Annotated in this window: 54 protein-coding genes, 1 tRNA gene and 3 pseudogenes (1 of these 58 cut by a window edge); 32 read left to right on the top strand and 26 right to left on the bottom strand. The window is 70.3% G+C overall.

What is annotated here, in order from left to right; all coding sequences use genetic code 11:
- Positions 1-2,067 carry the 3' portion of a hypothetical protein gene (locus tag ABZV94_RS15330; RefSeq protein ID WP_356340715.1) on the top strand. Its footprint begins 102 nt before the window's first position, so 2,067 of the gene's 2,169 nt are visible here — the last part of the coding sequence; its start codon lies beyond the left edge, outside the window; its stop codon occupies positions 2,065-2,067.
- Positions 2,068-2,151: 84 nt separating this feature from the next.
- On the opposite strand, the gene ABZV94_RS15325 is transcribed toward ABZV94_RS15330, so the two are convergent.
- Complete coding sequence (locus ABZV94_RS15325; RefSeq protein ID WP_356340714.1) at positions 2,152-2,904, bottom strand: sporulation protein; 753 nt, start codon at positions 2,902-2,904, stop codon at positions 2,152-2,154.
- 44 nt (positions 2,905-2,948) lie between these two features.
- A complete protein-coding gene (locus tag ABZV94_RS15320) occupies positions 2,949-3,536 on the bottom strand; it encodes a hypothetical protein (protein ID WP_258404866.1) in 588 nt (195 codons plus the stop codon).
- A gap of 317 nt (positions 3,537-3,853) precedes the next feature.
- Between ABZV94_RS15320 and ABZV94_RS15315 the strand changes: the two genes are divergently transcribed.
- The 3 genes and pseudogenes from ABZV94_RS15315 (at position 3,854) to ABZV94_RS15305 (ending at position 7,469) form a co-directional block, all read left to right on the top strand.
- Positions 3,854-5,620: an asparagine synthetase B gene (locus tag ABZV94_RS15315; protein ID WP_024127671.1), complete on the top strand. Its 1,767-nt coding sequence runs from the start codon at positions 3,854-3,856 to the stop codon at positions 5,618-5,620.
- A gap of 28 nt (positions 5,621-5,648) precedes the next feature.
- Positions 5,649-6,089, top strand: a complete 441-nt coding sequence (locus ABZV94_RS15310; protein ID WP_024127672.1) for an NUDIX domain-containing protein — start codon at positions 5,649-5,651, stop codon at positions 6,087-6,089.
- Between the two features lie 65 nt (positions 6,090-6,154).
- Positions 6,155-7,469 (top strand): annotated as a pseudogene (locus tag ABZV94_RS15305) (UDP-glucose/GDP-mannose dehydrogenase family protein).
- Here ABZV94_RS15305 and ABZV94_RS15300 read toward each other — a convergent pair.
- Both ABZV94_RS15300 and ABZV94_RS15295 read right to left on the bottom strand, forming a co-directional pair.
- Positions 7,445-7,897, bottom strand: a complete 453-nt coding sequence (locus ABZV94_RS15300) for a restriction endonuclease (protein ID WP_356340722.1) — start codon at positions 7,895-7,897, stop codon at positions 7,445-7,447. The pseudogene ABZV94_RS15305 and the gene ABZV94_RS15300 overlap by 25 nt on opposite strands.
- Before the next feature lie 622 nt (positions 7,898-8,519).
- The gene (locus ABZV94_RS15295; protein ID WP_024127674.1) at positions 8,520-8,732 is read right to left on the bottom strand and encodes a helix-turn-helix domain-containing protein; all 213 of its coding nucleotides are present in this window, start codon (positions 8,730-8,732) and stop codon (positions 8,520-8,522) included.
- 135 nt (positions 8,733-8,867) lie between these two features.
- On the opposite strand from ABZV94_RS15295, the gene ABZV94_RS15290 reads away from it, so the two are divergent.
- The 8 genes and pseudogenes from ABZV94_RS15290 (at position 8,868) to ABZV94_RS15255 (ending at position 12,694) form a co-directional block, all read left to right on the top strand.
- A complete protein-coding gene (locus tag ABZV94_RS15290) occupies positions 8,868-9,188 on the top strand; it encodes a DUF6087 family protein (RefSeq protein ID WP_356340712.1) in 321 nt (106 codons plus the stop codon).
- Positions 9,189-9,284: 96 nt separating this feature from the next.
- Complete coding sequence (locus tag ABZV94_RS15285; protein ID WP_258404867.1) at positions 9,285-9,416, top strand: hypothetical protein; 132 nt, start codon at positions 9,285-9,287, stop codon at positions 9,414-9,416.
- Positions 9,413-9,559: a hypothetical protein gene (locus ABZV94_RS15280; RefSeq protein ID WP_181412048.1), complete on the top strand. Its 147-nt coding sequence runs from the start codon at positions 9,413-9,415 to the stop codon at positions 9,557-9,559. The genes ABZV94_RS15285 and ABZV94_RS15280 overlap by 4 nt, the downstream gene beginning before the upstream one ends.
- A gap of 120 nt (positions 9,560-9,679) precedes the next feature.
- Positions 9,680-10,018, top strand: a pseudogene (locus ABZV94_RS15275) (competence protein CoiA family protein); the annotation flags it as partial.
- A 478-nt stretch (positions 10,019-10,496) separates the two neighbouring features.
- Positions 10,497-10,859 carry a hypothetical protein gene (locus ABZV94_RS15270; RefSeq protein WP_258404868.1) on the top strand — a complete coding sequence of 121 codons (363 nt, stop codon included), beginning with the start codon at positions 10,497-10,499 and terminating at the stop codon, positions 10,857-10,859.
- Positions 10,860-11,009: 150 nt separating this feature from the next.
- Entirely contained in the window at positions 11,010-11,228 is a 219-nt protein-coding gene (locus tag ABZV94_RS15265; protein WP_356340711.1) for a hypothetical protein, read from the top strand.
- 177 nt (positions 11,229-11,405) lie between these two features.
- Positions 11,406-11,621: pseudogene (locus ABZV94_RS15260) on the top strand (carbonic anhydrase); the annotation flags it as partial.
- A gap of 827 nt (positions 11,622-12,448) precedes the next feature.
- A complete protein-coding gene (locus ABZV94_RS15255) occupies positions 12,449-12,694 on the top strand; it encodes a hypothetical protein (protein WP_024127680.1) in 246 nt (81 codons plus the stop codon).
- Between the two features lie 63 nt (positions 12,695-12,757).
- Here the strand turns inward: ABZV94_RS15255 and ABZV94_RS15250 are convergent, their stop codons facing one another.
- Positions 12,758-13,453 (bottom strand): hypothetical protein, encoded by a 696-nt coding sequence (locus ABZV94_RS15250; RefSeq protein WP_024127682.1) that lies wholly within the window; start codon positions 13,451-13,453, stop codon positions 12,758-12,760.
- A gap of 308 nt (positions 13,454-13,761) precedes the next feature.
- On the opposite strand from ABZV94_RS15250, the gene ABZV94_RS15245 reads away from it, so the two are divergent.
- Positions 13,762-14,214 (top strand): hypothetical protein, encoded by a 453-nt coding sequence (locus tag ABZV94_RS15245; RefSeq protein WP_024127683.1) that lies wholly within the window; start codon positions 13,762-13,764, stop codon positions 14,212-14,214.
- Positions 14,215-14,830: 616 nt separating this feature from the next.
- Positions 14,831-15,451, top strand: coding sequence for a nuclease-related domain-containing protein (locus ABZV94_RS15240; RefSeq protein ID WP_356340721.1), 621 nt, complete (start codon positions 14,831-14,833; stop codon positions 15,449-15,451).
- 88 nt (positions 15,452-15,539) lie between these two features.
- On the opposite strand, the gene ABZV94_RS15235 is transcribed toward ABZV94_RS15240, so the two are convergent.
- From ABZV94_RS15235 to ABZV94_RS15225, 3 genes are all read right to left on the bottom strand, one after another.
- The gene (locus ABZV94_RS15235) at positions 15,540-15,842 is read right to left on the bottom strand and encodes a WhiB family transcriptional regulator (protein WP_181412051.1); all 303 of its coding nucleotides are present in this window, start codon (positions 15,840-15,842) and stop codon (positions 15,540-15,542) included.
- Between the two features lie 180 nt (positions 15,843-16,022).
- Positions 16,023-17,030 (bottom strand): hypothetical protein, encoded by a 1,008-nt coding sequence (locus ABZV94_RS15230; RefSeq protein ID WP_024127686.1) that lies wholly within the window; start codon positions 17,028-17,030, stop codon positions 16,023-16,025.
- Between the two features lie 528 nt (positions 17,031-17,558).
- Positions 17,559-18,248 (bottom strand): hypothetical protein, encoded by a 690-nt coding sequence (locus ABZV94_RS15225; RefSeq protein ID WP_356340710.1) that lies wholly within the window; start codon positions 18,246-18,248, stop codon positions 17,559-17,561.
- A gap of 244 nt (positions 18,249-18,492) precedes the next feature.
- Here ABZV94_RS15225 and ABZV94_RS15220 point away from each other — a divergent pair, with 244 nt between their 5' ends.
- Positions 18,493-18,753 carry a hypothetical protein gene (locus tag ABZV94_RS15220; RefSeq protein ID WP_181412052.1) on the top strand — a complete coding sequence of 87 codons (261 nt, stop codon included), beginning with the start codon at positions 18,493-18,495 and terminating at the stop codon, positions 18,751-18,753.
- Between the two features lie 9 nt (positions 18,754-18,762).
- On the opposite strand, the gene ABZV94_RS15215 is transcribed toward ABZV94_RS15220, so the two are convergent.
- The 9 genes from ABZV94_RS15215 to ABZV94_RS15175 form a co-directional block, all read right to left on the bottom strand.
- Positions 18,763-19,620 (bottom strand): hypothetical protein, encoded by an 858-nt coding sequence (locus tag ABZV94_RS15215; RefSeq protein ID WP_356340709.1) that lies wholly within the window; start codon positions 19,618-19,620, stop codon positions 18,763-18,765.
- Between the two features lie 67 nt (positions 19,621-19,687).
- Complete coding sequence (locus ABZV94_RS15210; protein ID WP_356340708.1) at positions 19,688-20,914, bottom strand: hypothetical protein; 1,227 nt, start codon at positions 20,912-20,914, stop codon at positions 19,688-19,690.
- Positions 20,915-21,990: 1,076 nt separating this feature from the next.
- Positions 21,991-22,479: a hypothetical protein gene (locus tag ABZV94_RS15205; protein ID WP_024127692.1), complete on the bottom strand. Its 489-nt coding sequence runs from the start codon at positions 22,477-22,479 to the stop codon at positions 21,991-21,993.
- On the bottom strand, positions 22,476-23,504 hold the full coding sequence (locus ABZV94_RS15200; protein WP_356340707.1) for a hypothetical protein: 1,029 nt from the start codon (positions 23,502-23,504) through the stop codon (positions 22,476-22,478). Before ABZV94_RS15200 ends, ABZV94_RS15205 begins: the two co-directional genes overlap by 4 nt.
- Positions 23,505-23,730: 226 nt before the next feature.
- Positions 23,731-24,090, bottom strand: coding sequence for an SH3 domain-containing protein (locus tag ABZV94_RS15195; RefSeq protein WP_024127694.1), 360 nt, complete (start codon positions 24,088-24,090; stop codon positions 23,731-23,733).
- Positions 24,091-24,417: 327 nt separating this feature from the next.
- Positions 24,418-25,185 carry a hypothetical protein gene (locus ABZV94_RS15190; protein ID WP_181412054.1) on the bottom strand — a complete coding sequence of 256 codons (768 nt, stop codon included), beginning with the start codon at positions 25,183-25,185 and terminating at the stop codon, positions 24,418-24,420.
- A 596-nt stretch (positions 25,186-25,781) separates the two neighbouring features.
- Complete coding sequence (locus tag ABZV94_RS15185; protein WP_356340706.1) at positions 25,782-26,312, bottom strand: hypothetical protein; 531 nt, start codon at positions 26,310-26,312, stop codon at positions 25,782-25,784.
- A 343-nt stretch (positions 26,313-26,655) separates the two neighbouring features.
- Positions 26,656-27,207, bottom strand: a complete 552-nt coding sequence (locus tag ABZV94_RS15180) for a hypothetical protein (protein WP_024127696.1) — start codon at positions 27,205-27,207, stop codon at positions 26,656-26,658.
- A 139-nt stretch (positions 27,208-27,346) separates the two neighbouring features.
- Positions 27,347-28,342, bottom strand: a complete 996-nt coding sequence (locus tag ABZV94_RS15175; RefSeq protein ID WP_024127697.1) for a DUF932 domain-containing protein — start codon at positions 28,340-28,342, stop codon at positions 27,347-27,349.
- Positions 28,343-29,386: 1,044 nt separating this feature from the next.
- Between ABZV94_RS15175 and ABZV94_RS15170 the strand changes: the two genes are divergently transcribed.
- From ABZV94_RS15170 to ABZV94_RS15150, 5 genes are all read left to right on the top strand, one after another.
- Complete coding sequence (locus tag ABZV94_RS15170) at positions 29,387-30,547, top strand: MFS transporter (protein ID WP_356340705.1); 1,161 nt, start codon at positions 29,387-29,389, stop codon at positions 30,545-30,547.
- Complete coding sequence (locus ABZV94_RS15165; protein WP_356340704.1) at positions 30,544-31,206, top strand: HAD-IA family hydrolase; 663 nt, start codon at positions 30,544-30,546, stop codon at positions 31,204-31,206. The genes ABZV94_RS15170 and ABZV94_RS15165 overlap by 4 nt, the downstream gene beginning before the upstream one ends.
- A 111-nt stretch (positions 31,207-31,317) precedes the next feature.
- Positions 31,318-31,611: a hypothetical protein gene (locus ABZV94_RS15160; protein ID WP_356340703.1), complete on the top strand. Its 294-nt coding sequence runs from the start codon at positions 31,318-31,320 to the stop codon at positions 31,609-31,611.
- Positions 31,612-31,677: 66 nt separating this feature from the next.
- The gene (locus tag ABZV94_RS15155; RefSeq protein ID WP_356340702.1) at positions 31,678-32,055 is read left to right on the top strand and encodes a hypothetical protein; all 378 of its coding nucleotides are present in this window, start codon (positions 31,678-31,680) and stop codon (positions 32,053-32,055) included.
- Between the two features lie 115 nt (positions 32,056-32,170).
- Positions 32,171-33,361 carry a HEPN/Toprim-associated domain-containing protein gene (locus ABZV94_RS15150; protein ID WP_356340701.1) on the top strand — a complete coding sequence of 397 codons (1,191 nt, stop codon included), beginning with the start codon at positions 32,171-32,173 and terminating at the stop codon, positions 33,359-33,361.
- A 28-nt stretch (positions 33,362-33,389) separates the two neighbouring features.
- Here the strand turns inward: ABZV94_RS15150 and ABZV94_RS15145 are convergent, their stop codons facing one another.
- Positions 33,390-34,445 carry a Ku protein gene (locus tag ABZV94_RS15145; RefSeq protein WP_356340700.1) on the bottom strand — a complete coding sequence of 352 codons (1,056 nt, stop codon included), beginning with the start codon at positions 34,443-34,445 and terminating at the stop codon, positions 33,390-33,392.
- 327 nt (positions 34,446-34,772) lie between these two features.
- Between ABZV94_RS15145 and ABZV94_RS15140 the strand changes: the two genes are divergently transcribed.
- The 4 genes from ABZV94_RS15140 to ABZV94_RS15125 all read left to right on the top strand — a co-directional run bounded on the left by ABZV94_RS15140 (position 34,773) and on the right by ABZV94_RS15125 (position 37,701).
- Positions 34,773-35,138, top strand: coding sequence for a hypothetical protein (locus ABZV94_RS15140; protein ID WP_356340699.1), 366 nt, complete (start codon positions 34,773-34,775; stop codon positions 35,136-35,138).
- Positions 35,135-35,809, top strand: a complete 675-nt coding sequence (locus tag ABZV94_RS15135; RefSeq protein ID WP_356340698.1) for a nucleotidyl transferase AbiEii/AbiGii toxin family protein — start codon at positions 35,135-35,137, stop codon at positions 35,807-35,809. The genes ABZV94_RS15140 and ABZV94_RS15135 overlap by 4 nt, the downstream gene beginning before the upstream one ends.
- 160 nt (positions 35,810-35,969) lie before the next feature.
- Positions 35,970-36,629, top strand: coding sequence for a hypothetical protein (locus ABZV94_RS15130; protein WP_356340697.1), 660 nt, complete (start codon positions 35,970-35,972; stop codon positions 36,627-36,629).
- A gap of 304 nt (positions 36,630-36,933) precedes the next feature.
- The gene (locus ABZV94_RS15125; RefSeq protein ID WP_356340696.1) at positions 36,934-37,701 is read left to right on the top strand and encodes a hypothetical protein; all 768 of its coding nucleotides are present in this window, start codon (positions 36,934-36,936) and stop codon (positions 37,699-37,701) included.
- Between the two features lie 125 nt (positions 37,702-37,826).
- On the opposite strand, the gene ABZV94_RS15120 is transcribed toward ABZV94_RS15125, so the two are convergent.
- Both ABZV94_RS15120 and ABZV94_RS15115 read right to left on the bottom strand, forming a co-directional pair.
- Positions 37,827-38,003 carry a hypothetical protein gene (locus ABZV94_RS15120; RefSeq protein ID WP_356340695.1) on the bottom strand — a complete coding sequence of 59 codons (177 nt, stop codon included), beginning with the start codon at positions 38,001-38,003 and terminating at the stop codon, positions 37,827-37,829.
- Positions 38,004-38,180: 177 nt separating this feature from the next.
- Complete coding sequence (locus ABZV94_RS15115) at positions 38,181-38,492, bottom strand: hypothetical protein (protein WP_356340694.1); 312 nt, start codon at positions 38,490-38,492, stop codon at positions 38,181-38,183.
- Positions 38,493-39,162: 670 nt separating this feature from the next.
- Between ABZV94_RS15115 and ABZV94_RS15110 the strand changes: the two genes are divergently transcribed.
- Positions 39,163-39,867, top strand: coding sequence for a DNA methylase (locus tag ABZV94_RS15110; RefSeq protein WP_356340719.1), 705 nt, complete (start codon positions 39,163-39,165; stop codon positions 39,865-39,867).
- Between the two features lie 287 nt (positions 39,868-40,154).
- Here the strand turns inward: ABZV94_RS15110 and ABZV94_RS15105 are convergent, their stop codons facing one another.
- Positions 40,155-40,835: a hypothetical protein gene (locus ABZV94_RS15105; protein ID WP_181412056.1), complete on the bottom strand. Its 681-nt coding sequence runs from the start codon at positions 40,833-40,835 to the stop codon at positions 40,155-40,157.
- 307 nt (positions 40,836-41,142) lie between these two features.
- Between ABZV94_RS15105 and ABZV94_RS15100 the strand changes: the two genes are divergently transcribed.
- A complete protein-coding gene (locus ABZV94_RS15100; RefSeq protein ID WP_356340693.1) occupies positions 41,143-41,481 on the top strand; it encodes a hypothetical protein in 339 nt (112 codons plus the stop codon).
- 52 nt (positions 41,482-41,533) lie between these two features.
- Here the strand turns inward: ABZV94_RS15100 and ABZV94_RS15095 are convergent, their stop codons facing one another.
- Positions 41,534-42,520, bottom strand: a complete 987-nt coding sequence (locus tag ABZV94_RS15095; protein WP_024127712.1) for a hypothetical protein — start codon at positions 42,518-42,520, stop codon at positions 41,534-41,536.
- Positions 42,521-42,812: 292 nt separating this feature from the next.
- Here ABZV94_RS15095 and ABZV94_RS15090 point away from each other — a divergent pair, with 292 nt between their 5' ends.
- A complete protein-coding gene (locus ABZV94_RS15090) occupies positions 42,813-45,041 on the top strand; it encodes a hypothetical protein (protein WP_356340692.1) in 2,229 nt (742 codons plus the stop codon).
- A 499-nt stretch (positions 45,042-45,540) separates the two neighbouring features.
- Here ABZV94_RS15090 and ABZV94_RS15085 read toward each other — a convergent pair.
- Both ABZV94_RS15085 and ABZV94_RS15080 read right to left on the bottom strand, forming a co-directional pair.
- Positions 45,541-46,400, bottom strand: a protein-coding gene (locus ABZV94_RS15085) for an IS5 family transposase (protein WP_318206184.1) whose coding sequence is annotated in 2 segments (ribosomal slippage) — positions 45,541-46,044 and positions 46,047-46,400 — 858 coding nt in all. Because the reading frame shifts where the segments join, the coding sequence is not laid out codon by codon here.
- Positions 46,387-46,722, bottom strand: a complete 336-nt coding sequence (locus tag ABZV94_RS15080; protein WP_356340691.1) for a hypothetical protein — start codon at positions 46,720-46,722, stop codon at positions 46,387-46,389. Before ABZV94_RS15080 ends, ABZV94_RS15085 begins: the two co-directional genes overlap by 14 nt.
- A 581-nt stretch (positions 46,723-47,303) precedes the next feature.
- Between ABZV94_RS15080 and ABZV94_RS15075 the strand changes: the two genes are divergently transcribed.
- Together ABZV94_RS15075 and ABZV94_RS15070 are read left to right on the top strand one after the other, a co-directional pair.
- The gene (locus tag ABZV94_RS15075) at positions 47,304-48,380 is read left to right on the top strand and encodes a hypothetical protein (RefSeq protein ID WP_356340690.1); all 1,077 of its coding nucleotides are present in this window, start codon (positions 47,304-47,306) and stop codon (positions 48,378-48,380) included.
- Between the two features lie 418 nt (positions 48,381-48,798).
- Entirely contained in the window at positions 48,799-49,209 is a 411-nt protein-coding gene (locus ABZV94_RS15070) for a DUF6221 family protein (RefSeq protein ID WP_356340689.1), read from the top strand.
- Between the two features lie 261 nt (positions 49,210-49,470).
- On the opposite strand, the gene ABZV94_RS15065 is transcribed toward ABZV94_RS15070, so the two are convergent.
- Positions 49,471-49,548: transfer RNA gene (locus ABZV94_RS15065), tRNA-Met, on the bottom strand.
- Between the two features lie 190 nt (positions 49,549-49,738).
- Between ABZV94_RS15065 and ABZV94_RS15060 the strand changes: the two genes are divergently transcribed.
- Both ABZV94_RS15060 and ABZV94_RS15055 read left to right on the top strand, forming a co-directional pair.
- Positions 49,739-50,575, top strand: a complete 837-nt coding sequence (locus tag ABZV94_RS15060) for a competence protein CoiA family protein (RefSeq protein ID WP_356340688.1) — start codon at positions 49,739-49,741, stop codon at positions 50,573-50,575.
- Positions 50,576-51,919: 1,344 nt separating this feature from the next.
- Positions 51,920-52,429: a hypothetical protein gene (locus ABZV94_RS15055; protein ID WP_024127723.1), complete on the top strand. Its 510-nt coding sequence runs from the start codon at positions 51,920-51,922 to the stop codon at positions 52,427-52,429.
- 405 nt (positions 52,430-52,834) lie between these two features.
- Here ABZV94_RS15055 and ABZV94_RS15050 read toward each other — a convergent pair whose 3' ends face one another.
- Positions 52,835-53,551, bottom strand: coding sequence for a hypothetical protein (locus tag ABZV94_RS15050; protein WP_024127724.1), 717 nt, complete (start codon positions 53,549-53,551; stop codon positions 52,835-52,837).
- Positions 53,552-54,288: 737 nt separating this feature from the next.
- Between ABZV94_RS15050 and ABZV94_RS15045 the strand changes: the two genes are divergently transcribed.
- A partial coding sequence (locus ABZV94_RS15045; RefSeq protein ID WP_356340687.1) for a hypothetical protein occupies positions 54,289-55,345 on the top strand: 1,057 nt, incomplete at its 3' end.

Raw genomic sequence — 55,345 nt, 5'->3', positions numbered from 1 at the left:
TACAGCCATCTGGGGTCGTTTGAGCTTGTCGAACCGGGCGGGGACGCGAGCGGCCTCGTGGGCGAAGGCGTCACCTTCGCGGGCCCCGGAGACGGCGAACTGCGCGAACTCGCCCTTGCCGCCAGTCGTCTGGGCGGCGATCTCGGCCGCCTCGGTGTCGTCCATGCCCGTACTCGGTTACGTGGGTGTCCCGGCCTACTGGAGGGTCCGCTGCCAGCGGAACGCCCGCGCATCTGCAGCCGGCGATCTATCGTTTGTTGCAGAGAGTTCAGTGGGGGCGACGTGGTGCGGGACACGAGACTGGTGCAGACCGCGGTCATCGGTGATGAACACTCCGATGTCCCGATCATCCTGCCGACAGAGGCGATCGAGCTCGACGTCTTCCGCCGCGCCCACCAGCAGGACACGTTCTGGTGCGGGCTGCTCCTAGGCGGCTGCGGGGGCCAGCTCGCCACCAAGCTCTACGTCGATCGCCAGTGTCACTTCCAGCACAATCCGCTGCCGAACGGCGCGCCGAACACCTGCCGACGGCCGTCCGTCGGCGAGTCCAGCGCGGACCACCTGTACGTGAAGTCGGCGATGTCGCGCTCGCTGCTCGAGTACGGCCGAGCCGCCCGGTTCGCCTTTCCGCCGCCGATCGGCTCCCTTGTCGACGTCGATCTGGAGGGCGGCCTGTCCCTGCGCATCCACATGGACAGCGCCGTGCGGCCAAACTGGGAGCGCCAGGGCGCGGTGATCCTCGGCCCCGGGGTGGTGCCGGATCCGGACGTGCTCGCGGGCTGCCCGTACGTCTACCGCGTCAGGTGCGACAGCAACGGAGCGGATCGCCGCGTATGGGTCGGAACCCAGAGCCTGGCCCGCCCCACCGAGTGGGTCCCGTTCAGCGAGTGCACGTGGACGGACGAGGGCCTACTCACCCCTGCCGCCGCCCGCATTCTGCGGGACCGCGCCTCCGCTGGCAGCCGGCCGGCCGCACGGCGGCCGTCTGCCAGCGGAGGCGCTCTGCCGGAGAGCGTGGTCACGTTCGTCCGCGGCCTGGAAGCGGCGCAGCGGACGGGGACAGTGGACCACGTGCGCCGGCTCTGCAACGGCAGCAGCGCCTTCCTGGACGGCCTGTCCTCCACGGCCCGGGCCGAGGCTGAGCGGGCCCTTCAGGAAGCGAAGGCGTGGCTGGCCACTCACGAGGAGTACCAGCGCCGCATCTTCAAAGACCTGGAGGCCGCGGTCCGTGAACGGCGGGCGTGGGATGTCCGCTCGGGGATTCAGCAGGCCGCGTCCCTGACCCGGCGGGGTGCCAGCGCCGAGGAGCACCGCATCCTGGCCGCGGCCCGCGCCTATTTGCGCGAGCACGACTACGCCGATCAGTCCCCGAACAAGGCGGCCTTGCGCAGGCAGGTACACCACCGGCCGGCCCAGGCCGCACCGAGGCCGGGGTCTGCCAAGAGCAAGAAACCGAACCGGGCGAAGGAGTCGGCAGCACGAGCGCGTGCCCTGCTGGAGCGGCTCGACCGCGAAGGCGACCTCCTGGCCGACGATGAGCTGGCGCAGCTGGTGGAGGAGCTGACGAGGGCGGCGAACATCGCAGGCCCCAACCTCAGGGACCCCGAACGCAAGCGGGTCGCCGGCTGGGGCCGCAAGGCGCGACAGCGACGCCCGGCGCGCACCCCGGCCCCTGAGCCCCGTGCCCGCACGAAGCCCACGGCGGCCGGGAAGCCGGAGAGCCCCGCGCGGGTGAAGCTCGACCCGCTGGCCGCCGCGGTCAAGACCATCCTGCAGAAGGCGGCAGCGACCGGCACGACGCTCACCTGGGCGCAGATTCGCGCCCAGCTCCCGCCGGGTCTGCCCGCCCTCGAGCGGAGCCAGCAAACCAGCGTGCTCATCGATGTGGACCGGAGCCGCGCGGGGACCGCGCCGTTGCTGTCCGCGCTGGTTACCGGGGCCGATCACGACATGCATCCGGCCTACCCCCGGATCGCGGCTGCTGCCGGCCGGCCGCGGCCGCGGGGAGACCTTGAAGCGGTGGCGCAGTGGGCCGTGGAGGTCTCCCGGTTCCAACGGGCGCAGTAGGAGCACCACCGGCGGCTCCCGCGCCCTCCCCGTGCTGCATGCGGTTCTGCCGGCCTTCGGGATCCGCCGGGCGCGGATGCCGGGTCAGGCCGCGATGCTCAGTTCGGTGCGGGCGCGGTGGAGGAAGTCGCGGACGGCCGGCTCGCGGCGCCATGCGGCGAGGGCGTCGGTGAACTCGCGGACGTAGTCCTTGGCGCGGCTGGACTGGACGCGGGCAAGGATGTCGACAGACCGGTTGCCGAGGTCGAGTCCGTGGTCGAGGTCGCGGGCCTGGAGGTGGGCGGTGCCGACGATGGCGAGCCGCATGCCGACAGAGCGGGTGAACACCCCGGTCGGCATGGCGGCGGCCTGCTGGTTCCAGGCGAGGGCGGCCTTGGGGTTCTTCAGGTCGCGGAAGACCTCAGCGGCGTCCGCGGACAGCCGGGCGTGGTGGTAGAAGTCGATCCACCCCGGCTCGTCACCGCCCCGGGCATCCGCCTGGCCGAGGAGGGTCTCGGAGGCGGCCAGCGCGCGGGAGGCCGCCTTGGGGTCGTTGTCGCGGGCATGGGCGCGGGCCTCGATGAGCTTGGTGAACGCCAGCACCCGCGCGTGTCCCTTGGCGCGTTCGAAGGCGCCCTGGGCCATGTCCACGGCTTCGGAGGCGAAGCCGCGCAGCAGGGATTGCATGGCCATGGTGGTCAGGACGTAGCAGCCGAGCTGAACGTCACGGCCGGCCCGGGCCAGGCGCAGGGCCTGGATGAAGTGGCGCTGGGCGGCGTCGTGCTGGCCGACGTCGAACGCGGTCCAGCCGGCCAGCCGGGAGAGCTCCGCGGTGACGGAGAACAGCTCGCGGCCCACCGCGTCGGAGAACGAGCCGCGCAGGAGCGGGGCGGCGCGTTCGGTCAGGCAGGCGGTGACGGAGTTGGCCTTCCAGTTCCCGCCGCCGTACTTGGAGTCCCAGCGGCGGGCCTCGTCGGCGGCGTCCCGCAGCTCGTCGAGGTCGGCGCGGCCGACCTGCTGGCCGCCGGCGTGGTCGGCGGCCTCGTTGGCGGGGGTGACAGCCAGCGGGTGACCGGGGTGGTGAACGCGGACACGGCGAAGCCGGATCCGGTGAGGAAGTCGCGGCGGTTCACGCTGCTCCAGAACGAGGTGGCTACCCGGACCGCATCCGCGCGGTCCCGGGGGAAATCCAACCCCACATCAGCATCCGGTGTCTCGGCCTCGCCCATACCGATGTCGCTGAGATCCACGGGGCGGCCGAGCCGTTCGCCGATCGCCTGCGCGAGGAGGTTGGGCACGGGCCACTTCGGGATCATGCCGCGCTGGCACCAGTTCGCGATGGAGGTGTGCGAGTAGTCGGTCTCCATCCCGGCCTGATGGGCGAGCTGGTTGACTCGCAGGGGCAGGGACTTCTTGCTCGCGCCGCAGGCTTCGATGAGCCGGGCCAGGTCCGCGTTGGGCGGACGGCTCCGGCGGGCGGTCGAGGCCACCGTGTCCCCCTTCTCGACCAGGTGCTGAAGGTGCCCACACGACGAACGGCGTGCCCGGCCTGATTGCGCAGCCGGGCAGGTCAATTCCCGGCGAGCACCAAGCCGTACGCCTCGCGCATGCCTGGCAACCGAGGGTATTGCCTCCCGGGGTCGCATCGAACCGCTTCTGCGAGTTGTGAGCCCCCTTGTGAGCCCTCCCCGGTCCGGCGCCCGGACGGTGAGATGGGGGCACGGCCGCCGCCGGGCCGGGGAGGAAGCCCTCCGGCGGCGGCCGTCGCCAGGCACCACGACGACTTCACGCTCGGGGGTGAACCAGGATGTGCGGAATCGCTGGACTGGCCGGAGGAGACGCCGCCCGGCACGAGAGCACGATCGCCGCCATGGGCGCCGCGCAGCGCTACCGCGGCCCGGACGGCACGATGCACGCCGCCACGAGGGACGGCCGGGCGGTGCTGGCCATGAACACGCTCCTGATCGTCGACCCGTACGCTTACTCCGGCCCGTACACCGATCCGGGCACCGGGCTGGTGCTGGCCTTCAACGGGGAGATCTACAACTGGCGCCGGCAGGCCGCCGCCTGCGGCATCGAGATCGGCGAGCGCGAGTCGGACGCCCACTTCCTGCTGCGCGCCTGGGCCAGGATCGGCCCCCCCTGCCTGGACGGGCTCGACGGCATGTTCGCCCTGGCCGTCTACGACCCGCGTACCGCGAAGCTGTTCCTGGCGCGCGACCGGCTGGGGGAGAAGCCGCTGTACTGGCGGCTGGACGGCGGCCGCCTCGCGTTCGCCTCCGAGGTCACCACCCTGACCGGGTACGGCCCGGCGCCGCTGGTCTTACGGCCCGAGGTCACCGCGATCGAGACGCCGGTCGGCGTCGACACCCCCTTCCAGGGCATCCAGCTGCTCGCCCCGGCCACGCTGCTGACCTTCGACGTGCCCACCGGCAGCGTCGATCAGATGACGTGGTGGCACCTGGAGGACCGCGCCCCGTACACCGGCACCTACCGCGAGGCCCTGGCGAAGTTCTCCACCGTCCTGACCGAGCAGATCCCGCTGCGCGTGCCGGCCTGCGACTTCGCGCTGCTGCTGTCGGGCGGTCTGGACTCCGCCGTCCTCGCGTACCTGATGCGGCCGCCGGTGTGCGTCACCGTGCGCTACCCGGGCCAGGACCGCCTGGACGAGTCGGACACCGCTGCGGTGATCGCCCGGGACATCGGCGCCGAGCTGGTGGTGGTCGAACCGGACCCGGCCGACTTCACCGGGGCCCTGCCGCACATGGTGCGGGCCCTGGACTACCCGATGGGCAACGCCTCCACCTTCTCGGAGCACATGGCCTACCGGAAGATCGCCGACCTGGGCCTGCGTGTGGTGGTCGGAGGGCTCGGGCCGGACGAGTTCCTCATGGGCTACGTCCGCCAGGCCCTCGTCCTCTTCGGCCCGGAGAAGGTGCTCGCCGCCGGCCTTCAGGCGTACCGGCCGCTGGCTGGCAAGCTCCTGCACCCGGCCGGTGCGCCGCTCGCTCCGGCGGAGGCGGTGACCCGCTTGGTGCTGCGTGGACCCGACCCCGAGGGCCGGATCCGCGACCTGGTCGCCGACGCGTTCGCCCGGGCCGGCGGCGACCTCGCCCGCGGGCTCACCCTCGCCGACCTGGCCACGGCCTGGCGGCCGCTGGTGATGACCAGCGACAAGCTCGCCTCCGCCTACGCCCTGGAGCGCCGCTCCCCGTACCTGGCCCGCGACCTGGTCGAGCTGTCCTACCGGCTCCCCGCCTCCTACAAGATCACCGACCCGGCGCAGGGCAAGCGGATCCTGCGAGACGCCGCCAAGGCCCTTGGCCTGCCCCGCGAGGTCTGGGCGAGCCGGGACAAGCTCGGCTTCGCCAGTCCCGTCCCGGCCTGGCTCAACGGCCAGCTCGCGGCCTGGGCCGACGCGGCGATCAAGACCGCGCTCGCCGACGCCCCGCCCGCCTGGCGGCCGCTACTGGAGACCGGGCTCGCCCCCGGCGGCCGGTTCGACCGCACCCGCATGCAGGCCCTGATGGCCGCCGCCTGGTTCTCCGACCAGATCCTCAGGACAGCAGCATGACGATTCTCGCGGTCACTACCGTGTCGGCATGCACTCCGACACCACCGACGTCCAGGGGCCGGCCACCGCCCGCGGAGCCGTCGCCATCATCACCAACCGCCGCGGCGAGCTGCTGATGCACCTGCGCGACGACCTGCCCGGCGTCATCGCCTGGCCGAACCACTGGAGCCTGCTGGGCGGCGGCTGCGACCCCGGCGAAGCCCCGGCCGCCACGATCGTCCGCGAGCTCGACGAGGAAGCCGGCCTCGAACCCCGCGACCTCACCGAGCTGTTCGAGATCCGCGACACCCGCGGCTCCGGGCAGCTGATCACGTTCTTCGCCGCCTGCTGGGACGGCGACGAGACGCAACTGCCGCTCGCCGAAGGCGTCAAGCTCCAGTTCTTCGCCCCCGAACACCTCGACATCCTCACGATCCCGCCGTTCATCCGGGCCGGGATCCACCGCCACCTGGCCGCCCGGCCCTCCTGACCCCCCGCACCGTGGGGGCAGGGTGGGGTCGCGTGGGCGGCCCCACCCGAAGGGACGACCCGCCCATGAAGATGACCGTCATCGGATGCGGCTACCTCGGCGCCACCCACGCGGCCTGCATGGCCGAACTCGGCCACCAGGTCCTCGGCATGGACTTGGACATCGACAAGGTCCACACCCTGTCCACCGGCCGGGCCCCCTTCTACGAACGGGACCTCGACGACCTCCTCGCCCAGCACACCGCCTCCGGCCAGCTGCGGTTCACCGCATCCTTCGCCGAGGCCGCCGACTTCGCCGACCTGCACTTCATCGGCGTCGGCACCCCGCAGCAGCCCGACGGCTCCTACGACCTCACCCACCTCTTCGACGCTGTCCGCCAGCTGGCCCCGCACCTGACCCGGCCGACGGTCGTCGCGGTCAAGTCCACCGTCCCCGTCGGCACCGCGCCCCGCGTCGCCGAACTGCTCCACGAGCTCGCACCGGCAGGCGACCTGGTCGAGATCGCGTGGAACCCGGAGTTCCTGCGCGAGTCCTTCGCCATCGAGGACACCCTGCGCCCCGACCGGCTCGTCCTCGGCTTCGGCCCCGGCCGCTCCCGCGCCGAGACCGTGATGCGGGAGGCGTTCGAGAAGATCATCGACGCCGGTACGCCGACGATCGTCACCGACTGGGCCACCGCCGAGCTCGCCAAGGGCGCCGCGAACTCCTTCCTCGCCACCAAGATCTCCTTCGTCAACGCGATGGCCGAGGTCTGCGAAGCCTCCGGCGCCGACGTCGGCGAACTCGCCGACATCCTCGGCCACGACCACCGCATCGGCCGCCGCGGCATGCGCCCCGGGCTCGGGTTCGGCGGCGGCTGCCTGCCCAAGGACTTGCGCGGGTTCATCGCCCGCGCCGACGAGCTCGACGCCGGCCAGGCCGCCGGGATTCTGCGCGAAGCCGACGCCGTCAACGCCCGCCGCCGCGAGCGCGTCGCCGCCCTGGCCCGCCAGGAGCTCGGCGGCGACGTGCGGGGCAAGCGGATCACCGTCTGGGGCGCCGCTTTCAAGCCCGAGACCGACGACATCCGCGACTCGCCCGCCCTCGCCGTCGCCCAGGCCCTGCACGACCTCGGCGCCTGTGTCACCGTCACCGACCCCAAGGCCCTCGACAACGCCCGCAAGCTCCACCCCGCCCTCGACTACGCCGACGACCCGATCGCCGCCGCGCAGGACGCCGACCTGCTGCTGCACCTGACCGAGTGGTCCCTACCGGCACATCGACCCCGCCCGCCTCGCCTCCCGCGTCGCCAGCCCGAAGGTGATCGACGCCCGCGGCACCCTGAGCGCCGGCGACTGGCGCGGCGCGGGGTGGATCTACCGCGCCCTCGGCAGGCCCTGACGGCCCGAGGCCGGCACCCCGGCGACGGCCTGGGCAGACCCCGGCCGCCGCCGGCGCCGCTGTCCGGGCAGCCGCCGGGCGGGCTTGACCCCTTCCAGCAGCTTCCACAGCGGCCGGCCCTCGGCGGCCCACAGCTCCAGCCGGCCACGGTCGATCAGGTGGACGCCGTACGTCTCGCTCCGCTCCACCGCTGGCAGGGTGAACCGGCCGTTGGTGATGATGACCGCGAACTGGGCCCCGTGGACCGTTTTCGCCGTGCCGGCGAGCCGCTGCAGGACCTCCACCCCGATGGCCTTGCCCTCCCAGCCATCCCGCTTGTGCTTGCACTGAACGACCCAGATCCGGCCATCAGCGTCGACACCACGTACGTCGCAGCCGTCATCGTGTGCTCCGCCGACCTGCTCGGCTTCGAACCCGTCGCGGCGCATGAGATCCCGCACCGCGAACTCGAAGTCGCGGTGGTGCAGAGCATCGATTTTCTCCAGCGGGATCCGCACGCCCCGGGCCCGCCGCTCCTCCCACCGGCGGCGCTGGTCGCCGGCCAGGCCCCAGACGGCCAGCAGCATGAACACCACCTGCGGCACGACGGCATAGATCCCCCAGTGCTCGTTCAGCCAGGCTCCCAGCCAGAGCCCGAACCCGACCACCGCTGCGAGGGCGGCCACTGCCGCGCCGATCAGCACCCCACCGCGTAGTTCCTCACGCGAGACCCACCGTTCCAGCCCGGCAGGATCGCGACCCGAATCCGGGGAGTCCAGGTCAGGGTCCGGCCCTCCATCCGGAACCGCGGTGCGCCGGGTTAAGCCGGCGGGCGCATCGCCGTCCTCCGACCGTTCGCCGCCATGCTCCTTGTCCTCAACCATCTGCACTCCTCCACGAGTTGACATCACAGGCCAGGCGGCAACTCCACCACAGGGCACCGACATCACGTGTCGGCCTCGGCCCACCAGCCGGGCGACGCTGACCGAGAGCACCGCCTTCTGCCCGGTGGCCTGACGACCGTGCCCTACCCCTCTGCCGTGGCCGGAGGAACTCGAGGTGGCGGAACCGTCAGGACTCCGGACGGCGCGGAGCGCCGCCGCGCGAGCGGAACGTGGTCCCTGCGTCTTCGAGCAGGCGGTGCATGCCGTCGTACGAGCGGCTCGTCTCCTCGGCCAGGGCCCGGATGCTTGCCCCGGCGTCGTACTTCTTCTTCAGATCGGCGGCGAGCTTGTCGCGGTCCGCGCCGGGCGCTAGCCGGCGGGCCGGCGTCTTCCTGGACATGAGATTCCTCCCTGCAAGGGCGGGCGTTGCCCTCATGATCGCGTGAGGAGGAGGCGTCGGTCACCGATTCGGCGAAGACCATGCCTTGGCCTGCGAGGTTGGCGGCGCGGAGCGCGCTTGCGCCACCATGCCCCGATGAACGAGGAACCGCTGGAGGAGTGGGCACGGCGGCGCGAGGAGCGCCGGGCCGCCGCGAAGGGCAGGCTGCGGGCGGTGCCGCTTACCGAGGGCAGGAATCGAGCGGCGCACGTCGAGCCGGACGCTCCCCGGGTCATTCAGGAGTGGAACGGCAGCGAGTGGGAGGCGATCGGCGTCGTCGAGAGCCTGGACGCTGCGAAGGCCCTGCTGTATCCGCCGCAGCCGGTGACGGAGAAGCCCGCCGAGTGGGACCGCCCCGCGCTCGGCCCGGGCAGGGGGCGGCACCGTCGTACGGCCCCGACAGAGGAAGGCCGCTGAGAGCCCGCACCGAAGCGATGCTGCCAAGCTCGAGGACCGCCGTGTGGAACCTCGCCTCCGACTGATCCGGCCGCCCGACCTTCGTGAAGGAGACGCATGTCCCTCATCCCTCCCCAGATCCAGGTCGACACCTGCAATGTCCAGACCGTGTCCATCACCGGGGACGACGTCGCCGCCTTGCTCACCGCCGCCGGCCAGTGGGTCGCCGAGCATGAGGGGTGTGCGTGACGTCGGTCAACCTCGTGCCCTTCTACCTGTGCCCGGACCTGTGCGAACCGGCCGACGACCAGCCCGGCGTCCGCCTCGACCTCACCATCGACGTTTCCGGCCGCCACCGCTTTCAGTCGCCAAACGGATCATCGACGTCCTGACCAGGAGGAGCCGTGGGCTTCACCGCACAGCACGATGGGCGGGGCCGACTGGATGCCGCCCAGCCCGACCTTGGCTGCAGATGGACGTGGGAGGCAGTCCACCGTGCCCGCCCCCGCGTGATGATGGTCTGTCCGGAGTGCGCGCACCCAATGCACGCGAAGGTCTCCCGGTACGGCCTGCGGTTCTTCGCCCACGACCCCGGCGCTCCCACCTGCGCGCTGGCCGGTGAGTCCATGGAGCATCATCTGTTGAAGCTGGAGTTGGCCACCGCCGTGCGCGCGGCCGGGTACCACGCCGAGCTCGAGGTCCGCGGCCCTGACGGTGCCTGGCGGGCCGACGTCATGGCGTCCTCGCCGGATGGCAGCCTGCGGATGGCGTGGGAGGCGCAGCTGTCCCCGATCACCGTGGACGAGATCAGCGAGCGCACGGCGCGGTTCGCGGCGGACGGTGTACGGGTGTGCTGGGTCGCCACCAAGCTCCGGCCCTGGGTCGGCGAAGTGCCCTCCATCCATGTCCGGCCACCCAGCGACGACGAGCCGAACTGGATCGTGGCCGGTGGGCTGGCCCGCTTCACCGTGGCCAGGTGCGAAGAGCACGTGCTGTGCCGCTCCATCGGCCGCGGTGAGTGGTACGAGACGACAGCCGACCTGCGGCCCTTCACTGCCTGGGCGCTCACTGGTCGCGCCGTCCCCCACCGGTTACCGGGCTGGCTGCACGCCTGGACCGGCGTGTGGACCGCACCGCAGTACATCACCGTCGCCACCGCCTATCAGCAGGCCCACGACCGCGCCGTCGCCGCGTTCGAGGAACAGCAGCGGCTGCGGGAGGACGAGCAGCGCCGCCGCCGGGAAGCGGCGTCCCGAGCACGGCGGGCCCGGCGGCCCGTCGCTCCGGCGGCCCCGCCCCCCATCCGAGCCAGCGGACCGACAGCCGACCGTGCCGCAGCAGGCCAGCCTTACCGCTCCGCGCCCCGAGCCGGTGTGGCAGGTCAACCTCCCCAGCCGGGAACGCGAACACCTCCACGCCGCCGCCCTGGCCGAGGCCCGCCTCCTGCTCGGCGTCAACGCCGAACTGCGGTACCGCGACGGCGACCGCCGCTGGGCCTTGGGCACAGCCCTGTACGTGGGCGACCGCCCCTACGCCGTACTGCGGCCCCGTCCCCAGTTCGTCAACTGGGAGCAGCTCAAGGGACTGCTCATCTTCGTCCGCAACCTCGACGAACTGCGCATCCTCGGCCGCACGGCACCCGACGGCACCCGCATCATCATCCTGCCCGAGCAAGAGCCCCCTACCGGGTGAAGCAGCCGAGGGCCTGATCTGATTCTCTCGGGGCAGGCGAGGCCGGTGTCGTCCGTTCGCCCAAAGCTCGTTGGACGGGTTTGTTATGCCCTGAAGCTGGCGGGTTTCCACGTCGTCGATGAGGCGGACGACGCCGCGACGGGGCTGAGGGTGAGCGAGACGCCTGCGGGCGTGCTGGTGAGCTGGACGACGTCGCACGGGTTCACGGCGCTGGCGGCCGATCAGCGTGGGGCGTCCAGCGACGGAATGCGGGTGGCGGTGCAGGCCGCGGTGGCGGGCCTGCTGGTCCAGTGCGGACACACGGTCGTGGAGACGCCGGACGGGAACGGCATCGTGGTGCTGGCGGACGGGCAGGCGGCCGGTGCATGAGCGCCTGCCCAGGTCGCACCCGTTCACAGCTGCCGGCCAGCAGCGTCTCCGCTGGGGTCGTCGGCCACCGGCCGAACGGCCCTCGCCTGGCCTGGGCCCGTCGGCTGCCAGCACACCGCGGCCCTTCGTGCGGTGCGGCGACCGGATTACGCGTCCTCTCCTCCGCGCCGGGCCTGCGCCGCCCGCGCCGCCGGACGCGAGAAGCCCGAGGAGATCCTGGCCGAGCACATCGAGCACACCGTGGACCTGCTGCTGGAGCGCTCCCGCGTCCTGGCCGACGCGGTGGCCGACGGCCGGACCGCCGTGGTGGGCCTGTCCTACCGGCTGGCCGACGGCAGCGCCCAGCTCGTTGCCGCCCGCGGCCTCGACGTCGTGGCTTCCACCGCGTCCTGACCGCCCCCCACCAGAAGATCGCGAATCCAGCCCGCGGCCGCGCCGACCCGGCAGGGCCGCGGGCTGCCACGCGCGGGCGAACAGGACAACGGTCGTCTCCATGACTTGACTAGTGAATGGCGCGGCACACCGTGGTGGGCCCACCGGTCCGGCCCGCCACCAGTCCACCAACCGGCACGCGGGGCAGGCAACGGCGCTCGGCAGCACGAAGGCCCTGACCGCTCGGGGATGATCAGGGCCTCGTACGCCGCGGGGGAAGCTGACGCGGCCCCGAAGCCAGAGCGCGGTCGAAGGGCCGCGGACTGCACCGGCACGACGTGGGGGCGTCCAGACCAGTACACGCGTCACCCTCTCATCACCACCCCGGCCTTGGAGACACGCTTCGCGGCAACACGAAGCGGTTCCCCCGACTGGGCGTCCTGACGGCGCTCCGGGCGACCGCTCGCGGCCGGGGCAGGCAGGCCTTCGCCGTGGCCGACGAACCGGCCAGTGCACTCGATGCCGATGAGGGCGGCGTCGCGTCGGGCGCGGCCGCGGTGAAGGCCAGGCGCAGCCGCTGGTCGATGGCCGTGCCGACGGCGCCGGCCTCGGCGCCGACGCCGGGCGGCGGGAAGGGGCGTCCGGGCCGGACAGCGCGGTACTGCCCGTCGAGTCACGGTCCCCCACAGCCTCATCGGCTCGCAGCTCACCGCGTCCACCAGGGGAGACAAGGTGTGAGGCCTCACAGGGGCACAGGGCTGTGGCTGCGTGACACCTGCGGCCACCGGGGTCTGGCAGGCTGAGGGTCGCGGGGAGCTGGCGCGTCTCGCCGAAGGAAGGGGGCCCGGGTGGCGGGGATCGAACGTGAGCCGGCGGAGGTGCGGATACCCAAGGACGCCCTGGACGCCTTCGCCGCAGCGCTGAGCGTGCGCACCGCGGCAGTGCGGACCTGGGCCGACGGCATTGAGTGGATGTACGCCATGGGGACGTGGGAGCAGCCGCCCCTGGAGGTGGCCCTCATGCCCGGCGGCGAGGAGGTATGGCTGCGGATGTCCACCGACCGCTCCAGCGTCGCCGTGTGGACCATCCAGTAGTGGTGGGACTTCGCCGGGCAACTGCCCGGCGTGACGCCGTCGCAGGACTGAGCCGCGGAGGGTTCAGCCCTTCGCGATGATCCGGCTGATGCCGAACGGGACTTCCTCCGCCAGGTCGAACAGCGGCTCCAGGACGCCGTTGTACACCGGGTCGGTGTGAGGCGGGCAGTGCTCGGTCAGCAGACAGCCGGCGGCTTCCTCCTTGGTGCGGGGGTGGGCCGCTTCCTCGTCTGCGGCGATCTCCACGACGAGGTCGATCGCGTCGTCCACCCGGTCGCGCACCTGGGCCCACCGCTGTGCTGTGCGCGTGCGCTCGTCGAGGAGGTCGGGGTCACGCACCGGTACAAGGTCGGCCACAGGCACCGACAGCGCCTCGTGCAGCAGCCCCAGCGTCGGCTCCTGGCACAGCTCCTCCACCGTGTCGGGCGACAAGGGCGGCTTCGCCTCCGCGACGCGCTGCAGCACGGTGACGCCCAGGACGACCGCCGCGGCCGTGTATCGCCACGCGATGAGTGCCACATGCCGCTCGTACGCGGTCGCGCCGCTCGCGATCTCCTGGATGGCCTGCCCGTAGAACGGGAGCGTCGTGTGCGCCTCGTGCATGTCGGCCACGTCGCCTCCGCTTTGGAGTCGGTCCCACATGGAGCTCGCCGACTGCAACTCGTACCGCGCGGTCAAGAGCGCCGCGTTCAGCGACCGCAGCGCCCCCAACTCGATCACCGCCAGCGGGCCGCGCTCATCGAACCGTGGAAACCGCATCGCCACTCCCCACCCCGGGTCCGGACCTGTCCCCGGAACGCTACCCGGCGCGGCGGTAAGTGCGCGCCAAGGACGTCTCCGAGGAGGGGTAGAGCAACGGCGCCCTGGCTCGCGCGGATGTTCCTCGCCCCCGCATACGCGTCGCCGGCCACGTGGATACGGGTGGATACGGCGGTGGCTCCGATCGGAAAGGGCACCCCGCAGCTGCATGCGGGGTGAGGCCGTTCAGAGATCACTCGGCGACAGGCCGCATCGGCACCGGACCGGCTCCCCTAGCCGTCAACCGCCAGCGGACGTAGTGTCCGTTTATGGGCGACATTATCCGCCCGGAGCCGGCCCAGCGCTGCCTGTGGTGCGGCCAGCAGCTCGGTGAGGGCTCTCCCCACCGGCGCTACTGCTCGCGGCCGCGTCTGTGCCGGGACAAGGCGTACCGAAACCGGCGCCGAGCGCGCGGGCTGGCCCGCGAGAGGGGTGTGCTGGCCAGCGCCGGGTACGAACTCGATCAGCAACTGCAGGCACTGCGCGAAGTGTTGCTGCGAGCGGTCTTGCAGGAAGACGCGTGGCGTGGCGTGTTCGCCGCCGCGGCCGCGGGCCTTGAAGCACGCACGACGGAGTTGGTACGCGTGTGTGTCCTCGAGGAGCGCGCTGCCGGCACGTCCTGGGAGGAGATCGGCGAGCCCTTCGGGATCAGTGCCGACGCCGCCCGCAAGCGCTGGGGCCACTGGCGGCTCCTCGCCCCCGACGAGCTGCCCGGCCTCTAGCAGGTCCGCTTCGGCCAGACCGGCTGGGTCAAAGCATGCCATTGGCGATCACAGCCGCCTCCATGGCAGACCGTTCGTCGATCCGGTGACGGAGCGGCGTCCAGGTCCTCGCCGGCGGCGATGAGTGCGGGTCAAGGCACGCAGTGCCAGCTGCTGCAGTCGCTCGCCCGCCTCCCCGCCTGATGACGCTTAAAGGTTGCTCTTCAAGCTCCCTGTGTGTAATATTTTAAGCGTCATTAGGGGGTTGTTGGGGCGGCTGCGGCTTCTCCCGGTGGCCGCAGCGCCGTGAGGAACGCTTCACCGGAACCGGCCCGGCGGGCGGCATGTGGCGCTGAATCCGTCCACAGCCATCACGGTCTACGGTCCTGCGACCCCCAATCCCTCAGTAGCGGAGAAGAACGACGCCTTGATCGCGAAGAGCCGACGCCGCCGGAACGTAGCGGGCGCCAGCGCCCAGGCGATGGCCGCACGACAGAGGGCAGTTGAACGTGCTCGGCAGCATCGTCGAGCGCGGTGGATCCTGCCGGCTGCCGGTGTGGGCGCCGGAGTTGCCGGCTGCTTGGCGGCGGAGGTCACGGGCTCGTTCGCGTTCGCTGGTGCCCTCGGCTGCGTGTTCATGATCGTTGCGCTCCGACACGTCTATCGCGGCAAAGGCAGCTCCTGGGCAAAGGGCGCCGCCGGGGAGCGCAGAACCGCCCGGATCCTCGCACCGCTGACATGGTTCGGGTTCTACGCAGTCCTGCACGATCGGGCGGTGCCCCGAAGTCGGGCAAATCTGGATCATGTGCTGATCGGCAGGCGAGGGCTGGTCTACATCGATACCAAGAACTGGATGTCCGAGCGCGTCCGTATCCGCGTCGACAGCCGCGGCAGGCTCTGGTGCGGCAACTACTGCAAGCAGAATGAGGTGGACACGGTCCGGTGGGAGGCTGGCCATGTCGCTGCCGCACTGGGCTGGCCCGCGCTCGCCGTCATCGCGGTGCACGGAGCGATCGTTCCGGGCAGCGTCGTGCAGCTTGATGGCGTCACCGTGGTGCAGGCTTCCCACCTGCGCCGGTACCTGCGGCGGCTCCCCAAGGCTCCCGGCTGGAACCGCGCGATGGTGCGCGAGACCGCGAGGGTTGCCGACCGGCGGCTGAAGCCGGCAGCGGCTACTGAGGGGCCGTCGTCTGTCTCACAGCGGCGGCGGAATGGCTATCGCCGCCCCCCGGCCCGCAGGCCGCGCGGCAGGCGGTGATCCCGCGCACGGGCCTGGCCATCACGAGCGCCCTGCACGCCCTGCAGATAGCGGTTCAGTGCGGCGAGGACGATGCTGCGGCCCCGTGTCACCCGGCCGCATTCCCTCGGAAGGTGCTGAGAGGTGCCTGGCGTTCATACTCCGTGCGGGCTGCCTCCAGCAGCGTCCGCCACGACGTCACCGTCGGGCGCCGCCGCAGGAGGGCGCGCCGTTCCCGCTCCGTCATGCCGCCCCAGACACCATGGTCGATGCGGTGATCGAGAGCCTGGGCGAGGCACTCGATCCGCACTGGGCATCCGGTGCAGATGGCCTTGGCGCGGTTTTGAGCCGCGCCGTCGACGAACAGGTCATCGGGGTCCGCGGTCCGGCATGCCGCTCGCGCAGTCCACATCTCCGAATCCTCTTCGTCCACCCGATGCCGTCCTCTCCCCAGCCCGACCCACCTTGCCCCCGTGCACGCGCTGTTCAGCAACGGTATGGCAGGCCGAGAGGGCGCGAAGCGTGGTGATCCAGCAGCACCTCGATCGGGTGAAGGGTCCTTGACGGCTGCGCCCTGTGTCCTGCACGCAGCTCAGCCAGTGGCCGAGCCATCAGGGATCGACGGAAGCGAGGCGTTACCTGTCACCTTGCTGATGCGCCGCTGGATTGCCTCGAAGACTTCGGTGCGTTCCGGTGTGATCTTGTACTGGAAGCGGTCGTAGCGAAGCTGCAGCGTGGCGGTCCGGTCCAGGGCCTGGAGAAGGACCAGGCCGAGGCTTCCTCCGGGGGACAGGTCGCGGTGCCCTCGTAGCTCCAGCGGCAGACCGTGGTCGGGATCGGTCAGGGCCTGCACCAGCTCGGCCCGGCGCAGAGCGGTGTCAGAGTCGTAGTCCAGCTCCAGCACCCACCACTCCCCAAGCCTGGACTCGTGGCCGGTTACGACCTGAGGGGTAGCGACCGTGTGCAGAAGTCCGAGGCGGCGCAGGAGCCCGCTGGGGAGCCAGGCCGCGTCTCGCCAGATCGACTCATACACGAGGGGCTGGCGGTCGTCTTCCCACCGCCTCTCGTAGCCGGTCCACGTGTCGCCGGCCAGCCAGCAGGCCTCCCCGCCGTTCTCGTGTACCCGCGCGACGAGGGCGGCTTCAGCCCGCTCGAAGGCACGCCGGGAGGGGCCGGTGAGCCTGAGGCTGGTCGGCTGGCCGAGCCGGCGCAGCTCGACACTGTGTGTGGTTCGCGCGTGGACACGCAGGCCATTGATCCCGTAGATCTCGTCCCTCCCGTCCCCCATGGGCATGCGGCAGGGCAGCAACCCGGACAGCAGACTGTCGAGGCTGGCGTTGCTGTCCAACTGCAGCCCCAGGCTGTCCGCGGAGGGTTCCACGTACCTGATGCCGAAGGGGTACTCGAAGAAGCGTCGCTGACAGCTGAGGACCTGGTAGAACACCTCGGACTCGAGCAAGAGCTGCGCAGGCTCAGCTGGGGCCGGGATGAGTGGCCCAGCCGGCGTCAGGGCGGCGACGACGTTGCTCGCGAGCTGACGCGGTGCTCCCGTGTAGAGGGCGTACGTTCGGGCCCGGCTGCTGCTCTGGCTGACCGACATCGGAGGATGCACCTTTCGCTCGGCTCCGTCGGCCCTCGGAGCGTGAGGAAGAGGTACTGCGTTCGGCGCAACAGTTAGGTGGGCGGTGGAGCTGGTCGAAGCCGTGCTTCTTCGCCTACGCCTTGAACCGAGGGGCCGAGTTCGCGTGAGGGGCAGCAGACCGATGCCGCAGGGAGTCACCCTAGCGGGAGAGAGGGCAGGTGGCGGAGGAGCGCCACGCCGACCCGGGCGTGACGATGCCGCGGACACCACCAACGCCCGGAGCGGCACACTTCGGCGAGTCCCCAGCGTCACCGCTGGACGAGCGGGGGGATCCGGGTCCCGATGAGGGCACAGCCGAACCATGAGCGTGCCCCACACGGGTCGGCGCTTCCAGTGTCCCCACCGTCGAACCAGCCGAAGGGTTGACGCCCAGCGGGCCGTGGCCACGTGCAAGCGCCGACCGGGAAGCCTCCCGAGGCCGCCGTCCGGCGCCGGCCGAGGCCGGTTTGCCATGTAGACGGCGGCACTCTCGCAAAGCTGCCGGACTCAGGTCCCCGCACCCACCTTGGTCATGGTCGCGAGCGGCGAGCGCTGTCCCGGCTTCATGCTGCGCAGGCGCTCCCAGTCGATCCCCGGGTGTGCCCCCTCCAGAGCGTCGATGTCTGCCGTGCGGAACAGAGCCACCGGGACCGCACCGGCCCGCGAGGTGCCGAACCGCACCTCGACGGTGTCCGCGGCCTGGATCCAGCCAAGCTCCAGCATGTAGTTGAACTCGACACGCCTCACCTTCAGGCGGCTGGCTGCCTGGTCGGGACCGAGCGGCGTGTCCTCGGCGACCAGCACGGCCAGGTCCTCACGCTGGCACACGGCGTGCACCTGGTCGGGGTTGACGAGCGAGCCGCCCGGGCTCGCGCTGAGCTCCGTGAGCAGACCGCGCCGGATGAACTGCCGCACAACGAAGGCCGTGACCGACGCCTTCTCCTGCAGCTTGTTCGGTGTGCCCAGGGCCTCAGCGATACGGTCCGCGGCCGCCGCACCGGAGATCGGCGCGCGGGGCAGCGAGGCCTTGATCGCCTCGGCGTCCATGGCCTCCACCACTGCGCGCGACCACACGGAGGAACCCGTCGGAGGCGGGACGAGCCCGGTGGCCCGGGCCCAGCGGAACGCGGCCACGGGGACCCCCAGCCTCTTGGCGGCCTGGCTCTCGTCGTACTCGGTGCGTGCGGTGCGCGCCATGCGTGAACTCCCCAATTAGGAAGAAAAAGAACTTTAGCGACAAAACGTGTCAGGCCGGAGGGGTAGACGTCAACCCGCCTAGTTACTGCGCCACTTGAGGGGTTCCGGCTAACTCCCGAGGGCGTTTCGCGAAGACGGACCGGCTCGTTCCCGGACCGCCCATGAGTGACACCGCTGGCCCGCGGCGGCCCCGGCTGGTCGCCACTGGCCGGCGGTGTCAGTGGCGGGTGCGACGCTGTCCGCCATGGACGAGGTGATGCGCGGCCGGGTCTACGGAGCTGATCATGAGGACCCCGGCCCTCGAACCGGGCATGACTACCGCGAACTCGTAGGCGGACCGCTTGACGGCCTGCTGCTCGACGTCACAGGTTGGACGCCATCCCAGTTGGACGAGGGCGCGTCGCTGACAACCGAACTCGGCGCGTACGGGAGCGGCGGGCGCTCGGTGTACGCGCCGCGCGGGGGAGACCGGCGCTTTTGGGACTGGCAGGGCGACACTCGATGACGCGGGCGCTCACCTTGCGACGGGGCCGGTGATCTCGGTGTCCTCGCTGACGACCTGGCCGCGGACCACCTGCTGCGAAGCGGGTAGCTCGGGTACGGCGGGCGCAACCTCGCGCGGCATGATCGTCCCCTCGAGCGCTGCGGTCGGGTTGATCATCGAGAGGATCTTCAGGGCGAGCTCGGCGGGTACATCCTTCAGCTCCAGATCCATGGTGGTCGCATCGCTGCTGAGTGTGGCGTGCCCAGATACAAGCGCTGGCTTGACATCCGGTTCTTGATGGTGGTCGCTGCGGCGCGGGGACCGGCCGGACGCGAGCGGTGTTCGGCGGTACTGGCCGGACCTTCCGCCGGCCCAGTAGGACCTGCGGCGGTCGCGTGACTCGTGGGCCGGCGTCCCACCAGCGGACGTGACACCGGGCAGGGCCTGCTCCAACAGGCCATTCATCAGGATGCGGGCCCGCCGCTTGAGATCCTCCTCCCGTGCCTCCTCCAGGGCGTGGTCGATGGTGGCGAGGTAGTCCGGCAGGAGGCGCCTGATGATGTCTCGGGCCATGTCCGTGCGGTCGCGGTCCATCCACACTCGAATCTCCTCAGCCCGTCGGCCGGAGTAGCCGAGCGGGTAGGTGGCGCCGACGGTCAGCATGCGGCCGTTGCGGCCCTTCCGGTGCCCGCCCTGGTGACGCAGCCAGATGCCCAGGCCGGACGGGTGGACGAGGTCCACTGTCACGTAGTGGGCGTAGCCGGATCGATGAGACCAGCCGCCGCCGACGACACGGTCGTGGTTGAACGTAGAGGCGAGCGCGGCGCCCAGTTCGTTGCCGAAGTCGTGCAGCTTCTGCAGTTCGGCCGAGATGTTCTCCAGTTCCAAGGGCATCTCCAGACAGGTGGTGAGGGCGTCCCGACGCGGTGGCCGAGCCGCCCTGGAACGGGCGGTTCTACAGCAGTGCGCGGTACTGCATCTCACGGTGGCGGTGGCGTGCGGCTTGCCGCTCAACCTCGCGCTGCCGGGTGCGCATGTTCCGCAGCTCAAGGCGGGTGGCGCCCAGCTGGCCGGGTGCGTACTCCTTCGCCGCTGCCAGGCGCAGTGCCTCGGCGTCGGGGCGGGCGAGGTAGCGCAGGGCCAGCGCCCGCAGCACTGCCGAGGCCCGACGCTGGGTGGCGGGCGGCGCCGAACCGCCCACGGACATCTGAGCGGGAAGCTCTGCGGGTGTCGTGGCGGTGATGTCCGCGCAGTTGTCGTGGTCCCATCCTCCGCTCAGCGTCACGCCGTTCACGCTCGGGAGCTGTTCGTGCTCGTAGGTGAACCGCGAGCGGGCGTGGCCGTAGGCGACGTGGATGCCTTCGGGCATCGGCTGAGGTCGCATGCGGTTGCGCTCGACTGTGAAGCGCCCGTGCACCCGAGAGGTGCCGGACACCTCATAGACGACGCTGCCGGCTACCTCAGCGTTGACCGAGATCTCCCGGACCGTGATCAGACCCAGTGACCTGCCCTCGGCGTCACTGATCGGCAACCTCACCGGGGCCGGGTCCGCGGCCCGGATGGGCAGCGGCCGGCGGCGGATGATCCCGTTGAGGACGTTCACCCGCCGCTGGGCCTGCTTACGGCGGATCGCGAGGGCGGCGGCTTCCTCTTCCAGGGCCGCGGCCTTGCCGGCTTCGTGCCCGGCCAGCTCGGCGGCTTTGCAGCGTGCGGCGCTGGTGATGAGCTCACGGCGGTGGGGGAGCCGGGCCCAGTGCTGTGCGATGGCCCGCAGGAGCGTCTCGCTGCGGCGGCGGACACCGTCGGTGACCGGCCGGTACACACCGTTGCGCAGCAGGTGGGCGTAGGGGCCGAGGAAGTAGCCCCCCGGTGGGCTGTCGGGGTTGATGTGGTTGGTCCAGCCGTGCAGGCGGGCGTTGAAGATGACCGGCTCGTCGGGCCGGTGCACCCGCTGGTACAGCAGGGCGCTCGGCGATCCCTCACCCGTGCCGTATTGCACAGTCACCGTGCTGGGCAGGACACTCCCATCAGCGAGGGCCTCCGGGATGAGCACGAACGAACCGCGCACATGGGGCCCGCGGACGGCGTACCGGACGCGCCCTTGATCGAGTGTTGTGATGTGCAGGGAGACCCGGCCGACGTCGGGCAGGTCGAGGGTGTCGTGAAAGTCGTGAGGGTACATGCGTTCCGTGGCGGGGGCTTGGGGTAGTGCCGTGCTTGGGGGCGGTGCGGCGTGTCCCGAGGAATCGCTCGCTCAGGGCGCGCAGACGGTGCCGTGGTCGAGTGCCGCCTCCGCCGTTCAACCAGTAGGTGGTGAACGCGGCGCTGAGGGCGACGTCGGCATCCGCGTGGGCGAAGACCATCGCGATCATCTGGCTGACGGTGCCGATCGCCCGGCAGGATGCAGCCAGGAGCCAACGCCAGGCGACGGGCCAACCGGGCCGCCATCAGCGCTACTTCAAGGCCAGGCCGCCGTGTGATCTCCGGTGTCGGGGGGTGTTCGGTAGGGAAGTGGCCGCGCGGGCCTGGTCAATCGGTGTCCTCCTCCAGGAGCTGCGAGGAGATGCTGACCCCAATGTCGCCGTGGGCGATCTCGTGCTGATTGACCACGGCGTCCGTCAGCAGCTCCCTCGAGGCGTCGTGCGCCTTCGAGCCGGTCCGCGGACCGGGCGTCGGCCTCGCTGAGTGCGCCGGTCTTAACGAGGTTGTCGGGTCCGTAGTCCAAGGTGACGACGAATTGGCTCTTCACATTCGGCATTCGAGTCGGGCGCGCCGCGGGCTCCGGCGCGCAGACGGGGTCGGCCCGCCCGGGCCATGGGAGGGGAGAGCTGGCGTGGGCGGGCCGACCGAGCGCGGCCAGCATTCTGGCCGGAGGTGCCGCGCCCCCCTCGGGGGGCGTAGGGGGCGCGGCCGCCTGCCGAAGGGCTTGACCAACCCTGCGACGCTTAAGAATATACTCGGATTCTGCCTGGGTGGCAAGTCTTAAGCGTCGCAGTGTGTGATTGGTGAGCGGGAGCGGGCAGCATCAAAGCGTCCGTGCCCGGGCGCCTGCAAGGCGCCCGGGCACGAAGCCGGACCGGCCGGCACTGGCCTTAGACAGAGCAGGCCGAGCGGCCAGTACCGCGACACCGAGGGACTGCACGCGCTGTTGCGGCACCCACCGAAGTCCGGGGACTGCGAGGACTCGCGACGAGGGCAGTGCCTCGCCGATAGAGCTGCGGCCATCGAAGCGCAGTACATCTGGCGGTGACGGGATCGTCAGGTCGCGACTGCCTTGACGATGTGCGAGAGCACCCACAAACCCCACAGCAGCGGGATCAGCGCAACCAAGGACGACTTGCGGCGCATGACGCGGCGACCGGGAGTCAGCCCCGCGCCGGCTGCCGGCCCCGGACTCGGCAGCCTGTTGATCCGTCGCAGCGCAAGACGGTTGACGACGAGGATGGTCGGCGTGAACAGCACCAGCGACAGGGGCGACCACCAGCCCTGCCACAGCGCCCTCGCGGTGAACTCCCGGAACACCGCCGTGCCGCAGCGCCGGCAGAACGGGCCGCTCGCGCTCGTGAAACGCATCAAGACCAAGAACGCCACGTGCCCGCGGAACGTCACCAGCTCGGCCGGCGCCGACCCACAGAGCCTGCAGAACAGCTGCGCTGCCCCCGGATCCGCTTCCTGCATGGCAGCACGGCCTGCTGCACCGTAATCCGTGAACTCGGCATCGGGCCCGGTTGATGGAGAGTCGGTCATTGCGCGTCCACCAGCCTGTACTCGCGCGCCACCAGTTCAGCCTTCCCCCGCTTGGGCAACTCGGCCATCACCATGCCCTGGTACTCGGTCACCACGACCGGCCGCTCTGCGCTGTTGTATACCGAGGCCTCCTTCGACGGCGTGATCTGGTAGTTGAAGTAGTACGCGGGCTTCAAGGCGAAGGTGCTCTTGTGCGCGGTGGGCGCGAGGGCAAGCACACCTCCGTCGGCCAGCTTCAACGCGAAGACCTCGTCGTGGCGCGGCTCGGTGCGGGTGTACTCCGTCGTGGCCATCCGCGCGTCCTTGCCCTTGTTGCGGTTGCGGTAGATGTCCAGAGCGTCCTTGGCCAGTGCTCCCTTCTGATCGATCGCCTTCCCCGCCTTGGAACCGCCGGTCTCGAACAGATCCTCGTATGCGTCGGACAAGCCGCTGGCGGCCAGGGTCCCGGACCGTACCGACGGCTTCACCGGCGTGATGAGGCCGTGGTTGCTGGTGTCGATCTTCGGCAGGGTTGCGCTGTCGTCCTGGTCCAGGGATGCGACAACCTTCCACGTGCCGTCCGTCTTGGCCATGACGACCAAGGCCCTGGTCTTCGAGTCGCTGAACCGGGCGCTCACGGCAAACCAGTTGGTGCCCTGCGGGGGGATCAGGTACGTGCGGTCGACGTAGAACCAGGACTTCTCGTACTGTCGCTGCTCCTTGGCGGACTTGGTGTCCCACTGCCGGAAGTCCGCCTTGCTCTGTTCGTACACCTGCCCGCCCTCCACGGTGCCGAGCAGCCTCGCGTCCTGGGCCTTGTTCGCCTTGTTGTTAACGGCTTCGTAGTGGTCGAGCAGACGGTCGGCCTCTTCGACCGTCACGGTTCCCTTCGGTGCCGCGCTGATCGTGGTGTGGGGGCGGGCCTTGTGCGTTGAACTCTCGCCGGTGGCGCAGCCGCTCAACGCGGCGGTCGTGGTCACACCGATGGCGGCCGCGAGGAACCAGCGCTGTCTGCGCGACCGAGTGGGGAGCTGCCGGGACGTCATGATGGCGCTTCTCCTGAAACGATGATGAGCGGGTGGGGGGGCGACGGACCAGTGCTGGCGAGGGCCCACGGGAACGCCGTGGTGGGGGAGGCTCTCGCGCACAGCCGGAGGGGACAGCCGCCAGCGTCCTGGACGGAATCCCTGAATGGGTCGGCCGCGCCCGGCCGGCAGGTGCCGGTGAACGGTGTACCGCCGACGCGGACTCACGGCCGGACGACGGCACGGCTCACTTCGGAATCGGCGGTGTGGGGGCACCGTTCGACTCGTAGGGGTTCGCGCACTGATAGATGACGTAACCCCTGACCTTGGCTCCGTCGGACTTGCGCTTCACAGTCCCTCGCGTGTACCAGCGCTTCTCGGTCCTCTTGTAGACCCACTGGTCGTAGGTCATCTTGTCGCCCAGGTAGGCGACACCGGCCACCGTCGCGTTCTGGGACGGACTCGTACGCACCCTCACAGCGGAGCAGCTGATCTTCGTGGTGCCGGTGTCGTAGGCCTGGGCGGCCGGTGCCATGGCCACGGCGGCCCCGAGCAGGGAGGCTCCGAGAGCACCGACCGCAACCATGCGCCCGATGGATATGGGCATGCTGTGCCTTCCGTTCTCGATCACGTTCGATCGCCGGCCCCAGGCCACGCCGCAGCAGGCAAGCCCATCCCGGATCTGGGGTGTGGCTGCCTTCACAAGGTGGTGGGGGCGATCACCATGAACGCTAGGGAGCCCAGCCTGTGGATAGATTTCTGCCGAGGCGCTCGACAACGGGCGACGGCAACTGAGACGGCGCAGAGTAGTTGGCAATTCAGCACGCTTGCGCGTGTGCGGTGTCGGTGGACCATGAGCAGTGGCTTGGCCCGGACAGAACGACGGCGCCCGGTGCTGGCGCCGCCGCCGGCTGATGACGGTTGCAGTTTCAGGTCAGGCCGCCGGACTGCCTACGGCGCGCTTGCGGTCGTCGCGGTTGCCGCCGACGTAGTACCGCTCCTTCAGATGGGCGGCGGGCGGCGCATTGAGGTAGTCGGCCTGGTAGCAGCCCGCCGGGTGGGGGCACTCGTTGATGTGACTGCTGCATTCGTTGCACAGCAGACCTGTGATGAGCTCGGTGTACCGGTCGTAGTGGAGGTCCTGGCCCAGGCTGTCTCCGCAGGCATGGCACATCGGCCCCGCCGCGGCGATGTACAAGTTGCGCTTACGGCCCTTCCAGTCGCTTCGCGAGACCACACTGCAGGGCGCCCAGTCACCTTGGTCGAGGTTGATAGGGCACCGTTCAGCCCGCGGCACGAGATCCGGCCGCTGCTCCTGGCCGGTCAGCACCACGTCCCAGTCCGGCCGGTAGCCAGGCCGTTCCAGGCCCACGGAGCCGTTGGGGAACCGGGTCCTGAAGGAGTGGGGGATCACGGTCCCAGGCGTTGGAGCCGGGACATCGAGGTCGATGAACATGCGCGCCGCGTTGGAGCAGATCATGGCCGTGCCAAGGCGCAGATGCCAGCGTTCGTCGCTGCCCAGAATAGCGACGGCGGGCAAATGGCCGCGCCGCTTGTCCGAGCGCGCACAAGCGGCGCCGCGCAGCTGAAGAGTGCGACCCAGCTGGTCGGATATCTGCTGCTCGGTCAGGCGCGGGAAGCGAGCCTTCAGGTCCAGGCGTCGGTGTTCGGGCAGTGCATACAAGTGGTGTGCTGAGGTCATGCCGGCATGCTCGGCGCGGGCGCCTGTGGACAGAGAACGCCCGATCCACGGTCTGCCCGGCCGGATGGAGCGCGTGGCGGGCACGTCCATCGGCAGGTGCGGGCGTCCCGGGGCCCCCGACCAGCCGTCCCAAGCGCTCGTCCGCAGCACAGAAGCTCCCCCCGCTGGCCCCAGTCGGAAGCGGCAGGACCGAAGTTGAAGCCGATCCGGCGGCTCTGTTCGGGGAGCCACTCCTCGGTCAAGCGCTGGCCGGCCAGCCGGGGCTGGAAGGGGCCAGCGGGCTAGCAGCGGGAACCTCTGTTGCTGGATCAGTGCCGGCATCCGGCCGGTAGAGGCCCGGTGCTCGGCGGCGGCGTCGGCGAAGGAGTCCGGGCCGGCGGTCGGGGACCGTCAGCGGCGTACACCAGGACGGAGGTGTCGAAGCGTGGGTGTCCAGCCGAGTGACCCTTGTGCGTAGGGCAGCGTCGGGCAGGTGGTCGAGCTACCGCGCTGGCCGGGGCGGATGGGCGATCACCGACAGCTGTCGAGGTGTGTGCGTCCTGGTGCTGAACTTGTCCAGCACACTCCAGCCGGCCGCGAGGAAGGCATGCCGGATCTCAGCAAGGCGCTCGTTGCCGGCGGTACGCACGGCCTGAACCCTCCGGCCGCGCAGACACCCCTTCATTGTGCCGGCCGTCGATGAACCACTGGATCTCGACGCCGTTGCCCTCGGGGAAGACGAACGCCCCCTGCGCACCGTTCTCGCCGTACGCCCACATGTACGAGCCCCGGCCGCCCAGCACAGCGACCCGTACACCGGCCTTCCGGGCGGTGGCCAGCGCGGAGGACACGACCGGGAGGCTGGCGTGCTCGGCCAGGGACCCGGCCACCGCACCCCGCTCGTCGGCGGAGCCCTCAGGGTCCTGCCACAGCTGGCCGGCCCGAATCGCGAGCTGCGCCAAGGTGGGAACGTGCGCCACCGACACCGCGGCGTACATCAGGGTGCAGAAGGCCTCTGGGGCATCGACCAGCCAGCTGCCGGACACCTCGGGCCACAGCAACGCCGCGCGACGCATCAGGGCTGCGCGGCTAACCTCGTTGCTCGAGTTCACGATGCTGTCCATGATTTGATGGAAGTTCTGGTCCAAGTCCTCTTCCTCAAGCGGTTATTGCAGTCTCGTCGAGTTCGACGCTCTATCGGAGAGCCGGGCGAACTGCGCCGGCCGCCACATCATCGGCAGGCTCTCGCGCGCGGGGCCACGCACGGCTCCACAGCTGCTACGTCGGCACTCGGCGGCAGGAACAGCGCAGCCGAGGAGCCTGCGACGGCAAGCCAGTTCCAGAGCCAACGCCCGCCTTGCTCGGTCAAGGCTGTGAATGCAAGGCGGCCCGGCCGCCCCAGCCACTCGTCACAGGCTTCCTTCTCCGCTGCCGCTCGCTGGTGCCCATACACCGGGCCCCAGCCAGCAAAGGCCTGGCGCCAGCGGGTTCCTAGGCGCTGGCCCCGACGACCCCACGCACCTTCGCCAGCTGCTGCTCGGCGGAGGTCGCACGCCTCTTCCAATGCTCCATCTCGGTGCGGTACCGCGTGGCCTGCTCCTTCCACCCGCTCGCCCTCCGCGCAGCTGCCTTCAACTCCGCGCGTGCGGCGTCACGCTGCTCGCGCATCTGCTCCGTCAGCTGCGCACGCTCCACGAGCTCACCGAGAGTCAAGGACGCCAGATTCCCGCCGGTGCGGCGGCTCGAGGTGCGGCGCATGCTCGGGGACGAGGCGGCGCCACGGTTGGGCCGCACGGACGCGATCGCCCTAGCGGCCTTCGCCGTCGGTTCCTTCTTCGGAGCGTGGGCCTTCAGGTGCGGCAGGATCGAGTTCTTGTTCTGCGAGGTGTAGTCGCACAGCGCGCACCCGTACCACTCGGATCCATCGGCGAGCAGCAAGTGGCGGATCTTGTCGAAGACGACGTATACGCCGGGGCGTGTCAGCGGGGACTGGGCGGGCTGGTCCTCGACGACCTCAATTCCGTTGATGCAGGTCGCGGTCATGGTGTGGGGATGGGTTCCTTCGCTGCTCGTGACGGGTGCCCTACCGGCGGGGTGCCCCGCCGCGGGCTGTGGGACGAAGAGAGTGGCGGGGCGGTAGGCGGGCCGGTCCGCGCGGGGACCGGCCCGCCCGCTGCGGTCGCTACGCGGCCAGCGCGAACATCTCGTACGCCTTCTGCATCTTCTTCTTGACGTCGCTGGACGTCAGGATCCGGTGCGCGCGCGCCTCCTCGCTCTTCGCGGGGGCGAAGTGCTCCAGGTACTCGTAGATCGCCTGGACGATCGCCCACCAGGTGCCCCGGATGTTGGCCTGGGTCTCGGCGGCCTCGAAGAGCATCACGATGGTGTTCTTCCGCAGCCGGTGGTTGTTCAGAGTCCGGGTGCTCGGGTTCGGCTCCAGCGGCCACAGCGCGTCGATGACCATCTCCAGCTGACCCAGCCCGGCCGTCGTGTTGAGCATCCGCTCGGCCTCGCGCTCGTACGCCTCTGCGTACTCCCACACCATGTTCAGTGCCTTGCGCGCCTCGGCGATCTTGGCCTTGGCCCCCGCCGTGTGGCGGACGGTGTAGTGGGAGACCGCGTTCGCCATGGCCATGCGCTGGGTGTTACCGCACACCACACGCGTCGGTGAAACGTTGAAGCGGAATCCGCTGCTGCCGTCGTGGCTGTTGAACCCCGCGAGGTACAGGTCGACGTCGTCCACACCGGCGATCCGGATCGTCTTCGGCATCTTCATCGTCACGAAGACCCGCTTGCCGCCGTGGAGGCTGCCTGCCGTCTCGAAGTGTGCGCCGGACTCGTCGACGAGGAGGTTGAGCAGCTCGCAGTGCTCCTCGTTCTGGACGACCTCGTACTTGGCGCCCACGGTGCCCAGGCGCTCGGCGACGCCGGTCTTGGGGTGGGTGCGGACGGTGAAATACTCGTCCGGGGACTCCAGCCGCGTCACCCCGTCCTTCGTCATCTCGTACGTGTGCAGACCGCCGACCTTCCGCACGTTCCAGCCCGACAGATAGGCGAGATCCAGCGCCTCCTCAGCGGTCATCGCGTTGCGAGTGACGGTGCCGAGCCGGTGCCAGGCGTCCAGGCGGGCGGACACGAAGCTCGCGGTGCCGTCGGCGTGGGTCTCAAGAGCGTGCAACAGAACTCCTCAATCCAGGGACTGGCGGGCGACGCCCCGCCTGTTGACGCTTAAGACTATACATCCACCCCGGCGGGAGTGCAACCCTTAAGCGTCAAGCGATGGGGTTGACTCACGGTTCTGCCGGAAGCCGGCCGCCCATCCTCATGGTGCGAACAATGACGCTTAAGAGTTTCCTCAGCGCTGATGTCGTGTATATTGTTAAGCGTCAAACAGCTGTAGGTGTGGCGGCCTCGCCGGCCCGGTATGTGAAGGAGTGGAGTCTTGCCCAGCCAGCTCGTTGGGATGAAGAGCGGCAGCCGAGCACGTGTGGCTGCGGTGCAGGAGCGCCGTCGCTCGGGCGCGAGCGGCGCCCACGCCAGCGGTCCGAAGCGTCGGCGCGACCGGTCCGGCGCCCGCCGCGCTGCGATCCGTGACTCGTTGGCTGGTGGGTGACCGGCTGCTTGCTCGGCTGAGGGCTTGCGGAGAAGCACTCGCTGCCCCGGGGTCGGGGCCGCGAGTTTCCCTCATCCAAGGGCACTTTGCCTGTCAGCCGGTCGCGTTGCGGCCCGACGGAGCGTGCAGTGGCGTACCTGGCAGGGACGATCCTCCGCCGACTGCCGAAGCCCCGGCCCTGTTGGCGGACTGGCATGGCAGCGAAAGCCCGTATGGACGCCGTCGCCTCGACCGCCAGGGCCATCCCTGTTCCAGCTGACCAATGCGACCGGTAGCCACTTCCTTGGCTGGGGCATCGACCGGCACGACAGCTCAGAGAGCCCCGGCCGTGCGCGGCCGCCGATTCGACACCACCGCAGATCTATCCACAGGCGCTGTCGCTCAAGATCGGCCCTACCCACCGCCGGACGCCCCGTGACCTACGTCGCCTGACGTCCAGCGGTCCCTTCTGCAGCCTCTCCAGCAGAGCGAGGACGCCTTGACCCGCGCAACTTTCCGATGCCCCGCAGACCTGTCGAAGGACGGATCATCACCACCCTGTCGTGCGGCCCGCCCGCATCGTCACCACCGCCGCACCCTGCGTGCAGCCGGGCATGAGACGGGGTCGAGATGACCGCCACCTTGCCCACGACGACAGCGCCCCCGGTCGCGGACCGCCGACTGCTCACCAGCACCTTCGCGGTCTTGGGCGTCGTCATGGCCGTCTGGGGAGCGCGCATGCCCGCAGTCCAGGCCGCAGCCCATCTCGGCCCTGGACGGCTCGCGGTGGTACTCCTTGCTGCCGCGGCCGGAATGGTCGCCGGCCTCCAGGCGGGCGGACGCCTCGCTCACCGGCACGGACCCTCCCGCCTCCTCGTCGTGCCCACGGTCACGTTCGCTGTCGCCCTCGCCGCGCTGGGTCAATGCCGCAACCTGCCCTCGCTGGTCGCCGCTGCCGTCGTGTTCGGCGCGGCCCACGGCCTGCTTGACGTCGCGGCCAATAGCTCGGCTGTCAACGTCCAACAGGCGTACGGGCGTCCGATAATGGCCAGCTTCCACGCCTCGTACAGCCTGGGGGCGCTTGGCGGCGCCGTTCTTGCCGCGGCCACCGCGTGGCTGCCCCACCAGGTGCTCTTCACCGCAGTGGGCGCCGCCACCGCCTTGGCCGCCCTCGCGGCCCTGCCCGCGGTACGCTCCGCAACCCACCTTGACCACGTCCGCGACGACGCCCCACCCGGCGATCACCGATCCGTGCGGACCTCCCGCGGGCACACCTGGCTGCTCGGTGCCTTGGCAGCAGCCTGCCTCCTGGCCGAGGGCGCAGCCGCGGACTGGGCATCCGTACACCTGCGATCGCTGCACTCCTCCGAAGCGGTCGCAGCCGGCGCCTACGCCCTGTACAGCTCCGCCATGGCCTTCGGCCGCCTCTTCGGCGACCGGCTCACCGCCCGCTACAGCCCCACCACACTGGTCCGGGCCGGCGCAGTCCTGGCCGCGCTCGGCCTCGGAACGGGCCTGGCCATCGGTTCCACCCCGGCCGCGCTGGCCGGATGGATGGGCCTGGGACTGGGCCTGTCCACCACCGTGCCAGCCCTGATCACTGCCGCGGGACGAGGTGGCGCCCGAACCGTCGGCACCGTCACCACGATCGGCTACCTCGGCCTGCTGGCCGGCCCCGCCGCCATCGGCGCGCTCGCCTCACTCACCACCCTTCCCGCCGCCCTCGCACTGCCCGCCATCCTCGCGGCCGCCGTCGCGGCCGCAGCCCGCCGAGCACTGGAGCCTCGATGACCACGTCCCCCACCGCAGCCCATGACCTCGAGGCGCTGCTCCTCGACTACAACGGCGTTGCTGGCACCCAGCCGACGGACGAGGAATGGGAGAACCTCGCCACCCTGGCCGGATGGCCTGCCGGCCAGCACCGCGCATTCCAGCAAGCCTTCTGGAACCGGCGGGAGGCGTACGACGCCGGCGCCATGACCACGCACGCGTTCTGGCACGGACTGCTGCGCGGAGGCCGCTCCGCACCCCCCGGCAGCAAACTGTTGGCCGCACTGCGCCAGACCGACACGGCGATGTGGACTAACACCGATCCGAACGTGCTTGCCGTGCTGCACGCGGCACACGCCACCGGGCTGCCCATTATCCTCGTCTCGAACGCGCCCCATCCCGTCGCCGATGCCCTGGAAGACACCGCCTGGTGCCGCATGCTGGTCACCCGCACCGTCTTTTCCGCCCGCCTCGGGGCCAACAAGCCTCACCGCCGGATGTATGAGGCGGGGCTGGCCGCAGCCGGTTGGCCGCGGCCCGACAAGACGATCTTCATCGACGACCGGGCCGACAACTGCCGCGCCGCAAGCGGCCTGGGCATGCGCACCCTGCACTACACGGGGGACCCGTCAGCGCTCGCCCGGCACCTTCCCCAGGCGACACCCACCACCATCCCCTGAGCGCCCACCGCGCCCGAACGTGCCCCCGACGACCGGCCGGCAACAGTCCGGCCGGCGCCGGCCGAACCACAAACCGAGGGTCAGCGGTCAGCGCCGGATAGGGTCCGTCCGGTGAGTAAGAGCCTTGACCAGCTGCCGGCGGATCCGTCGAAGCTGTACCTCCACTACACGACCACGCACGAGCTGGTCGAGGACCCCTACAGCGAGACACTCCAGCGCTGGGACGTCAGCGTCCGGCATCCAGGCGCAGCCGACGCTGACCGCCGCATCCCGACACCCCAGGCACCACCGGATGATGTCGGCCAGGAGATCGAGATCGGACGGATGGAGTTCTACCGGGTCCGCCTCGACCAGGGCATGAACGCCAGCACGGCGATGGAGGAGGAGTCCGAGGAGCTCGAGTAGATCGCCCGAGCACTCCTCCACCCCGACGGCTATCTCACAGCGGAAGCGAGCGAGCGCCTGTCGTACGTGGGCACCGACCTTCTGGTGATGGACCGCGTCGTGCTCACCATGCCCTGGAGAGGATTCGGCCTCGGCGCCGTCCTCGCGGCCGAGGCGATCAACCGGCTGGCACCGGGCTGCCGCGCTGTCGCCTGCATCCCCGGGATCGCCGACCCGGACGGATCTTGGAGGCCGGATCAGGTCGAATGGGACCGGGTGACCGCCAAGATCACAGCTGGCTGGGAAAGAGTCGGATTCACCCACTTCCGGGACACCGTCTATCTCCCCGACCCGGCGACCGGCGCGCTTGAGGATCAGCGGTCGCGTCTTCGATCCGAGTACCTGCAGATGTGCCTCGGCTGGAAGAGCACCTCCGCGGCCGGCACCGGCGGGGACGACCAGTAAGGCTGCCGGAAGTGATCCGCCCGCGAACGGCGCGGCGCCAGATGGTGCGAGCGTCGAAGGCGCCCGACCGGATATCGGAGGCGCCGACGGCGCGGGTCCTGCAACGCTGGTGCCCATGGGTCACCACTCCTACGTCGCGTTCGGCGACCACTCCTTCCTGTACTGCGCCGACTCGTATCTCCCGGACATCGCAGCCTTATTCACAGAGGAAGACCGGTGCCCGGTAGTGCACCACACACACGACGACGGGCAGCCGTGGGCCGAGTTCGCCTACGCGACGACGGTGACCGCGCTTCGGGAGCGGCTCCAGGTCCAGGGATTTACGCAGGCACGAGCCCGCCAGGCCCTCGCCGCAGGCCTCGCCCGTATGAACGGCGAAGGCACCGCATCGGCTCTGGACGCCTCGACGTTCGAGGACGGCATCCGCCAGGTCCTGGCCGCAGAACCCGAGGCCTTCCCAGCCGAGAAGGACGACCTCAGCCACGCCTCGGGCGAGTCCTTGGAGGAGCTCTCCCGGTGGATGGACAGCCGTGACTTCGTTCGCCTGCTCCTGGACTGCGCACCCGATCCGCAGGGCACCGTGAGTCTGGACTTGACCCAGCTCACCGGGTGTTGCGTCGAGCTTGACCCCGCGAGGAAGATCGCCGAACATGCGCGTGCCGAGCAGCTCGCTGACCTCTCCCAGAACGCGCCGCTCCTCGTACTCACCGAGGGATCGACCGACGCCCGGCTCCTGTCGGCTGGCATGGGCGTCACCCACCCCCACCTGAAGGGCTACGTCACCTTCTTCGACTACGCCGGCGCGGGAGCGGAGGGCGGAGTGGCCCAACTCGCCCGCAACGTTGCGGCGTTCGTTGCGGCCGGCGTCGCCAACCGGTTCATCGCGCTAGCGGACAACGACACCGAGGGCCGCGCCGGCATGCAAAAGACGATGGAACGGGCTCTACCCGACCGCTGCCGGGTGCTGTTCTACCCGCCGCTGCCGCTCCTGGAGACCTACCCGACCCTCGGCCCGTACACGGACGAGCCGGTCCTCGCGGACATCAACGGCCGAGCCGGATCCTTGGAGCTGTACCTCGGCCGAGACGTTCTGCAGACGGAGGACGGGCTGATGCCCGTGCAGTGGAAGTCCTGGAACGGAAAACTGCACCGATACCACGGGACCCTGACGGACTCCGACAAGATCAAGGCCCAGGAGCGCTTCCTGCTCAAAGTGAAGGCCCACCACGCAGGGGCGCCGGCACCGGACGCCGACTGGAGCGGAATCCGCGCCATCATCGACCAGCTCGTGGGCGCCTTCACCTGAGCGGCGAGCCAGCGAGCCGCGGCACCTGTCACGCACTGCTCGTCCGGCGCCGCCTGGCCGTCGCAAGGGAATCAATCTGCTCTTCGCGGCTCATCCTCGACCGCCCCGGAACTCCCTGCTCCCCGGCCCGCCGGTACAGCTCCGCCTTGCCCAGCTGCCGCAGCTCTGCACGGCCGCTGCTTCGCGCCGACGGCGAGGTACGCCCTGTTCTCGGCGGCGCCTTCCTGGACGCCGCGGCCGCCCTGCGGGTCGACTTCCGCCCCGCGCTCGCTTTCTTCCGAGGCTTCCCGTCCCCGCGTGCGGCGCCACGGGCCTGGTCGAGACTTCCTTGGAGGACGGCCATGAGATCGACGACGTTGGTGGCCTGCGGCGGGCCCTCAGCCAGAGCGACCTCCTCGCCCTCCGCCTTGGCCCGCACCAGATCCCGAACATTCTCCTGGTAGGTGTCGTGATACCGGGATGGATCCCAGGGAGCGCTCAGAGCCTCGATCAGCTGGACCGCCGTGCCCAGTTCCTTCCCCTTGCCAGCCCGCCTCGATGGCATCTCCGGTAGCTCCCTGCCGGGATCCCGGACCTCGTCCGACCAGTGCAGTGTCTGGATCACCAGCACCGTGCTCTCCGCGCGCAGCGCGGTCAGGTACTGCTTGCCCCGCATGACGAAAGAGGCGATCCCCACCTTGTTCGTCTCGGCCAGCGCGGCCCGCAGCAACTCATAGATCTTGGTGTACTGCCTCCCGCGTGGAGCGACGTAATAGTTGCGATCGAAATAGACCGGCTCTATCTCCTCAAGTCCTATGAAATCGGAAATCTCGATGGTCTGCGAGCGGCCCGGAGCGATTCCGTCCAGCTCCTCGGGTTCGACGACGACGTACTCGCCCTCGGCCACCTCGAAGCCCTTCACGATGTCCTCGGCCTGCACTTCCCGGCCGGTGCGCTCATTGACCCGGCGGTTGTGAATCCGGTCCGCGGTTCCGCGCTGGATCTGGTGGAAGTGGACGGTATGGTCGTCCGTCGCGGTGTAGAGGCCGACAGGCAGGCTGACCAGCCCGAACGTGATCACCCCTGTCCATATCGGCCGACCCATGATCACCGACTCCCATCTCAGTCTGGCGGTCGACCGACCGTGCAACGCCACGGCCGGTGGCCCGCGGCTTCGGTGGCTTTCGAATCGCCAACTCGTCGACGAGACGTGATCCCAGGACCGGTCTCCGCGACGGCCAGCTCACCGGCCGCAACCGCATTCGCCCCATTTCATGAGACACCGCAGGTCAGCACACCGCACCTCGGCGGCGAGCGCCCGCGGGCCCAGAAGCGGCTCGCACCATGCACCCACCTCGCCGGCGCAAGAGAACGAAAGGCGCAACGCGCGTCCGCTCTGCCATCCGACCGGCGCACACGGAATACTGGGAGCATGGTTCAGCAGTCGTCTCCTGGTGCCACGCCCTCTGTCGCTGACGTGCTGCACGAGCGGTACGCACGACGCCTTCCCGACACCCTGGAGGACCTCGCCGGGCCGGAGCACGGCCCGATCGAGCTGCCGCTCCATATCGTCTGGTCGGGCCTGCGCACCTACGACCTGGACCGGCCCCGGCAGCGCATGAGTCTCTACCGGACCGTACTCGCCGAAGGGCAGCGCGACGACATCATCCGCTTCCTCAACCGCCGCCTCCTGCTCGCGCAGTGGCCGGTGATGAAGACCATGATCAGCAGGCATGTCCGCGAAGCGTGGGAAGCTGCGTTCCCCGAGCTCGAGCACCAGGCGTCCACCGCCGCGTGAAGATCACCGACCTCCACCGCCGGCTCCTGGCGGACGTCCTCGCGATCGGTACTCCCTACCCACTGGTGATCACCGGCGGCTACGCCGCCCAGGCGCACGGCCTGGTCGACCGACTCAGCCAGGACATCGACGTCGCGACCGAAAGCCCAGCCCCGATGGTGGCCATTGCCGATGATCTCGTACGTGGTCTGAGCGAGCGCGGCTGGCAGGTCAGCATCATCAGCGTGGACCCCCTGGCCGCTCGCCTGATGGCGACCAGCGCCGACACAGGGGAGCAGTGCGAGGTCGATGTCCTCAAGGAAAATCTGTGGGGGCCGCCGGCACTCACTCCCTACGGCCCCGCACTCGGCCTCGACGATGTGATCGGCACCAAAGTGAGAGCGCTCGCAGACCGCGCGGCACCCCGCGACTTCGTCGACGTTCGCGCGGCCGCCCGCGACCACACGATCGCGGACCTGGAGAGGCTCGGTGAGAGGCACGGCCGCGGCGAGTTCCGACTGGACGACCTTCGTGACCGTCTCGGCACCGCTCAGTGGATCGACGATCAAGAATTCGAGGCCTACGGCCTGTCCGCAGACGACATCGCAGAACTGCGCCAGTGGGCCCAGGGATGGGTCAGCGACCTCGAGCGGCGGCTGAACGCCGGTGCTGACGACGACCCCGACGCCTGACCGCCTGCTTCCACGCGCGGTACCGGACCGGAGGCACTGCGAAGGTAACAAGAGCAGCGCGACCTAGGTGACGCTTAAGAATTGCCATCCCGTGATCGGTCGCGTATATTTTTAAGCGTCAAAATGGGAGGGTGTCCACCGGCACCCGGGGAGGACATGAATGGCTGTCATCACCGCCGCGCGTGCCGCGTACGAGATCCTGCGCTACGCACGCCGCACCCCGGCCCAAGACGATCTGCGAGACCTGCGCGGCGCACTGCTGGCCCTGGGACCGACCGCTCCCACCGACATCAACCTCGACGTCATCACGGCCCACGACGAGCTCGGCGAAGCCGCAGACGACCTCAAGAACGCACGCGACCGGCGCGACTTCACCGCCAGGCGTGCCGCCCTGCGGCGTCTCGATGAGGTGTTCACCAGCATCGAGAAGATCATCCTGACGATCGATCCGACAGCCGACCGCCCCCTGGAGCTTGAAGACATTCCGGCGACCGCCGCGGACATCGTCTCCTCCACGCTCGGCTACAACGCCGCCTACCGCGACGACCCGGAGGTCGGAGTCGCCTCTGTCGAGAAGGGCACACCCACCGTACGCGTCCACTGCCGCAGCGACAGCAAGCTGGGCCGCATGATCACCGCCGTCATCACCGCCGGCGTCAACACGGCCGCCGGCTTCGTGCCTGCCCACCCGCCCGTCGCCCGCACCTTCACTCGCCGGGACGGCCGACTCAACGCCGCCGAGACCGCCCGCCGAGCCCTGCGCGCCCGCATGACCTTCGTCGCCGTTCCCGTCCAATGGATCAACGACCGCGCCGGCTGACCTCACTTGCTCAGCCCGGAGCCAACGACGCCCGGCCGTGGGGGCGAGCGAGCTCATCGTGCCGCCCGGGGGTGGACCCGCCGAGGCTGGGCACGACTGGTCGGTGGAAACCTGACGAGCCGGCGAGAGCCGCGAAGGCTGGTACTCTCCCCGTGGCTAGACGCGTACTGCCACCCACGCTCGCTCCCACGCAGCAGGCGACTTCGGGTGAAGGTCCCGGTGGGCCCGCGAACCCCAAGATCATCATGCATCGAGAAAACGGGGCGGTCGGGCGTGGGCGAAACCGCCGGAAGCCGAGAATCTGATGCCCAAGTTCCAGAGCCGCTTCGCCAGCGCCGCTCGCCGCATCCAGGCCGCCACCGGCATCGCGTACACCGACGCACTGCGCCTGATTGTTCCCGACCGCAGAGAACTGCGGCTTGCCGACGAACTGCGTCATGCCGGCCTCGTGGACGCCGCCAACGCCCTGGCGAGCGTCACCATCGCCTCTGCGGAGAGCACCGCCTGGTACGACGCCTACGGAGAGATCGAGAACGCCTGCTACGAGAGCGATCCGCAGAGGGTGAAGGACGTGGGCGCCGCGTGCCAGGAAGGGGCGGATGCCGTCATGCGACGGGCAGGGTTTGCGGACACGGTGTTCGGACCGGACGCGGAAGTCTTCCACGCGGCCTTCCTTGCCATGTGCCGTGCCGGAGCCGTCCCGGACGGGCGACGGCTGGCGCGAGCCGCACTCGGGGTGTTCGACTGCGACCCTCTGCAGTGCTCGGACATCATCCGCACCCCGGGTCGGCGCCCCTTCACGTACCGGGCCGCCAGTGAGATCACCGGTCCCAGCACTGCCTCCGCCGTAGCCGCCCGGAAGGCGGCTCGCGCTATGGCCGCCGCCTCCGATGTCCGATCTGGCGATGACAGGTATTGGTACGAGGCCGCTGAACTCATGGTGGGCGCTGCCTGGTACGGAAGCATCGCAGCAGGGCGCCCGCCCTTGCACACGATGCGCGAGTTCCAGAGCTTCTACAAGACCATGATGGACGGGCCTGTCGACGACTTCCCCGACTTGGCCGTGCGCTGAGTTCCGCCAGCGCTATGCCGGCGTCGGGGAAGTCCGTCTTTGTGGATCAGTGCGTGTAGAGCGGGCCGGGCGGTCCCACGCTGGGAGTGGGGTCAGGTCACGCTCTGCCCTACTCGGCCGGATGCTTACGAAGCGGGGTCGTACCAGACGAGGACGGCGGTGCCGTTGTCGACGGGTTCGGTTCGGGCCTTGTAGGCGCCGGCAGGGGTGTACGCGTAGCGACCGCGTCGGATGTCGCGGGCGAGCGACTCGGCGGTGTAGCAGGCGGGACACACGACGACGGTCAGCGCAACCCCGGGCATCTCGCGAAGCCCTTCGGCGGCGGCCTGATGGTTGGCACGCGTTGTCTGCCTTCGACGAGGCATGGCCTGTTCCTGTCCTCTGGTTGCGGTCTGCAGGTGAACGTGCACTGTCCGTGCCCTCCGGCTGGCACGCTGTGCGGCGCCTCTTGTGCCCTGGCCGGTGGACGGCGGCTACGGCTAGCGCACGCGATCAGGCGTCGGTCGGACACTGGCGGTCTTGATGTCGGTGATGGCCCAGCGGTGGCCGCAGCCGGTGAAGTGGATGTGAGGGCCCAGGTGGTGAGTCGTGTCGGGGCCATCCATGCGGAAGTCGCTCTGGTCGGGCCTGGCGGACGTCCAGCCGCATGCCGGGCAACTCGGTACGGGATGGGCGTCGAAGTCGACCTTCACGCCGGTGAGGCGCGCGAAGTCAGCTTGCAGCTGGCGGCTCGCCTCACCGGCGGCGGCGATCCATCCCCGGACGAGGTCGCCGAGCTCCTCGGCGGTCATGGTCGGCAGGTCGGATCGGCTGAGGAGGGGCACGGGCTGCTCCCGGGTTTGGGCGCGGGAGGGGGGGCTGACGGCAATGTTGGTGACGCCGGTGACGGCTGAGCTCCCACCACTTGAATTGACGCTTAAAAATATACATTCGAGCCTGTCGGCAATGCAAGTGTTAAGCGTCTATCTGTGATGAGATTCCTCGCTGGCCGATGGCCTCGGCGGATGCGTCGCCGTCCCCGGCGCCGGGCCTGACGCATCATTGCGGGCGGGGGTGCGCGAGGGGCTGTGGGGGCGCGTCCGGCGAGAGTTCGGGCGACGCGTCGGCTGTAGGGAGGGTGGCCGGCGGCGATTGACGCTTAAGGGTGGCGAGCGTCGCCGCCATCGAGTAATATCTTAAGCGTCATCTCTGAGTGGTGTGCCGGAAGCTGTCGTGCCACCGCTCCACGCATCCCTCTGTCTAGCTCGCGACCCGATTCGCCCCTGGCGGCCACGCCTCCGGACGGTGCCAGGTGACTGCTCTGGGCGCGTCGTGCTGGCCGAGACCCCAGGCCAGCGCGCAGGCGACACGGGGCGGCGTTCCAACCGAGCGGTCGGAGGTGCTGCCCATGTGGAAGGAGTAGAGCTGAGCCGTCGCCGCCCGAAAGTCCTTGACCTGTTCTGCTGCGCCGGTGGGGCCGGGATGGGTTACCACCGTGCTGGTTTCGACGTTGTTGGCGTTGACATCACTCCTCGCCCGCGGTACCCCTTCCGGTTCATCCTGGGCGACGCCCTGGACGCGATGCGGGAGATGTGCCAGGACTTCGACCTCGTTCACGCGTCCCCGCCATGCCAGGCGCACACAGCGCTCACCAAAGGCACCAACGCCGGCCGCCAGTACGTCGACCTCATCCCGCAAATGAGGGAGCTGTGCGAGTGGTTCGGTGTGCCCTGGGTCATTGAAAACGTCCCCGGTGCAGACATCCGGAGGGACCTCACCCTGTGCGGAGAGATGTTCGGACTCGGCGTCATCCGCCACCGCCACTTCGAGATCAACTGGTGGGGCGGTGAGCCCGAACAGCCCGAACACCGCAAGCATCGCGGCCCTGTGCGCGGGTGGCGCCACGGCGTCTGGCGGGACGGCCCATACATCGCGGCGTACGGCCGCGGTGGCGGCAAGGGGACAGTCCCCGAGATGCAGACCGCCATGGACATCCACTGGACCGACGTGCGTGAAGAGCTGACCGAGGCAATCCCGCCGGCCTACACGGAATACATCGGCCGTCAGTTCCAGCGGCCCGGCGGCTGGGGCGCCGTCTATCGCGGCGAGCCCGACACCGAGCCCATCCCGGAGTGCATGCGTCCGTACCTGAAGCACAGCCCTGAAGGGCGCCTGGTCCTCGTCTGACCAGCCCCCGATATCCCCTCGCCGGCGCTACCGCGCCTCGGCGTTCGTAGCAAGGAGAAGTAGTGGCACAACAAGACGACTACGTGACCCTGACGGTCGTGGTGAGGCGGGATGGAACACACGGAGACCCTTGTGACGTCCTGCTCCACGACCACACTGACGTACTTTTTGTCGGCCACCAGGACGGAATCGCCCTCACCGCCCTGGCCCTTGGGGCGGACCCGAGTAGCTGGTCCTGACCGAAGCCCACCCGTTGTACACGGGAAGCTCATGCCTTGCCTGGTACCTCAGTTGCCCGGTGTCGCTGTTGGCTTGGCGGCCTGCTCGGCCTCAAGGACCGCGCGAGCCTGGGCCAGCCCCAAGGTGACGCCGGCTCGCCAGATGGTGCCGGTAGTGGTGATCTTGTCGGCAAGTCGGACGTACTCTGCGAGGGGGCCGGTCAGCCGTGCGCGGCCCTCTTCGTCGAGTTCGTAGCGGGGCGGCGTGATGCCGGGGTGGCGGTCGCGCCAGGCCTGTAGTTCGCGGATGGCGGGGGCGGAGGTCCACCAGCAGGCGGCGACGGCGCGAGTTGCGAGAGCGGCATCCAGACGAACGGAAAGACGCTCGGGGAAGCCGTCGAGGCCGCGGTCGCGGGAGCCGATCCACCGGCCGGGACTCCAGGCCATCGCAGGTGGCTCGTCCCAGTCGTGGTCCCAGCCACGTGAGCGGAGTTCCTCACGCACTCCGAACTCGACGATGGCGTCCTGAGTGTCGAGGAGTTCACCCGCCTTCTGCTGGCGTTGGACCTCTTCGAGCCAGGCGGCTCTGACCTCGGATGCCTGGGCGCGCGGCAGACCACGGGTGCGCCACTGGGGAGCGACGGAGCGCCGGGCACGGATCGCCTTGTGCTCCGCGGCGAGGTCTTTGACCTGCTGTGGGATGCCGTCGTCAACCGAGATCCATACCGAACGAACAGCACCGCGAGGCATGATCTCTCCGCTGGGGTCTTGAATATGGCAATCCTCGACGCAGCCTAGCGGTTGAGCGGACCGGCGGGGCGCCGGCCCCGTCCGCAAGGCCCAGGCGATCAGTAGGCCAACCGCCCAGCAAGAGCCCCGACGGCAGTCGAGAACTATCCACAGGCAGCCCGCCGTAGCTTCTGCGACGTCGGCCACGCGCCCGACATGATCCCCACCCTTCTCGGAGATTGGGAGCACCATGCCCAAATTCAGCACGAGGTCCTATGTGGCTGGACGCCTTGGACTCGCAGCCACCGCAGCCGTCTCCGCCGCGGTCGTGGCAGCCTCTCCGGCCGCAGCGGTCACCTACGGCTACGGCCCGTGGTACGACGGCCTGAAGGGGGCCAAGGCGTACTTCGCCAAGACGGGCGACCACCTGAAGGTGTGCGACATCAAGTCCGACGGCGAGGTCGCGCAGGTCAAGGTCCGCGACGAGACGATGAACGCGTACCTGTACACGCTGAAGGACACGTACAACGACGGCAGGTGCCATTACGCCTCCGCAGCGGACGGAGGCGTACACAACCTGCCCGAGAAGCACTGGATCAGCTTCACCGTCCAGACCGGCAACTACATGTTCGACAGCAAGAAGTTCAACATCTACAACGACGCCTGAGCCCCCCCAGTGGGCCGCCACGCGGGCAGCAGGATGTCGTGCTGCCCGCTGGTCACCCTTTCGGCTCGGTGTCCGCTTCGGGATCGGCCGGGCCAGTGGACTTCGGGCGCGGCAGGCGCCAGCGCTCTGCCCTGTAGCGCGCCGGCGTGCTGTCGCCCGGTCGGGGCGGGTTGAGCGTCCGCACCATGGTGCAGTCCGGGGTCAAGGTAAGCACGACCTTCTGGCCGCTGACCGTAATGCAGTCGGGGCTGATGCTCACCGCCCCCTTGGTAGGGGCGCGGAGGAGCTTGTCGAGGACGCGGCGCACCGCCTCACACCGATTCTCCAGCGGGACGTCACGGAAGAACGGGCTGTTCAACGCTTCCGAGTGGAAGACGACGTGGGGCAGACGGCCGGCGCGGCGGATTCTGGCCTCGTCGGTGATCGGACGCCGACGAGACGGCAGCAGCGCCGGGTTACCGCTCCAGTCGTACAGCCCCTCGGGCATCAGAGGCCACGTCGGAGCGGGGACTGCACTCGCACGCCGAGCGGCGGCTGCCTGCTGCTCGGCCATGCGCTTTTCGTGCGAGGCTCGTCGCTCGGCCGCCTCTCGTTCCCTCGCCAGGCGGCGTTGCGCAATCTCCTCGTCTCGACGGCGCCGTTCGGTGATGGCGTCGAGCAACTCTTCAATCGGCGGATGCACCTCGTCGAACCACGAACTGGCGGGACCCCGGTAGCCGACGATCACCTTGGTAGCCGGGTCCAGCAGAAAGGACCAGGCGTCATCCCCGTCCGCCTTGTGGGTACGGGCCCGCATCAGAGGTCCGTCGCACTCTCGGGCCAGCCTGCCAGTCTGAAGAATTCGCTCCAGAAGCCGTCGGATCTCCTGCTCGGCGGTCGCCTCGGAGACGATGTGCGCGGACATGTAATCCCGCTCGGCGCTGCGGGAGATCCGGGCTGTGCGGGCAAGTTCTATCGCCTCCCCCGGAGTGAAGGCGTCAACCGGTTCCCACCGCACCCGGGTGCGGGGCTTCTCCGAAGTCGAGGCGGAGTCGAGCATGTCCCGTACCGTACCGGCCCGGCACCGGAGCACTAGGCCTTTGGGCTGGCCGCTGCCAGCGCCGCTGGCGGGCTGCCAGGGACACGCATGTGCAGTGTGCGCTATGTCGGGTAGTCTACGGGCGGCGGTACCTGCTGCCTCCTGCCAGCGCTGTCCGGCCCGGACCTGGAAGCGTGATCGGCGGAAAGAGGTGCATCACCTCGTCAGGTCGGCCCGTAGGGCCGTGTTCACATGCCTTCAGCGTCTGCCGGTGTGCCGGTCCGGGGTGTCGCACCGCGGATGGGTCTCGATCATGTTCTCGGGTGAGGGAAAAGTCGCGCGCCTGCGCACCCGCTACACCGGCGAGCCGAAGGCCGCCGCCATCCACTTCTACCGCCGCCTAGGTCTGCGCTTCGGCCTGGTCCCGGATGCCACTGACGCTGTGCAGCAGCGTCTGGAGGCCCTGCTGCTGCGGGCCCTGGCGCATCCGCACCCGGCCTTCGAAGAAGTCGCTGCTGCGCCCGGCTCGGTGTGGGGGCTGGAGGGTGCGAGCCCGTACCCGGACCGCGTCACCCTGTGGCCGGCGCGAGGGCAGGCGGCCGCTCTTCTGGCTCGCTGGCTACCCACCCGCGCCCCGGCCGGCGAGCTGGGGGGTATTCCGGGGCTGCGAGCGGCTGCGCTGAGGGCACGGGGCGGGGACACCACGCTTACCCTCGTGCTCGCGGGCCAGCGTGCTCATGTCGAGCTCAGGGCGGATCCCGGCGCTCTGCACCAGGCGGCCGAGCTGGCGCGCGGGGCGGGCCTTGAGGCGCTGTGGGAGGCCGATGCCGTCTCCCGGGTGGAGCGGGAGGCCCTGGGCGCTCTCCTGTCGGATCTCTCCGTGGCCCAGGCCGCACTGTGGAGCCGGGCCTTGCGGCGTCTGGCCCTGGCACGTGAGGCCTTTCCTGCCTGGCGCGCACGGGACCCGCTCGATGAGGAACTCCAGGGGCCGAACCCGTCCCGCATCGCCGTGAAGCCGGTCGGCCCGGGCGTGAATCTTCGGGGGGTGGTGGCGGTGGTCTCCGGCGATGGCCGAGGCGGCCGTGGCTGTACGACGGTCGGTTACCTGCTCGCGGCCGCCGCCGCCGTCGGCGGCGCGCGAGTCGGTGTCCTGGCCGCGGACGATCCGTCGAATTTGCCGGCGTTGCTCGGCCTGGATCACGGCGATAAGCCCCTCGGCTGGCGCGACGCCAACCTGCAGCTGCCTCCCGGCCATCACCTGAAGGTGGCGGTCATGGAGACGGATGCGGCCCGAGCCGCAGAGCAACTGGAAGACGCAGTAACCGAGTTTGACCTTCTGGTCGTCGACATCGGCACCACGGCCGTCCACCCGGAGCTGGCCGGCCTTGCCGCCCGGGCCGACGGTGTCGTTGTTGTCGTGCCCGACGAGGTTCCCTGGTACGACGACGAAGTGATCGACGAGCGCTCGTCCCGGGTGCAGATCTGGTCCTACCTCAACAGCGCGGACCAGGCTGAATTCCACTCCCGCCGTCCCGGTGGGCCCGACCTGTTCGTGTTCCTCGACGAGGCGTTTGCCCGATACGTTGAGTGGCGCGCCGGACAGGAGGGCCTGACGCTCCCCGGATGGGATGCCGATCATAACGGTGACGGCTGGCCGGGCGACGAAGACGGCCTTCACACGGAGGCAGGGCACGACGAGATCGATGAGCATGCCGACCTGCCGGAGGCCTACACCGGCTCCCAGTCTGGGGACGTCGGCGACGAGCAAGACGACGAACTCCTGGCCTTCGACGACGAAGACAGCGACGCGGACGAGCAGTGGGTTGAGCCCTACGACCCCGACGACTCCGACGATGTGGAGATGTTCTGGTCCCTTGAGCCCGTGGGCGGAAGCGCCTGGGCCACGCTGCCGCCAGAAGAAGAGGCCCCCTATCTCGACTCGTGGCGCACCGATTTCCTTCAGATCCTCAGCCCAGAAGGCGGCCGGCGTCATCCGGATGTGTGGCCGCAGGTCTTGACCAGCTGGGCCGACCGCAGCCGGGCGCGAAACCTTGAGCGGGTCGCTGCTGGAGGACTAACGGACGCAGAGAGGGCCGCCGCCGAACGGAAGATGATCGCCGTGCACACCGAGCGGGCGCTCGAACGCTGGGACGAGGACCTGTGGCAGCGTGAGAGCAGAGCGTGGCTGGCAGCCGACTTGACACAGAGGCACGAGGTCGGCAAAGCCGAACGCGAGCGGATGTGGGCGCTACACCACCCGCGGCCGCCGAGGGATGTGGCTGAGGAACTGCGTCATCTGGTGCGGCACGCACCCCTTGGCAGGCCGGTCGTGATGGCGGTGAACCGGGCCCGACAGGAGTACGACCAGCTCGTGCTGGAGCCGGTCGGAATCGCTCTGCGAGAGCACGGGATTGGCGCTCTCACCGTCATCCCCCGGCACAGGGCACTCGAGGCATGGCCGGGGAGCGACCGTATGGAAGATGGTGCCCTGACGATCGGCTGGACCCTTGCCGGGGCGGTGCTCGATTCCCTGGCTCACTGACGGCGGTGAGACAACGCAGCTGGTCCGGGACTGCAGAGATGGACGCTGCTGCCCACCTCGCCACCTGAGCGCCACGGAAACCCAGCGAGAAGTCGCGCTGCGGTCGGTACCCAGCCGCCTCCGCGTGCTGACGGGCCCGGCGGGAGAGATGCCGCTGTTCACCGCCATGCCGCTGCAAGTCGACCGCTGCCGCGATTCAGCTGGGCACGCCTGCCCAGCCGTCATCGACGCGCTGCTGGAACTGGCCCAGGAGCGGGCTGGCACTGAGTGCTTCGACGTCCGGCACCGCTGGGCGGAGATCCTGGAACCGGCACTTCCCACCGCACCTACCCGAGCCCGACCGCACCACCGAGTAGGCACGCCCTGCGGCGCGGAGTGAGCGGTTGCCCTGCGCTGCGGCTATGCCCTCGCTGCAGCCCGGGCAGGGGCCGCCTCACTGTCGCCCGCAGGCGAGACCATCCAGCGTTTCGGCCGCACTGAGCGCCGCTAGGGTCCGTCTTCAAACGGATCTTGCCCAGAGCAGGAACGACGCGAGACTGACCGCTGCCTCGTATGAGGTGGCGGTCTTTTCGTATCTGGTAGCGATGCCACGGAAGCCCTTGAGCCGATTGAAGCAGCGCTCGATCGTGTTGCGCCGTCGGTAGGTCTCCCGGTCAAACCCTGGCGGTCGGCCGCCGTGGCCACCGCGCTTCAACCGGTGCCGCCGCTGGTCAGTCTTCTCGGGGATGGTGTGTGCAATGCCGCGTTGTCGCAGGTAGGCACGGAAGCCTCGGGAGCTGTAAGCCTTGTCTGCGATGACCCGGTCGGGCCTGCAGCGCGGTCGGCCAGTGCCGGTGCGCGGAACCCGGATCCGTTCCAGCAGAGGACGTGCACAGACACTGTCGTGGCGTTGGCCGGGTGTCACCAGGATCGCCAGCGGGCGGCCCTTGCCGTCGCAGGCAAGGTGGATCTTGGTCGTTAGTCCGCCTCGGGATCGGCCGAGGGCGTGATCGTCCGGTTCGTCCGGCCGGTGCCGCCCCCTTTTCGGCCGGTGGCGGCGGCGTGCTGGTGAGCGCGGACGATGGTGGAGTCGATCTGGACCAGCCAGTCGATGTCGCCGGCCGCGTCGGCATGGGCCTGGATCTGCTGCAGGGCCCGGGTGAACACGCCGTCCAGGGCGTAGCGGCGGAAGCGGGTGTAGACGGTCTTCCATGGCCCGTAGCGTTCCGGCAGGTCACGCCAGGAGATCCCGGTACGGATCTTGTAGACCATCCCGTTGATGACCTGCCGGTCTGACACGCGGGGCCGGCCTGTCGCGGCCCGGGGTATCAGCGGAGCGAGTAACTCCCACTCCTGGTCGGTGAGTTCATGGCGACGTATCACCCCACCATGATCGCCTACCTGGATGATCTTTGAAGACGGACCCTAGTACCTGCTGCTCGCCCTCGTCCGGCTTGAGCACGTCGGCCGCCACTGCCTCCGCCACCCGCGCAGCACGGCCGAGCGCGGCCGCCACGGCGGGCCAGATCTCGCCTCGCGCCGTCGCCAGGTCGCCGTACGCGTTATTGGGCCACTGGTGGGCGGCCCGCAGGGTGGCTGCGGAATCCCCTCCGTGCATGTCCAGGTTCTGCGTGGTTAGCGGCTGGATCCACATTTCGATGTGGCACTGCACCACCTGTGCGTAGGCTCGGTAATCGGTCATGGTGCCGCAGCTCCCGCCCGGTTCCCGCGTTGCGGGTCGTCCGGGCCAGGCCGTGCGAGCCACCGGTGGCGCGCACACACCTCGATGCGGTACTCCAGGGCACGCCGTGGTGAGGTATCGGTAACCGAGAGCTTGGCCGACCAGGAGACCGCTGTCGGTTCCGCTGGCACACACCGGAGGTGACGGCCCTCACACTGCCACCCCCGCAGCGGCAGTCCACCCGCTGATAGGGCCGGGGCTGCCCGCCCGTTGCTCCGGCGCCACGCGGACACGGACCCCGCCCCGGCGTCACCGCACGATGCCCACCACGCACCGCGCTTCCCCGTCGAAGGCCGGCAGCCTGCGGCGCGGCATTCGGGTGATGGGGCGGCGTGTCATCCCGGCGGCCAGCGGCCGTCCACGTCGATGTGGTGGAATCCGAAGCGGTGGGCCCGGCGGGGTCCCTGCCCCGTGCTCGACCCGACATCGAGCACGCCGTGGAGGAGCCAACTCGGCTGGCACCGCTGCATGATTCCACCTCGTGGCTCTCTGCCGCGCGAGCTGTGTCGGGACGGCTCCGCGGTGTTGAGGGGCTCCGAGTCATGAAGACAACCGCTGTCGAACGTCGCGCCGAACTGCTCCGTCTGTACACCGGGCTGCCCTGGCAGTCCGCCCGGCGCCGCGTTGAAGCCTCCGCGCCGGACTCCCAGCTGATCCCGCAGCCGGACGCCGACCAGCTGCTGCTGGAGGCCCAGGTAATGGCCGCACTGGCCTGGCGTCGAATCACCACAGTGCACCCGTGGGGCATCGAGTACGTCGACCCGCGCTCTGACCGTCTACTGATCCGATTCGAAGGCGACCCCGTCGCACGGAGAAACCCCGCTGAGACCCAGGCCCTGGACCTGGCCGAGGTACTGCTGCCGCGCGCCGACGAGTACGGCGACATCACGGGGGTGCCCGGGGCCCGATCCCACATCCAAGGCGGGCAGGTGGTGCTGCGCCTGCTGGAATCGTCCGCCTCCGTCACCCTGCTGGGTGTGGACCCCGATGAGTGGCTGCGCGCAGTCGACATCCAGGACAAGCAGACGGCCTCCTACGGCATGACGCCGTGCCACCGCGACCTGCCTGACCGGTGGCACCCGACCGAGCGTCTCTACCGGCGGCCGGGCCACCGGGGCGCCGCGGCGTCGGCCTGGCTGACCAGCGGGCTGTTGCGCCGGGTCGGCCTGATCCGCACCCTCGGGGTTCCGCTGGCCGTTACCGGCTGGCTCGGCCACCGTGAACGCGGTGGTGGGGAGCGCTGGATCATCGACCCCGCGTTCGCGGAAGGGCACGGCGCGATCGGCCACCGGCGGCTGATGGCACTGCTCGCCGCACCCGGCTGGGGCATGCCCGTTGCCGCCTTGGACGAGCACTGCAACTGCCATCTTCCGGCCGGTTTCAGCGACCAGTGCACCACCATCGTCAGTGGCCTGAACGCGTGGCCCGGAGCGCTGGAGGTCCGTGCCATCCAGCGCCGCGGCGACCGCCTGAAGCGGATCCAGGAGCATGAACCAGCGGTCTACGAGGCCCGGCAGCAGCTCGCCTTCTCCGTGCCCGCCTGGGTGGACCGCTGGCTCGAACGCTGCGGATCTTCTGCTCCGGGTCCGCCGGTCGGTGCCGTCACCGGCCCCCGCTGAGATTCACTCTGGGCACCGTGGCGAGCAGGAGCGGCTGTACGACCAAGCTGCCCCTCCTGTACGGGGCCTGCGGCGTGGGAAGTGTCAGCCTCGTTGTGCTGTGGCGCTGCTCCCGGAACTGCGGCGGCCAGCCCGATGCCGTCCATGACCTTCACCCGGTCGAAGCCGGGCCTGCGTAGGCGAGCGCGTCCGTGAAGTGATCACCGGCTGCGGGAAGGGGCCTTCGCCCTTCCAGTTCTTGCTGGGGACGAAGAAGAGCTCATGGCGGCCGGATCCGCCGCTGTCGGTGCACTCCCGTAGGCTCCTCCCCGTCTGCCCTGTGCTGCGCCGACGAGGAGGCCGTTGTGACCGCTGACGATCTGCTGGCCGGCCGGAGCCGGCGAGTACCGGCCTTGGGGGCCTGCCCGGCGGGGCGGCGATGACCGAGCCCACTGTGTACGACTGGTGTGACTTCCTGCGCGCCCGGATTGCCGAGGAGCAGCAGGCGGTCGAAGGCGCCGGTTCCGCCCTGGACGGGATCCGTGCGTACCCGTGGAAGCTCACCGAGGCCGGCGCTCCCGAGCTCGGCGTGCAGGCGGGGGACGATGTCCTGCTCACGGTCGAAACCGGTCGTGGCCCCTGGATGGATCTCGTCATCGCCGAGCATGTCGTACGCAGCCAGCCCCGTCGGGCGTACGCCGACCTCGAGGCCTGGTCGCACCTCGTTGACCTGCTGGGCCACTGGGCCAACCACGACATGCCCGCGGCGCGCGAACTCCTGACCGTCGTCGTCCAGTTCGCCGACCGCTACCAGGACCATCCCGACCACCCCGCGCGTCGGCAGCCGTGAAGCGCGCCCGCTCGGCCCCGCCGACGGGTCGAACAGTGTCACGATGGTCCGCGCGTGCTGACTCCTGCCGTCCGTTTTCGATGCAGCGGAGCCGGCGATGCGGCACTGTGCCTCTCCTCGCACGGGGGCGTACCCGGGCCGGGGTGCCACCGGCCTGCTCGCTGGCCGGTGGCACCGGGCCCGCGCCGCGGCCTGTGGCGTACGGGCTCCTGCTGAACGGGGCCGGCCCCCGGCGACACGAGGTCACCGGGGGCCGGGTGTTGGTAGCGGGGGCGGGATTTGAACCACGCGACCTCTGGGTTATGAGCCCAGCGAGCTACCGAGCTGCTCCACCCCGCGTCGGTAGGACCAGAGTACGGGATAGAGGCGGTCCGGGCGGGGGATTTCGCGTTGCCCGCGCGGCGAGAGACAACGCGCGGACCCTGTACTCGCCAACTCGCGGCTTCCCGGGCCGGCACGCCATCGACGTCGCCGGTTTCGCACCGGCACCCTGTAGGGACGCCGGCGGCCGAGCAGCGAGGAGGAGCCGATGGCGCTGACCGCGCAGTTGTCTCAGCACGGGACGCTCGATGTGACCCTGGACGGTCTGGGCTGCGGCCTGGCCTGGGAGGCCGTGTACCGGGCCCGGCCACGCCCTGCTCTGGCCTGCACCCACTGCGGCCGGCCGATGCACGCCAAGGTCTCCCCACGCGGGGGCCGGTTCTTCGCGCACGACCGCCGCTTTCCGGCCTGCCCCGGTGCCGGTGAGACGGAGGAACACCGCAGCCTGAAGCGGGCTCTGGCCGCCGCCGCGCGCGAGGCCGGCCACAAGGCGCAGCTGGAGTTCACCGCCGCGCATGGCGGGTGGCGGGCCGACGTACTCGTCACCGCCGCGCAGGGCCGCCGGACCGCTCTGGAAGCGCAGCTGTCCTCCGCGTCCGTCGACGACGTCCTCGCCCGAACCCGCCGCTACAGCGACGACAACGTCGCCGCGGTCTGGTTCACGCACCGCGCCGCGCGCTGGCTCACGCATGTGCCCGCCGCACGCCTGTACCGCCCCAGCGGGCCCGACGGGCCGTGGAACCGCACACATCCCCTCGTGAGCCGCTTCAGCGTCGTCGCCTGCGCGGAAGTCTGCGACCCGAGCCCCTTCTGGCACGGCTCCGTCCACGCTGGCTGGGACCACGACGAGGAGCGGACCCTGACGGAGTTTGTCGCCGATGTCCTCAGCGGCCGCCTTGTCCCCAGAAGGCTCACCACCGCCCTGGGTACCCGCTACCACGGCTGGGCCGCACCCGAGGACGTGAAGGCAGCCGACGACCACGCGGCATCGCCCCCCACCGTGCTGCCCGTACGGAGCACCGGCGAAGACCGCCCCCTGCAGTGACGAAAGCATGTCCCACGAGGACCGCCGCTCTATGGTCCGAGTACCACGAGACGAGTTGGAAGGCCGTGGATTCATGAACAGCGGGCCGCCCGTGAAGCGGGTCATCACATTCGACGCAGAGGCCTGGGACCGTCTTGAGAGGTTGGCGGCGGACTTGGGCAGCTCCCCGGAAGAGCTTGTGACCCGGGTTGCAGGAAGGATCCAGCTCTCTCGGGGGGCGACCTCGAGGTTCGCCCGCGTTCCTAGATCCTTTTGCGCCCACCCCGACCGGCACGGCCCCGCCGCGCCCGCTGCTCACGCCCCCAGGCCCCGGGCAGACCCCTCCTGGGCCAACGGCCCCGGGCCCCGCGCGCGGCACCCCGGGTCCCGACAGGGGCCCGCACCCCCGCCCCGGCGCCCCGACAGGGGGCGACCCCGCAGCCGTCCCCCGGCCCGGCTCCTTTGGGCCGGTCGGCTGCTCGCCGCCCTGCCCGGCGGTACAGCAGCTGAGGGTCGGGGCCGGCGAAACCCGTTCGGGAGCGCCGAGCCGTCCTGGCCGCTGCACCGGATCCGGCCCGGGCGCCTGGTCTGCTGTTGATCGAGGGTGCCCTGCTCTGCGCCGGCCGTGCCGTTTGTCAGGACGAGCTGAAAACCGAGCTGATGATGTCCAGGGGGGGGCGGTCCACCCGCATGTGATCGCGGCCGCCGGCACGCCCACCAAGAGGCAACAACTGCACACTACGACCGCTCGAACCCGCGCATCGGGATCGACCACCGAGCGCAGCCAGAAGCCGAGCCCCACAGCCGCACTGAGCATCGCCGTGTAGACGGCGACTGTCTGCGCATCCACTGCCTGGCGCCTCCCCCTCGCACGACGAACACGCCCAGGCTATAGCTGCTCAGGTGCCCTGCCGCGTCACCTCGGTGCCGGCGACCCGGCCAGCACCCCAGCCCCGGCCGGGCATCGAGCTCGCCGCGCGGTAGTTCGCCCGCGTTTTGTGAACGCTGACCGCCCAGGCCGCCGAACTACGGCTCGATCTGCCGCTCGCCCACCCGTGCCGTACCCCCGCCCCGGCCGCACCAGGCCGGACGGGCGCTCAGGGTGTGGCTGGCGTGCGCCCTGTCCCGCCGCCCGGTCGGCTCGTACCGTCGCGGCGCCGGCACCCGCGCCCCTCCGCCGGCCGCCGTTCCGGCCGGTCTGCTGGCACCGCGCCTCCCCGGGCCGCCCGGCGCCGGCTGGTGTTGCCACGGGGCAGCAACCTCCTGTGCCCGCCCGCACGGCGGGAGTTGGCCAACCTCGCCGCCGGAGGCGGGCTGGCGGCGATACTGCGGTAGGGCGATCCGAGCGGGGGGCGGGAGGAACTGGTGACCCAGGCCGAGATCCGGCACCCGGCGCTGACCGGCACGCCGTGGCCGGTGATCGGCGTGCGGGTACGCCGCGAGGACCACAGTGCGCGGGCGGCCTCCTGGCGGCCGGCCCCGCAGACGGTGCTGGAGGATGCTCTGCTGCCCTGCACATGGCCGGAGTTGGAACGCTTCGCCGAGATCGCAACCGGCCGCAGCCGTGCCCGCGTGTACGTGCGCGACCTCGACGGCGCCGATCCGGACCAGCGCCTCGTGCTGTGCCTGCGAGGCGCCCCCGGGGCCGTACAAATCGAAGGCCCCCTCAACCCTGTCGCCGAACTTCTGACCGCCCGGACCCGGGCCGCCGTGCTGCGCGTCGCCGCCGTACACCGCGAAGCCGGCCGCCCGGAGCAGGCCCAGTTGTGGCGCGCTCGGGCTCGCCGGCTGCTGAAGAGCGGCCGTGCCGCGCGTCGCGGCCGGAGTGTGCGGGCCACCTCGGCCGGACTGCCCACGCTTGGTCAGCGCCCCTGAACCTGCCCCCCCGTAGGCTGGTGCCCGGTGGCGGCGGGACCAGAGTGGCCGCCGGGGAAGACGCAGACGTCGCAGGGTCGAGCAGGGTCGGGGGCCAACCGGGTCACGCCGCGCCGGAGCCGGGCCACCTCGTGCGACTCCACCCGCAACGCCCCCGCCGCTACCCCGTCGGCCCGCCTGCGGCGCCATCACGGCCGGCGAACCCACCCGCCGCCACGGACCTGGGCATCGAGCAGGTCAGGGCATGGTGGACCTTGTGCAGCCGGCGGCCGCGGGTTGTGCTTCTGCCGAATCCGGCTCAGGCCCACGGGCCTGAGCCGGAGGCAGCCGACGAGCCGGACGTCCCGCCGGCAGTGCCGTGCCGAGCGCAGCGCTGTACCCGCGCAGGGCCTGCTCCGCGCAACGCTAGTCGTCTTGGGGCCGGCCGTCGGGGTACGGCGCCAGGAGCGGCTGCCCGATGAAGGGGGAGGAGGTGTCGCCCAAGAGCAGGGGCGCCAGCGCCTGCCGGGGCGTGGGAGCAGGGTCTGTGTCGATCAGGAGGGGCCGCGGGGCGTCTGCTGCGGCCAGCAGCCCGGCCAGCTGCGGACCTGACCCGTCCAGGTCGATCAGGCGCGCCCGGTGGGTGGGGGCCAGGACCGCCGACAGGGAGCTTGAGGTCTTGCCTGCGCCGCCGCGGCGGAAATGCCCGGCGGCGAAGTTCGCCTCGGTGACACGCCGTACGGCGTCCAGGTTCGGGCGCGCCGAGCGCGGGGCGGTCAGGGCGCGGGCCTGGGCGGCGGTCATACCGGTGGCCGCGACGAGGGCCTTCACGGCGGTCTCGGGCAGGGGACCGGCGGCGAGTTCGTCGAGACGGGCGGTGGCCGAGGTGCCGGGCGCCAGGCCGAGGAGTTCCATGGCCCGGTGCCGCTGGACGCCGGCCGCCGCGGCGACCCGCTGCACGTAGCCCTCCAGCCGCTCGGTGAGCCGCGGCAGCGGTACACCGGGGATCCGGGCCGGCAGGCCGGGCTGCCAGCGGGCGCGGTCGGCGACGGCCTTGCGGGCCTGCTCCAGGGTGATGCCGCGGTGTGCCCGTTTGTACGCGCGCACGGCGCGGTCCAGTTCCCGGTGGCGGGGGTTGGTCATGACGTCTCACGTCCCTTTGTCGGCCTGCTGCCCCACACGCGCTGGCCTTCCAGGAGGAGGGCATGACGAAACTGCTCGCGCGAGTCTCAGACGTCTGGGTCCCCTGGCGACGGTGTGGGCGTCGAGGTAGCGGACCGGGCGCGGCGCGGTTGCCCTTGGTGCCCGGCCATCGTAGCGGCTGCGGCCGACATCGGGCAGAGCGCGCCGGGCCGTGCGTGATGGCCGGTGGCCGGGGACGTGGGCGGCCAGCTCCCAGCACCCCCGGCAGGGCGCGACGCGAGACCCGCACGGCCTTTCGCCGTGAGGCGGTGCTCTGTTGCTCGCCGCCGGGCCCGCGGGGCGGGTGAGCGGCAGACCGGCACCAACCCGGCAGGGGGCCGCTCTTCGGCCGGCCGCAGCGGCCCCGTACTGCTTCGACGTCGCCGCGCGTCACATGAGCTGGGCGGAGCCCGTTCCCCCCGACGCCGTGCTGGATCTGGCGAGCACGCTGGCCGAGCTGACACCCGACCTGGCCTGACCGCGCCGGCGATGCCCCGGACCGCCGCGCGCCGTGGAGACGGTTGCCCGCCGACACCATCGCCGACAGACACCCGGCGGCAGGCCCGTACGGCCAGCCGGTCGGCTCCTTGCCGCTGCACACCCCCGCAAGCCCCGGAACAGGCCGGCCGGTTACGCCCCGCACAGCCTTCCGTTCTGTGATCATTTGGTAGGTCACGGCAGGCGAAGAAGGGGGGAGCGTGTACCGAGCGCGGATCAAGGACAGCGGGCGGGAGGTCTTCGCCGTGCAGATCGACGACAAACCGGCCTGGTACACGGACAAGCACCCGCTGATCTGTTCCACGTGCAGGGCGGGTGTGCACGGCAGGGGCACGTACGTGAAGCGCAACGGGGCCAGCTACCGTGCGCACTTCGCCCTCAACCCCAGGACGAGCCACGAAGCCACCTGCCCGTTCAATCCGGTGGAGTTCATCACCTCCATCGCCCGCGGCGCCAAGGGCCTGGCGCACGTCGAGGACGGCGTGCTGAAGCTGACCCTCCCGGCCGACGTGGAGGACCTGGCGCCGCAGCAGCAGGCGGACCCGCAACTGCCGCCCCACGCCGTGACGGGCCAAAAGATCGACACGGTGGCGCCGCTGTTGCCGCCGCTGCTGAACTGCGCCGCGAAGATCGCCCGGTTCCTGCAGCTGAACGCCTTCGACGACAAGGCCGTCCAGCGCTTCAAGGTGCAGCCCCACGGCCACAAGGACACGATCGCCTGGGGACGGTTCTGCTACGGGCCCTCCTCCGCCGCCTACGGGGACCTGTTCCGCCGCCTGGACCCGGACAGTCCCGGGCGCGCCCCTTCCCACCCCGTCGCCGTCTACGGAACGGTCCAGCGCGTCCACCACGACCGCAAGGGCCGGCCGTTCGTGTTCCTCGCCGACCACACCGACCTGGACGGCCGGGAGTTCGAGGTGGTGCTGCGCTCCATGCACCCCACCCTGATCGAGCCGCTCACCGTCGGCACCCATGTCCTGGCTGTCGGCTCCTGGGGCACCTTCGCCGACGGCCGCGTGCCTCAGCTGCGCCTGTTCGCCCAGGAGGCGTGGCAGATCGCGTACTGGCACACCGACGAGGACACCGGATCAGCCACCCAGCCGGTTAGCCCGCCCGCCCTCACCGCCCGGCAGCGTGCCACCGAGCGGCCCGCGCGCGGGGCTTCGAAGCGGACACCGCGTTCCAAGGGGGCCGGCCGGCGCCCTGCCGCGCCCAGGCGTCGCACCACACCACCCCCCGCGCCGCCGCCGGCCGCAC

The organism is Streptomyces sp. NPDC004658 (genome assembly GCF_040609555.1).
Lineage (GTDB): Bacteria > Actinomycetota > Actinomycetes > Streptomycetales > Streptomycetaceae > Streptomyces.
The sequence above is the reverse complement of the archived record's forward strand: the minus strand, read 5'-3'. Positions and strand labels throughout refer to the sequence as shown.

Excerpts from the sequence above, each read along its gene's own strand:
- ABZV94_RS15315 (WP_024127671.1), top strand. The coding sequence starts at position 3,854 with ATGTGCGGAATCGCTGGACTGGCCGGAGGAGACGCCGCCCGGCACGAG.
- ABZV94_RS15310 (WP_024127672.1), top strand. The coding sequence starts at position 5,649 with ATGCACTCCGACACCACCGACGTCCAGGGGCCGGCCACCGCCCGCGGA.
- ABZV94_RS15300 (WP_356340722.1), bottom strand. The coding sequence starts at position 7,897 with ATGCGCCGCGACGGGTTCGAAGCCGAGCAGGTCGGCGGAGCACACGAT.
- ABZV94_RS15295 (WP_024127674.1), bottom strand. The coding sequence starts at position 8,732 with ATGTCCAGGAAGACGCCGGCCCGCCGGCTAGCGCCCGGCGCGGACCGC.
- ABZV94_RS15290 (WP_356340712.1), top strand. The coding sequence starts at position 8,868 with ATGAACGAGGAACCGCTGGAGGAGTGGGCACGGCGGCGCGAGGAGCGC.
- ABZV94_RS15285 (WP_258404867.1), top strand. The coding sequence starts at position 9,285 with ATGTCCCTCATCCCTCCCCAGATCCAGGTCGACACCTGCAATGTCCAG.
- ABZV94_RS15250 (WP_024127682.1), bottom strand. The coding sequence starts at position 13,453 with ATGCGGTTTCCACGGTTCGATGAGCGCGGCCCGCTGGCGGTGATCGAG.
- ABZV94_RS15245 (WP_024127683.1), top strand. The coding sequence starts at position 13,762 with ATGGGCGACATTATCCGCCCGGAGCCGGCCCAGCGCTGCCTGTGGTGC.
- ABZV94_RS15240 (WP_356340721.1), top strand. The coding sequence starts at position 14,831 with ATGATCGTTGCGCTCCGACACGTCTATCGCGGCAAAGGCAGCTCCTGG.
- ABZV94_RS15235 (WP_181412051.1), bottom strand. The coding sequence starts at position 15,842 with ATGTGGACTGCGCGAGCGGCATGCCGGACCGCGGACCCCGATGACCTG.
- ABZV94_RS15230 (WP_024127686.1), bottom strand. The coding sequence starts at position 17,030 with ATGTCGGTCAGCCAGAGCAGCAGCCGGGCCCGAACGTACGCCCTCTAC.
- ABZV94_RS15225 (WP_356340710.1), bottom strand. The coding sequence starts at position 18,248 with ATGGCGCGCACCGCACGCACCGAGTACGACGAGAGCCAGGCCGCCAAG.
- ABZV94_RS15220 (WP_181412052.1), top strand. The coding sequence starts at position 18,493 with ATGGACGAGGTGATGCGCGGCCGGGTCTACGGAGCTGATCATGAGGAC.
- ABZV94_RS15210 (WP_356340708.1), bottom strand. The coding sequence starts at position 20,914 with ATGTACCCTCACGACTTTCACGACACCCTCGACCTGCCCGACGTCGGC.
- ABZV94_RS15205 (WP_024127692.1), bottom strand. The coding sequence starts at position 22,479 with ATGACCGACTCTCCATCAACCGGGCCCGATGCCGAGTTCACGGATTAC.
- ABZV94_RS15200 (WP_356340707.1), bottom strand. The coding sequence starts at position 23,504 with ATGACGTCCCGGCAGCTCCCCACTCGGTCGCGCAGACAGCGCTGGTTC.
- ABZV94_RS15195 (WP_024127694.1), bottom strand. The coding sequence starts at position 24,090 with ATGCCCATATCCATCGGGCGCATGGTTGCGGTCGGTGCTCTCGGAGCC.
- ABZV94_RS15190 (WP_181412054.1), bottom strand. The coding sequence starts at position 25,185 with ATGACCTCAGCACACCACTTGTATGCACTGCCCGAACACCGACGCCTG.
- ABZV94_RS15180 (WP_024127696.1), bottom strand. The coding sequence starts at position 27,207 with ATGACCGCGACCTGCATCAACGGAATTGAGGTCGTCGAGGACCAGCCC.
- ABZV94_RS15170 (WP_356340705.1), top strand. The coding sequence starts at position 29,387 with ATGACCGCCACCTTGCCCACGACGACAGCGCCCCCGGTCGCGGACCGC.
- ABZV94_RS15165 (WP_356340704.1), top strand. The coding sequence starts at position 30,544 with ATGACCACGTCCCCCACCGCAGCCCATGACCTCGAGGCGCTGCTCCTC.
- ABZV94_RS15150 (WP_356340701.1), top strand. The coding sequence starts at position 32,171 with ATGGGTCACCACTCCTACGTCGCGTTCGGCGACCACTCCTTCCTGTAC.
- ABZV94_RS15145 (WP_356340700.1), bottom strand. The coding sequence starts at position 34,445 with ATGGGTCGGCCGATATGGACAGGGGTGATCACGTTCGGGCTGGTCAGC.
- ABZV94_RS15140 (WP_356340699.1), top strand. The coding sequence starts at position 34,773 with ATGGTTCAGCAGTCGTCTCCTGGTGCCACGCCCTCTGTCGCTGACGTG.
- ABZV94_RS15130 (WP_356340697.1), top strand. The coding sequence starts at position 35,970 with ATGGCTGTCATCACCGCCGCGCGTGCCGCGTACGAGATCCTGCGCTAC.
- ABZV94_RS15125 (WP_356340696.1), top strand. The coding sequence starts at position 36,934 with ATGCCCAAGTTCCAGAGCCGCTTCGCCAGCGCCGCTCGCCGCATCCAG.
- ABZV94_RS15120 (WP_356340695.1), bottom strand. The coding sequence starts at position 38,003 with ATGCCCGGGGTTGCGCTGACCGTCGTCGTGTGTCCCGCCTGCTACACC.
- ABZV94_RS15115 (WP_356340694.1), bottom strand. The coding sequence starts at position 38,492 with ATGACCGCCGAGGAGCTCGGCGACCTCGTCCGGGGATGGATCGCCGCC.
- ABZV94_RS15110 (WP_356340719.1), top strand. The coding sequence starts at position 39,163 with ATGGGTTACCACCGTGCTGGTTTCGACGTTGTTGGCGTTGACATCACT.
- ABZV94_RS15105 (WP_181412056.1), bottom strand. The coding sequence starts at position 40,835 with ATGCCTCGCGGTGCTGTTCGTTCGGTATGGATCTCGGTTGACGACGGC.
- ABZV94_RS15095 (WP_024127712.1), bottom strand. The coding sequence starts at position 42,520 with ATGCTCGACTCCGCCTCGACTTCGGAGAAGCCCCGCACCCGGGTGCGG.
- ABZV94_RS15090 (WP_356340692.1), top strand. The coding sequence starts at position 42,813 with ATGTTCTCGGGTGAGGGAAAAGTCGCGCGCCTGCGCACCCGCTACACC.
- ABZV94_RS15080 (WP_356340691.1), bottom strand. The coding sequence starts at position 46,722 with ATGACCGATTACCGAGCCTACGCACAGGTGGTGCAGTGCCACATCGAA.
- ABZV94_RS15075 (WP_356340690.1), top strand. The coding sequence starts at position 47,304 with ATGAAGACAACCGCTGTCGAACGTCGCGCCGAACTGCTCCGTCTGTAC.
- ABZV94_RS15070 (WP_356340689.1), top strand. The coding sequence starts at position 48,799 with ATGACCGAGCCCACTGTGTACGACTGGTGTGACTTCCTGCGCGCCCGG.
- ABZV94_RS15060 (WP_356340688.1), top strand. The coding sequence starts at position 49,739 with ATGGCGCTGACCGCGCAGTTGTCTCAGCACGGGACGCTCGATGTGACC.
- ABZV94_RS15050 (WP_024127724.1), bottom strand. The coding sequence starts at position 53,551 with ATGACCAACCCCCGCCACCGGGAACTGGACCGCGCCGTGCGCGCGTAC.